49 protein-coding genes, 1 pseudogene and 1 riboswitch (1 of these 51 cut by a window edge) are annotated in these 47,865 nt (G+C 73.8%); of the genes and pseudogenes, 22 read left to right on the top strand and 28 right to left on the bottom strand.

Annotated features, from left to right (window positions below; all coding sequences use genetic code 11):
• Positions 1-263: 263 nt before the first annotated feature.
• Both ADL08_RS06695 and ADL08_RS06690 read right to left on the bottom strand, forming a co-directional pair.
• The gene (locus ADL08_RS06695; RefSeq protein WP_053641124.1) at positions 264-1,256 is read right to left on the bottom strand and encodes a glutathione S-transferase family protein; all 993 of its coding nucleotides are present in this window, start codon (positions 1,254-1,256) and stop codon (positions 264-266) included.
• Positions 1,257-1,296: 40 nt separating this feature from the next.
• Positions 1,297-2,106: an alpha/beta fold hydrolase gene (locus ADL08_RS06690; RefSeq protein ID WP_053641123.1), complete on the bottom strand. Its 810-nt coding sequence runs from the start codon at positions 2,104-2,106 to the stop codon at positions 1,297-1,299.
• Between the two features lie 187 nt (positions 2,107-2,293).
• Between ADL08_RS06690 and ADL08_RS06685 the strand changes: the two genes are divergently transcribed.
• Positions 2,294-3,124 carry a DUF1206 domain-containing protein gene (locus ADL08_RS06685; protein ID WP_053641132.1) on the top strand — a complete coding sequence of 277 codons (831 nt, stop codon included), beginning with the start codon at positions 2,294-2,296 and terminating at the stop codon, positions 3,122-3,124.
• Between the two features lie 49 nt (positions 3,125-3,173).
• Here ADL08_RS06685 and ADL08_RS06680 read toward each other — a convergent pair whose 3' ends face one another.
• A complete protein-coding gene (locus ADL08_RS06680; RefSeq protein WP_159043152.1) occupies positions 3,174-4,127 on the bottom strand; it encodes a terpene synthase family protein in 954 nt (317 codons plus the stop codon).
• Positions 4,128-4,383: 256 nt separating this feature from the next.
• Positions 4,384-4,491: riboswitch (ZMP/ZTP riboswitch) on the top strand.
• A 28-nt stretch (positions 4,492-4,519) separates the two neighbouring features.
• Here ADL08_RS06680 and ADL08_RS06675 point away from each other — a divergent pair.
• Together ADL08_RS06675 and ADL08_RS06670 are read left to right on the top strand one after the other, a co-directional pair.
• Positions 4,520-5,374, top strand: coding sequence for a bifunctional 5,10-methylenetetrahydrofolate dehydrogenase/5,10-methenyltetrahydrofolate cyclohydrolase (locus ADL08_RS06675; protein WP_053641121.1), 855 nt, complete (start codon positions 4,520-4,522; stop codon positions 5,372-5,374).
• A 7-nt stretch (positions 5,375-5,381) separates the two neighbouring features.
• The gene (locus ADL08_RS06670; RefSeq protein ID WP_053641120.1) at positions 5,382-6,389 is read left to right on the top strand and encodes a hypothetical protein; all 1,008 of its coding nucleotides are present in this window, start codon (positions 5,382-5,384) and stop codon (positions 6,387-6,389) included.
• A 90-nt stretch (positions 6,390-6,479) separates the two neighbouring features.
• On the opposite strand, the gene ADL08_RS06665 is transcribed toward ADL08_RS06670, so the two are convergent.
• Both ADL08_RS06665 and ADL08_RS06660 read right to left on the bottom strand, forming a co-directional pair.
• Positions 6,480-7,802 carry an SWF or SNF family helicase gene (locus ADL08_RS06665; protein WP_053641119.1) on the bottom strand — a complete coding sequence of 441 codons (1,323 nt, stop codon included), beginning with the start codon at positions 7,800-7,802 and terminating at the stop codon, positions 6,480-6,482.
• Positions 7,799-10,831 carry a DEAD/DEAH box helicase gene (locus ADL08_RS06660; RefSeq protein WP_078968578.1) on the bottom strand — a complete coding sequence of 1,011 codons (3,033 nt, stop codon included), beginning with the start codon at positions 10,829-10,831 and terminating at the stop codon, positions 7,799-7,801. Before ADL08_RS06660 ends, ADL08_RS06665 begins: the two co-directional genes overlap by 4 nt.
• Before the next feature lie 247 nt (positions 10,832-11,078).
• On the opposite strand from ADL08_RS06660, the gene ADL08_RS06655 reads away from it, so the two are divergent.
• Entirely contained in the window at positions 11,079-12,155 is a 1,077-nt protein-coding gene (locus ADL08_RS06655; protein WP_053641118.1) for an acyl-CoA desaturase, read from the top strand.
• A 41-nt stretch (positions 12,156-12,196) separates the two neighbouring features.
• On the opposite strand, the gene ADL08_RS06650 is transcribed toward ADL08_RS06655, so the two are convergent.
• Complete coding sequence (locus ADL08_RS06650; RefSeq protein ID WP_053641117.1) at positions 12,197-13,573, bottom strand: tannase/feruloyl esterase family alpha/beta hydrolase; 1,377 nt, start codon at positions 13,571-13,573, stop codon at positions 12,197-12,199.
• Between the two features lie 159 nt (positions 13,574-13,732).
• On the opposite strand from ADL08_RS06650, the gene ADL08_RS06645 reads away from it, so the two are divergent.
• Entirely contained in the window at positions 13,733-14,329 is a 597-nt protein-coding gene (locus tag ADL08_RS06645; protein WP_053641116.1) for an HD domain-containing protein, read from the top strand.
• A gap of 57 nt (positions 14,330-14,386) precedes the next feature.
• Here ADL08_RS06645 and ADL08_RS06640 read toward each other — a convergent pair whose 3' ends face one another.
• The 3 genes from ADL08_RS06640 to ADL08_RS06630 all read right to left on the bottom strand — a co-directional run bounded on the left by ADL08_RS06640 (position 14,387) and on the right by ADL08_RS06630 (position 16,408).
• Entirely contained in the window at positions 14,387-15,241 is an 855-nt protein-coding gene (locus tag ADL08_RS06640) for a hypothetical protein (RefSeq protein WP_053641115.1), read from the bottom strand.
• Positions 15,242-15,352: 111 nt separating this feature from the next.
• Positions 15,353-15,655 (bottom strand): hypothetical protein, encoded by a 303-nt coding sequence (locus tag ADL08_RS06635; protein ID WP_053641130.1) that lies wholly within the window; start codon positions 15,653-15,655, stop codon positions 15,353-15,355.
• A 147-nt stretch (positions 15,656-15,802) separates the two neighbouring features.
• Entirely contained in the window at positions 15,803-16,408 is a 606-nt protein-coding gene (locus tag ADL08_RS06630) for a class I SAM-dependent methyltransferase (protein WP_053641114.1), read from the bottom strand.
• A 196-nt stretch (positions 16,409-16,604) separates the two neighbouring features.
• Between ADL08_RS06630 and ADL08_RS06625 the strand changes: the two genes are divergently transcribed.
• From ADL08_RS06625 to ADL08_RS06605, 5 genes are all read left to right on the top strand, one after another.
• Positions 16,605-17,456, top strand: a complete 852-nt coding sequence (locus tag ADL08_RS06625; RefSeq protein WP_053641113.1) for an MHYT domain-containing protein — start codon at positions 16,605-16,607, stop codon at positions 17,454-17,456.
• Between the two features lie 92 nt (positions 17,457-17,548).
• Positions 17,549-20,623: a sensor histidine kinase gene (locus ADL08_RS06620; RefSeq protein WP_053641112.1), complete on the top strand. Its 3,075-nt coding sequence runs from the start codon at positions 17,549-17,551 to the stop codon at positions 20,621-20,623.
• Positions 20,620-21,054, top strand: coding sequence for a roadblock/LC7 domain-containing protein (locus ADL08_RS06615; RefSeq protein ID WP_053641111.1), 435 nt, complete (start codon positions 20,620-20,622; stop codon positions 21,052-21,054). The genes ADL08_RS06620 and ADL08_RS06615 overlap by 4 nt, the downstream gene beginning before the upstream one ends.
• Before the next feature lie 13 nt (positions 21,055-21,067).
• Positions 21,068-21,484 carry a DUF742 domain-containing protein gene (locus ADL08_RS06610; RefSeq protein ID WP_053641110.1) on the top strand — a complete coding sequence of 139 codons (417 nt, stop codon included), beginning with the start codon at positions 21,068-21,070 and terminating at the stop codon, positions 21,482-21,484.
• Positions 21,465-22,082 carry a GTP-binding protein gene (locus ADL08_RS06605; protein WP_053641109.1) on the top strand — a complete coding sequence of 206 codons (618 nt, stop codon included), beginning with the start codon at positions 21,465-21,467 and terminating at the stop codon, positions 22,080-22,082. The genes ADL08_RS06610 and ADL08_RS06605 overlap by 20 nt, the downstream gene beginning before the upstream one ends.
• A gap of 30 nt (positions 22,083-22,112) precedes the next feature.
• Here the strand turns inward: ADL08_RS06605 and ADL08_RS06600 are convergent, their stop codons facing one another.
• Complete coding sequence (locus ADL08_RS06600; protein WP_053641108.1) at positions 22,113-22,538, bottom strand: PPOX class F420-dependent oxidoreductase; 426 nt, start codon at positions 22,536-22,538, stop codon at positions 22,113-22,115.
• A gap of 152 nt (positions 22,539-22,690) precedes the next feature.
• Between ADL08_RS06600 and ADL08_RS06595 the strand changes: the two genes are divergently transcribed.
• The 6 genes from ADL08_RS06595 (at position 22,691) to ADL08_RS06570 (ending at position 27,770) form a co-directional block, all read left to right on the top strand.
• Positions 22,691-23,104 (top strand): roadblock/LC7 domain-containing protein, encoded by a 414-nt coding sequence (locus tag ADL08_RS06595; RefSeq protein ID WP_053641107.1) that lies wholly within the window; start codon positions 22,691-22,693, stop codon positions 23,102-23,104.
• Between the two features lie 168 nt (positions 23,105-23,272).
• Positions 23,273-24,586, top strand: a complete 1,314-nt coding sequence (locus tag ADL08_RS06590) for a DUF6397 family protein (RefSeq protein WP_053641106.1) — start codon at positions 23,273-23,275, stop codon at positions 24,584-24,586.
• Positions 24,587-24,798: 212 nt separating this feature from the next.
• Complete coding sequence (locus tag ADL08_RS06585; protein ID WP_053641105.1) at positions 24,799-25,176, top strand: hypothetical protein; 378 nt, start codon at positions 24,799-24,801, stop codon at positions 25,174-25,176.
• A gap of 241 nt (positions 25,177-25,417) precedes the next feature.
• Positions 25,418-26,203 carry a polysaccharide deacetylase family protein gene (locus ADL08_RS06580; RefSeq protein WP_053641104.1) on the top strand — a complete coding sequence of 262 codons (786 nt, stop codon included), beginning with the start codon at positions 25,418-25,420 and terminating at the stop codon, positions 26,201-26,203.
• 467 nt (positions 26,204-26,670) lie between these two features.
• Complete coding sequence (locus tag ADL08_RS06575; protein ID WP_053641103.1) at positions 26,671-27,402, top strand: hypothetical protein; 732 nt, start codon at positions 26,671-26,673, stop codon at positions 27,400-27,402.
• Entirely contained in the window at positions 27,399-27,770 is a 372-nt protein-coding gene (locus tag ADL08_RS06570; protein WP_053641102.1) for a peptidase inhibitor family I36 protein, read from the top strand. The genes ADL08_RS06575 and ADL08_RS06570 overlap by 4 nt, the downstream gene beginning before the upstream one ends.
• A 214-nt stretch (positions 27,771-27,984) precedes the next feature.
• Here ADL08_RS06570 and ADL08_RS06565 read toward each other — a convergent pair whose 3' ends face one another.
• The 6 genes from ADL08_RS06565 to ADL08_RS06540 all read right to left on the bottom strand — a co-directional run bounded on the left by ADL08_RS06565 (position 27,985) and on the right by ADL08_RS06540 (position 32,488).
• Positions 27,985-28,752 (bottom strand): rod shape-determining protein, encoded by a 768-nt coding sequence (locus tag ADL08_RS06565; RefSeq protein WP_053641101.1) that lies wholly within the window; start codon positions 28,750-28,752, stop codon positions 27,985-27,987.
• 135 nt (positions 28,753-28,887) lie between these two features.
• Positions 28,888-30,075 (bottom strand): globin domain-containing protein, encoded by a 1,188-nt coding sequence (locus ADL08_RS06560; protein WP_053641100.1) that lies wholly within the window; start codon positions 30,073-30,075, stop codon positions 28,888-28,890.
• 85 nt (positions 30,076-30,160) lie between these two features.
• Positions 30,161-30,604: an RrF2 family transcriptional regulator gene (locus tag ADL08_RS06555; protein WP_053641099.1), complete on the bottom strand. Its 444-nt coding sequence runs from the start codon at positions 30,602-30,604 to the stop codon at positions 30,161-30,163.
• Positions 30,605-30,749: 145 nt separating this feature from the next.
• On the bottom strand, positions 30,750-31,148 hold the full coding sequence (locus ADL08_RS06550) for an SHOCT domain-containing protein (protein WP_053641098.1): 399 nt from the start codon (positions 31,146-31,148) through the stop codon (positions 30,750-30,752).
• A gap of 149 nt (positions 31,149-31,297) precedes the next feature.
• The gene (locus ADL08_RS06545; protein WP_053641097.1) at positions 31,298-31,747 is read right to left on the bottom strand and encodes a peroxiredoxin; all 450 of its coding nucleotides are present in this window, start codon (positions 31,745-31,747) and stop codon (positions 31,298-31,300) included.
• A gap of 102 nt (positions 31,748-31,849) precedes the next feature.
• Positions 31,850-32,488, bottom strand: a complete 639-nt coding sequence (locus ADL08_RS06540) for a PadR family transcriptional regulator (protein WP_053641096.1) — start codon at positions 32,486-32,488, stop codon at positions 31,850-31,852.
• A 225-nt stretch (positions 32,489-32,713) separates the two neighbouring features.
• Between ADL08_RS06540 and ADL08_RS06535 the strand changes: the two genes are divergently transcribed.
• Positions 32,714-33,199 (top strand): SRPBCC family protein, encoded by a 486-nt coding sequence (locus ADL08_RS06535; RefSeq protein WP_053641095.1) that lies wholly within the window; start codon positions 32,714-32,716, stop codon positions 33,197-33,199.
• A gap of 71 nt (positions 33,200-33,270) precedes the next feature.
• Here ADL08_RS06535 and ADL08_RS06530 read toward each other — a convergent pair whose 3' ends face one another.
• Positions 33,271-34,881, bottom strand: a complete 1,611-nt coding sequence (locus tag ADL08_RS06530; protein ID WP_053641094.1) for a PHB depolymerase family esterase — start codon at positions 34,879-34,881, stop codon at positions 33,271-33,273.
• A 294-nt stretch (positions 34,882-35,175) separates the two neighbouring features.
• On the opposite strand from ADL08_RS06530, the gene ADL08_RS36460 reads away from it, so the two are divergent.
• Positions 35,176-35,679: a transposase gene (locus ADL08_RS36460; protein WP_063885245.1), complete on the top strand. Its 504-nt coding sequence runs from the start codon at positions 35,176-35,178 to the stop codon at positions 35,677-35,679.
• A 15-nt stretch (positions 35,680-35,694) separates the two neighbouring features.
• Here ADL08_RS36460 and ADL08_RS37945 read toward each other — a convergent pair whose 3' ends face one another.
• Positions 35,695-37,014 (bottom strand): TerD family protein, encoded by a 1,320-nt coding sequence (locus tag ADL08_RS37945; protein ID WP_053641093.1) that lies wholly within the window; start codon positions 37,012-37,014, stop codon positions 35,695-35,697.
• Positions 37,015-37,272: 258 nt separating this feature from the next.
• On the opposite strand from ADL08_RS37945, the gene ADL08_RS37055 reads away from it, so the two are divergent.
• Positions 37,273-37,428, top strand: coding sequence for a hypothetical protein (locus ADL08_RS37055; RefSeq protein WP_159043119.1), 156 nt, complete (start codon positions 37,273-37,275; stop codon positions 37,426-37,428).
• A 33-nt stretch (positions 37,429-37,461) separates the two neighbouring features.
• Here ADL08_RS37055 and ADL08_RS06510 read toward each other — a convergent pair.
• A pseudogene (locus ADL08_RS06510) lies at positions 37,462-38,148 on the bottom strand (IS5 family transposase); the annotation flags it as partial.
• Positions 38,149-38,523: 375 nt separating this feature from the next.
• Here ADL08_RS06510 and ADL08_RS06505 point away from each other — a divergent pair.
• Positions 38,524-38,931, top strand: a complete 408-nt coding sequence (locus ADL08_RS06505; RefSeq protein ID WP_159043120.1) for a hypothetical protein — start codon at positions 38,524-38,526, stop codon at positions 38,929-38,931.
• Here ADL08_RS06505 and ADL08_RS35155 read toward each other — a convergent pair.
• Complete coding sequence (locus tag ADL08_RS35155) at positions 38,904-39,209, bottom strand: hypothetical protein (protein WP_234352027.1); 306 nt, start codon at positions 39,207-39,209, stop codon at positions 38,904-38,906. The two genes, ADL08_RS06505 and ADL08_RS35155, sit on opposite strands and share 28 nt — an antisense overlap.
• Before the next feature lie 311 nt (positions 39,210-39,520).
• On the opposite strand from ADL08_RS35155, the gene ADL08_RS06500 reads away from it, so the two are divergent.
• A complete protein-coding gene (locus ADL08_RS06500; RefSeq protein WP_053641089.1) occupies positions 39,521-40,030 on the top strand; it encodes a tetratricopeptide repeat protein in 510 nt (169 codons plus the stop codon).
• Positions 40,031-40,052: 22 nt separating this feature from the next.
• On the opposite strand, the gene ADL08_RS06495 is transcribed toward ADL08_RS06500, so the two are convergent.
• Together ADL08_RS06495 and ADL08_RS06490 are read right to left on the bottom strand one after the other, a co-directional pair.
• Positions 40,053-40,370 (bottom strand): cupin, encoded by a 318-nt coding sequence (locus tag ADL08_RS06495; protein WP_053641129.1) that lies wholly within the window; start codon positions 40,368-40,370, stop codon positions 40,053-40,055.
• 31 nt (positions 40,371-40,401) lie between these two features.
• On the bottom strand, positions 40,402-41,379 hold the full coding sequence (locus tag ADL08_RS06490; RefSeq protein WP_234352026.1) for an MFS transporter: 978 nt from the start codon (positions 41,377-41,379) through the stop codon (positions 40,402-40,404).
• Positions 41,380-41,504: 125 nt separating this feature from the next.
• Here ADL08_RS06490 and ADL08_RS35150 point away from each other — a divergent pair, with 125 nt between their 5' ends.
• Positions 41,505-41,918 carry a LysR substrate-binding domain-containing protein gene (locus ADL08_RS35150; protein ID WP_324615455.1) on the top strand — a complete coding sequence of 138 codons (414 nt, stop codon included), beginning with the start codon at positions 41,505-41,507 and terminating at the stop codon, positions 41,916-41,918.
• Here the strand turns inward: ADL08_RS35150 and ADL08_RS06485 are convergent.
• The 6 genes from ADL08_RS06485 to ADL08_RS06460 form a co-directional block, all read right to left on the bottom strand.
• Positions 41,848-43,194: a M20 metallopeptidase family protein gene (locus tag ADL08_RS06485; protein WP_107092097.1), complete on the bottom strand. Its 1,347-nt coding sequence runs from the start codon at positions 43,192-43,194 to the stop codon at positions 41,848-41,850. The two genes, ADL08_RS35150 and ADL08_RS06485, sit on opposite strands and share 71 nt — an antisense overlap.
• Positions 43,195-43,357: 163 nt before the next feature.
• Positions 43,358-43,891, bottom strand: coding sequence for a VOC family protein (locus ADL08_RS06480; RefSeq protein ID WP_053641088.1), 534 nt, complete (start codon positions 43,889-43,891; stop codon positions 43,358-43,360).
• Between the two features lie 182 nt (positions 43,892-44,073).
• Positions 44,074-45,723, bottom strand: a complete 1,650-nt coding sequence (locus ADL08_RS06475) for an acyl-CoA dehydrogenase family protein (protein WP_053641087.1) — start codon at positions 45,721-45,723, stop codon at positions 44,074-44,076.
• Positions 45,707-46,324 carry a TetR/AcrR family transcriptional regulator gene (locus ADL08_RS06470; RefSeq protein WP_053641086.1) on the bottom strand — a complete coding sequence of 206 codons (618 nt, stop codon included), beginning with the start codon at positions 46,322-46,324 and terminating at the stop codon, positions 45,707-45,709. The genes ADL08_RS06475 and ADL08_RS06470 overlap by 17 nt, the downstream gene beginning before the upstream one ends.
• A gap of 31 nt (positions 46,325-46,355) precedes the next feature.
• Positions 46,356-47,633, bottom strand: coding sequence for a S1 RNA-binding domain-containing protein (locus tag ADL08_RS06465; RefSeq protein ID WP_053641085.1), 1,278 nt, complete (start codon positions 47,631-47,633; stop codon positions 46,356-46,358).
• A 131-nt stretch (positions 47,634-47,764) separates the two neighbouring features.
• A protein-coding gene (locus ADL08_RS06460; protein ID WP_053641084.1) for a TMEM165/GDT1 family protein crosses the window boundary here: on the bottom strand, positions 47,765-47,865 show its end. Its footprint extends 484 nt past the window's final position; 101 of the gene's 585 nt are visible here — the last part of the coding sequence; its start codon lies off the right edge, out of view — the gene reads right to left on this strand; its stop codon occupies positions 47,765-47,767.

Raw genomic sequence — 47,865 nt, 5'->3', positions numbered from 1 at the left:
CCCTGGGGGTGCGCCGCGGGCAGCGGCTCGTCGTCCTGAACTCCACCTGGAACCCGGAGGGCTTCTTCGGCAGCGGCGGGCAGGAAGTCATTCCCCGCCCGCTGCCCCCGCCGGGACCCGGTCCCGAACCGTTGACCTGAGCGTCCCGCGCGTCGGCCCCCGCCCGTGACAGGGCGGGGGCCGACGCGCGTACGGGGCGAGGCCGACGCGCGTACGAGGCGGGACGGGCGCGCGAACGAGGCGGGGGCAGGCGCGCGTACGGCTCAGCCCGCGCCGAGCGGCGGCACCCGCTCGGGCGGCGGGGGCGGCCCGGGCGGCGTGCCGTCGCCGAACGGCCGCCCGCCCAGCTCCTCCCGCCCGTGCGCCGAGAGCCAGTTCCGGGTGTCCGGACCCAGGGGGACGATCCCGGTCGGGTTGATGTCGCGGTGGACGACGTAGTAGTGCGTCTTGATCTGCTCGAAGTCGATGGTGTCGCCGAAACCGGGCGTCTGGAACAGGTCCCGCGCGTAACCCCACAGCGCGGGGAGTTCGGTCAGTTTGCGCCGGTTGCACTTGAAGTGGCCGTGGTAGACGGCGTCGAAGCGCACGAGGGTCGTGAAGAGACGGACGTCGGCCTCCGTGAGGGTGTCCCCGACCAGATAGCGCCGGTTCCCAAGCCGCTCCTCCAGCCATTCCAACCGGTCCCACAGCCTCCTGTACGCCTTGTCGTACGCCTCCTGGCCACTCGCGAAACCGCATTTGTAGACACCGTTGTTGACGTCCCGGTACACCTTCTCGGCCACGTCGTCGATCTCGGCGCGCCATTTCTCCGGATAGAGGTCCGGCGCCCCGTCCCGCTGATGGGCCGTCCACTGACCGCCCAGGTCGAGCGTCATCCGCGCGAAGTCGTTGGTCACCACCGCGCCGGTGGGAACGTCGACGATCGCGGGCACGGTGATCCCGCGCGCGTAGTCCGGATCACGCCGGAAGAACGCCTCCTGGAGCCGCTCGATGCCGAGGACCGGGTCCCGGCCGTCCGGATCCAGGTCGAAGGACCAGCTGCGCTCGTCGTGCACCGGCCCGGCGATGCCCATCGACAGGACCTCCTCCAGGCCCATGAGGCGCCGGACGATCACGGCCCGGTTCGCCCACGGGCACGCGCGGGCGACGACCAGCCGGTAGCGCCCGGGCTCCACCGGGTAGCCGTCCCGGCCGTCGGCCGTGATCCTTGTCGTGATGTAGTTCCGGTCGCGCTCGTACCCACCGTCACCAGCCATGGCCACGAGCGTAGCCCGCCCCGTACGGCTCCGCCCGCGATCAGCCGGAAGCGGAGCCCGGAGTGCCGGGCGCCGCGCGCAGGACCGGCATCATCGTCTCGACGGCGGCGTCCTGCGCCAGGTGGTCGAGGATCATCCGGTTGACCCGGTCCGGCTGCTCCAACGGCACCAGGTGGGACGCCCCGGGGACCACGGCCAGCCGGGCGTCCGGGAGCGCGCGGTAGAGGGCGGCGGTGTGTTCGAGCGTCATCATGTCGTCGTCGCCGACCATGACCAGGGTGGGCGCCCGTACGCGTCCCAGGTCCCCGGAGGTGAGCGTCGGCTGGGTCCGCCACATGTCGATCACCTTGGCCGCCACCACCGGCCAGTGGTCCGCGCCGTCCGGCGTGGCGGCCGCGTACATCTCGCGGAAGAACTCCATGTCCGGGCTGTCGGGCGTCATCGCGTCGAGCATCGCCGGATCGGCGAAGCACTCGGGGCCGGGGCGGAAGTTCGCTCCGATCGCCACGACCCTGCGGACCAGATCGGGCCGGGCGGCGGCGACGAGCAGTGCGACGACACCCCCGTCGCTCCATCCGACCAGATGGGCGGGACCGCCGACCACCCGCTCCAGGAAGGCCACCGTGTCGTCCGCCATGTCCTGGTACGACAGTGGCCCGGCCACGTCGGGGGTGTGCCCGTGGGCACGCCGCTCGGGCAGGAGGAGGCGGTACTCGCCGGCGAGGTCGGCCCGCTGGGCGCCCCATGTCTCGTTGGTGCAGAAGCCGCCGTGCAGCAGCACCAGCGGGTCGCCGTCGCCCTCGGTCTCGTACCAGGTCCTGACCCCAGGAAGGTCAGCGTATGCGCCCATCGTGCCAGGCCCTCTCCGGATCGGCCCCCCGATGCCGCCCAGTCTCCGCCGGGCCCCGGAGGGCCGCAAACGGTGGTGCGCACCGGCTCGCGCACCACCCGCCGGTAGGCGTTCGAACACGCCGCAGGGGTTCGAACGGAGAAGACGGGGCACCCGGTCCTTCCGATCCGAGAAGGGGTGAATGGGCATGAGCGCAGGGGGGTCGACCACGGCCGTCGCGAGAAGAGCGGCCCGTGGGGACGTGGTACGAGCGGGTGCGCGGGCGGGCTTCGTCGCCCGTGGAGTCCTGTACCTGCTCATCGGGATCCTGGCCGTCCGCATCGGACTGACGGGCACGGGCGAGCAGGCCGACAAGGGCGGTGCCCTCGCGCAGGTCGCCGGGACGCCGTTCGGAGCCGTGATCCTCTGGGCCCTCGGCATCGGACTCGTCGGAATGGCGCTGTGGCGGCTTTCGGAGGCCCTGTTCGGCAGCGCCGGCCCGAAGGGCGACAAGCCGACCAAGCGGGCCGTGTCCGCCGCCCGGTTCGTCTTCTACGGCGTTTCGGCCTTCTTCGTCCTGTCCTTCGCGACGGGGAACCGGAACAGCGGCGCCGGTTCGACCGACCGGCAGAGCCATGACATCACCGGCCGTCTCCTCGATCTGCCGGCGGGACAGTGGCTGGTCGGCGCGGCGGCCGTGGGCTTCCTGGGCGCGGGCCTGTGGATGGGCGGCCGGGCCGTGATGCGGAAGTACCGCAAGCACCTGAAGTGGGCCACGATGTCCAAGAAGCAGCAGCGCTTCATGGACGTGACCGGCATCGCCGGCGGCGTCGGGCGCGGGCTCGTCTTCGCCGCGATCGGCTTCTTCGGCCTGAAGGCCGCCATCGAGTTCGACCCGAACGAGGCCAAGGGCATGGACGACGCGATCCGTTCGTTCGCGCAGACCCCCGCCGGACCGTGGCTGCTGGTCCTCGTGGCCCTCGGACTCGTCCTCTTCGGGGTGTTCTCCTTCGGCCAGGCGAAGTGGCGCGACGTCTGACCCGCCTGCCCCAGACCGAGCGGCCCGTACGCGTGCGCGTACGGGCCCCTCAGTCGACGTAGCGGCCGGTGTCGACCTCCCAGCGGTGGTAGCCGGCGATCCAGGACGCGAGGCCGTCGACGTACCGGCGAGCGGCCTCGCGCCCGGACGGCGAGAGCCCGAGGAGGTCGCAGATCCCGGCGGCCTGGCCGGACAGCTCCACGAACCGGTCGACCATCGCCTGGGCCTCGCGCATCACCTCGGCGGCCGCCTCCTCGGGGGTGCCGCCGCGCTCCGCACGGACGATCATCACCATGTTGGCGACGTCGCCCCGGGCGAGCTCCTGCGCGTACGAGTGCACGTCGTTGGTGAAAGACGGTATGTCGGCGGCCAGTTGACGCATCAGACGGAAGGTCGGATGGTGCAGCACCTCCTGCGGCACCTCGAACCGGTTGAGCCGCTCGACCATGTCGAAGAGCGTCTCCATGGCGGCCGTGCCCCGGCGGAGCGCCAGATAGCCCTCCCGGTCCGGGAGCCGCTTGGAGAGCCGGCCGGCGGCCTCGGCGGGGTGGCAGGCGAAGTACCACTCCCAGTTGTAGGCGCTCCTGGCCCGCCACCGGGCGGACATGCCGCGCGCACTGCGCTCCCAGAGGTCGGCGAAGGCCCGCTCGGCGGGGGTGCGGTTGCCGGGCTCGGGGCCGTCCCCGTGCAGGAGGGCCGTCAGCCGGGTGCAGACCTCCGCCACCCGCGCGGGGGCCCGGCCGAGACCGGTGTCGAACCCGTCGTCGAAGAGGAAGTAGAAGCCGAGCAGGTCCGCGGCGAGGGCGAGATCGCCGGTGGCGCAGTTGGGACTGGTGAACGCGGCGAGCCGCGGCACGTCCCACCGGTCGTACACCGACTGGTCGACGGTCCCGACGAGCCCTTCGTGACGTTTCAGCCACTCCCGGTGCAGGAGTGCGGCCGGTTCCCGGTCCGGATGGCTGTGCGGCGGAAACGGAAGGTCGAGCACTGCGGCACGGAACACGTACACCCCCAGGGCATCGGGCCCGGGTGCCCCCAACGCCCCCCGGCGCGATCGAAGAGTACTTGAATTGATCACTAACTGCCAGGAATAACAAGGGGATCGATTCCGGATCCACACAACCGGGATCCGGTCGACGACCGGCGCGGCGACGTCCGGAAGTGGTCAGCGGCGATGCGTTCCGCGCGGCCGCCCGCCACCCGCCGGAGCCCGGCCCGGACCTGTCCGAGACTCGCCCCCGGCCCCTCACGTAGAGTGGGGCCCGGGCCGTGACTGGCGCTTGAGGTGGATCACCACCGGGGAGCGGCCCGGCGGAGCGCGCCCACCGGCGCGACCCTGCCGAATGCCGTGCGCCTGGGCGAACCACCGGTCAGAGACGACGCCCAGGAGATGCCATGTCCACCAGCACCGCCGCCCTCATGGACGGTACGGCCCTCGCCCGCCGCACGGTCGAGGAGACCGCCGCCCGCGCCGCCGAGGTCACCCGCCGCACCGGCGTCACCCCCTGTCTCGCGACCGTCCTGGTCGGCGCGGACCCGGCCTCCGTGACGTACGTGAAGATGAAGCAGAACCGCTGCGCGAAGGCCGGCATCCGCTCGAAGCACGTCGAGCTGCCCGCCACCACGACGACCGAGGAGCTCGTCGCCGCGATCACCGCCCTCTCCCGGGACCCCGAGGTCCACGGCATCCTCCTCCAGCACCCGGTCGGCCCCCACATCGACGAGCGCGCCACCTTCGAGGCCATCGCCCCGGAGAAGGACGTCGACGGCGTGACCACGGCCTCCTTCGCCGCCATGGGCTTCGGCCTCCCCGGCTTCGTCTCCTGCACGCCCGGCGGCATCATGCGCCTCCTCGACGCGTACGACGTCGAACTGAGCGGCAAGCGGGCCGTCGTGGTGGGCCGCAGCGCCATCCTCGGCAAGCCGGCCGGTCTGCTCCTCCTCGGTCGCGACGCCACCGTCACCTACTGCCACTCCCGCACCCGGGACCTCTCCTCGGTCGTCCGTGAGGCCGACGTCCTCGTCGCCGCCGTCGGCAAGCCGAACTTCATCAAGGGCGAGGACATCAAGCCCGGCGCCGTCGTCGTCGACGCCGGCTACAACCCCGGCAACATCGGTGACGTCGACTTCGCGTCCGCCGCCGAGCGCGCCTCCCTCATCACCCCGGTCCCCGGCGGCGTCGGCCCCATGACCATCGCCGTGCTCCTCGCCCAGACCGTCGAGGGCGCCGAGCGCCAGCTGGGTCTGTAGGACGGCCATGACGGAGAGGCGGCGGGGCGCGCGTTCGGCGGTCGTCACGATGCTGTACGGACGGCGCCCGGCCGACCGGGAACGCCGGCACCCCGGCCACCCGCCGGCGAACCCGGTCCCCGTGCCGCACCCGCCGACCGCCGCCCCGCCGCCGGGGGACCGCCCCGCCGAACCCCTCGCGTCCAGCGCCGGGTCTCCCCGGGCGTCCTCCCGTCCCGGACGGCTCGCCGCATCCCGGCCACTACCGGCGGCGCGCCGCGCCCGCTGGGTCGGCACGCCGCTCGTCCCGCTGCTCACCGCCGCCCTGGTGGCGACCGCCTTCCTGGCCGTCCGGGGCGGCGGGGAGAACGACGGGAACCCGATGGGCGCGCCGCCCCCCGTCGTCACCGAGGACACCACCCCTCCCGCGACCGGTGCCGGCCGCTCACCCGACGCGGCCGGTGCGTCCGGCGGCGGAACCACCGACACGCCGACGCCCGGCACGACACGGAGCGGCGCCCCGGCGACCGCGGCCGCGAGGGGCGGCACTCCGGTACGTACGGAGCCCGCAGACCGGTCCCCCCGCTCGAGCACGTCACCGACGCCGTCCAGGACCGGGAGCACCGCCCCCACGAGGACCACCCCGGCCCCCTCCGGCGGATCGAGGGACGAACGGCGCTCCGGGCGGCCCGTCTCCTTCGAGGCGCTGCGCGTGGGCGACTGCTTCGACATCGACCGCGCCACGCCGGGCACCGCCGTCCGGCGCCCCTGCGACACGCCGCACTCCGCCGAACTCGTCGCCCGGCCCCGGCTGGTCGGCCGCTACGCCACGGACCGGGCGGTACGCGAGGCGGCCGCGGAACTCTGCCGCGAGCCGCTGCGCCGCAAGGCCGCCCGACAGCCGCTCGGCACGCACTGGACGACCTTCGTCCAGTACCCGTACCGGACGAGCCACCTCCTCGGCTCGGACACCGTCGCCTGCAGCCTGGCCGCTCCTTCCTCCACCGGCGGCACGATCAGCCACCGGCTCGGATAGCACCGGTCGGCTCAGCCGGCGCCTCCGGCCCGGGGCGTCACCTTCCCGGCCCAAGCGGCACCCTCGCAGCCCAGGTGGCGCCCCCGCGGCTCAGCCGGCACCCGCCGCGAAGGCCGCCGCCAGGGCCGCCGCCGGATCCCGGTCCGCCGGACCCGCCGGAGCCCACCGGCCACCGGTCTTGAGGTACGGCCACCAGCGGCCGTCCTCGCCGAGCCGCAGCTGCGCCTCCGTGCTCACGGCCGTCCACCGCGCGCCGCCCGCCCGCCGCAGGACCGGCCGCTCGTCGTCCTCCCAGGCCTCCGCGAGCCGCGTCCCGGCACGGGCCAGCGCCTCGGCGTCCGGCGTCCACTCCTCCTCCAGTACGGCGAGGGCGGCGGCGCCCCCGAACCGCCACGCGCGCGTGGCGAGGTCCATGTCCGCCCGAGACCGTCCCGAACCGGCGGCGAGCCGGGCCGCGATCCACGGAGCGGGGGAGCCCGCGGCGAGCCGCACCGCGTCCTGAGCGCCCGTCAGCCCCGTCTCCACGGGATCCGGCACCTTTCCGCCGGCGCCCAGCGCCTCGACGAGCAGCCGGTGCGCGCGGTCCGCCGCGTCCGCCGCGAGGAATTCGAGGGCCGCCGGATCCACCCCCGGCTCCGGCTCGGTGTCCGTGTCCAGGGACGGTGCACGGCCCGGCGCGGCAGCGGCGACCGGAGGGGCGGGCAGCGGCGGCAGCAGGAACGCCGACGCGTACGCCTCCTCGGCCGACACGCCCGGCATCCCGCCAACGGCCCCGGGAGCGCCGACGCCGTCCGCGCCACCGTCCCCGTCGCGCGCCGGGGGAGCGACGGCACGTGCGGCACTGCGCTCCTGGAGCTGGTGCAGGAGGGCGCGCTCGCCGCGCCCGCGCATCAGGAGCAGGACGAAGGGGTCCTCGTCCAGGAGCCGTGCCACCTGGTAGCAGAGCGCCGCCGTGTGCGGGCAGTGGTCCCAGGCCTCGCAGCCGCACTCCGGATCGAGGTCGCCGATGCCCGGCAGCAGATCGAGCCCGGCCGCCGCCGCGTCCTCCACCAGGTGCGGCGGCATCTCCCGGTCGAGGAGCGCCGCGATGTGGCCCGCGCTGTCCACCGCGAGGCCGAGCAGCCGCTCCCACTCCTCCTCGGAGAACTCCCGCACCAGCACGTCGCTCCGGTGCGCCGTGCCGTCCCGGTCCTTGACCACCGCGGTGATCCGACCGGGCCGCACCGACACGGCGCCCACCGCCCCCGCGCGCGCGTGGCGGCGCCCCGCCTTGAGCTGCTGGCCGTCGAGCGCGGTGTCCTCCAGGGCCTTGAGCCACTCCCGCCCCCACCAGGTCCGGGTGAACCCCGCCCCCCGCGCCGGCGGCAGCGCCGCGAACGTCCGCTCGTCGTCCCCGTGTCCGTATCCGCTCATCGTCCGTCCCCTCGCAGTCGCACCAGCTCCGCCAGTTCGGCATCGGTCAGTTCGGTCAGCTCCGGCGGCATGTCCCCGCCGGTGCCGAGGACGGAGTCCGCGAGCTCCCGCTTGCGGTCGAGCATCGCGGCGATCCGGTCCTCGATCGTGCCCTCGGCGATCAGCCGGTGGACCTGCACCGGCCGGTCCTGCCCGATCCGGTACGCGCGGTCGGTGGCCTGCGCCTCGACCGCCGGGTTCCACCAGCGGTCGTAGTGCACGACGTGCTCGGCGCGGGTGAGGTTGAGGCCCGTGCCCGCGGCCTTCAGGGAGAGCAGGAAGACCGGGACCTCCCCGTTCTGGAAGCGGGCGACCATCGCCTCCCGCTCCGCGACCGGCGTGCCGCCGTGCAGGAACTGCGTCCGCACGCCCCGCGCCGCGAGATGGGCCTCCAGGAGCCGGGCCATCCCCACGTACTGGGTGAAGACCAGGGTGCACGCGCCCTCGGCGAGGATCGTGTCGAGGAGTTCGTCCAGCAGCTCCAGCTTGCCCGACCGTCCCGCGGTCCCCGGCCGCTCCTCCTTGAGGTACTGGGCGGGGTGGTTGCAGATCTGCTTGAGTCCCGTCAGGAGCTTCACGACGAGACCGCGGCGCGCCATGCCGTCGGCCTCGGAGATCGCCGTGAGCGTCTCCCGCACCACCGCCTCGTACAGACCGGCCTGTTCGGGCGTCAGCGACACGGTCCGGTCGGTCTCCGTCTTCGGCGGGAGCTCGGGCGCGATGCCCGGATCCGACTTGCGGCGGCGCAGCAGGAACGGCCGGACGAGCGCGGCCAGTCGCGCGGCGGCGGCCGGGTCGCGGCCGCCCTCGACGGCGGCGGCGAACCGGGTGCGGAAGGCGCCCAGACCGCCGAGCAGCCCCGGCGTGGTCCAGTCGAGGATCGCCCACAGCTCGGAGAGGTTGTTCTCCACCGGCGTGCCGGACAGCGCCACGCGTGCGCGTGCGCCGATGGTCCGCAGCCGGCGGGCCGTCGCCGAGTACGGGTTCTTGACGTGCTGCGCCTCGTCCGCGACGACGAGTCCCCAGTTCCGCGCGGCGAGCCGCTCGGCGTCGAGCCGCATGGTGCCGTACGTGGTCAGGACGAAGCCGTCGTCGGGGAGCCCCTCCAGGTCGCGGGCGGCGCCGTGGAAGCGGTGCACCGGCGTGCCGGGCGCGAACTTCTCGACCTCCCGCTGCCAGTTGCCCATGAGCGAGGTAGGGCAGACGACGAGGGTGGGACCCGCCGACGCCGGATCGGTCTGCCGGTGCAGATGCAGGGCGATGACCGTGATCGTCTTGCCCAGCCCCATGTCGTCGGCGAGGCAGCCGCCGAGACCGAGCGAGGTCATCCGGTGCAGCCAGTCGAGTCCGCGCAACTGGTAGTCGCGCAGGGTCGCGGCGAGCGCGGCGGGCTGGGCCACCTCGGGCCGGTCGCCCTCGGGGTCCGCGAGCCGTTCCCGCAAACGCTCCAGCGGTCCGGTCGCCGCCACCTCGACGGAGCGCCCGTCGATCTCGGTCGTACCGGTGAGGACGGCCGAGAGCGCGTCCACCGGGGTGACCTTGCGGTCCTGGTGGGTCCTGGCGCGGCGCACCTCGGCCGGATCGACGAGGACCCACCGGTCGCGCAGCCGCACGAGGGGGCGCCCGGTCTCGGCGAGCCGGTCGAGCTCGGCACGGGTCAGCTCGTGGTCTCCCACGGCGAAACGCCAGTTGAAGGCGAGGAGGGAGCCAGCGGCGAGGAGGGAGGGCAGGGAGGAGGCCAGGGAGGAGGCCGGGGAGGAAGCCCCCGCGTTGTGCTCGGTGTCGGTGCCGCTTTCGGTGTCCGGGGTGTCCGGGGTGTCCGGGCCGTGCGCTGAGCCCCCGCTCCCGCCCCCCTCCAGCGGGCCGATCACGGCCCGGGCCGTCAGACGGTCGGTGAGTTCGCGCGGCCAGTGGACCTGGACGCCCAGCGCCGCGAGGGCGTCGGCCGCCGGGCCCAGGAGTTCCGCGACCTCCTCGTCGGCCAGTTCGACCGCGTCGGGCACGGCCGCCGACAGGAGAGGGGAGAGCGGCGGCCAGGCGCGGGCGGCACGCCGGAGGGCGAGAAGGGCGTCCATACGGGCGCGGGGGCCGAACGCCGCCCCGACCGGTCCGGAGCCCGACCACACCTCGGCCGCGTCCGCGACCAGGGTCGGATCGGCGACGCCGTGCAGTTGGAGCACCGCCCGGAAGCCGGGCGCCTCCCGCGATTCGGCGGTGAAGCCGGGCAGTTCGAGGCGGAGCGAAAGCCGGACGCCCGCGTCGTGCACGGCGGCCACGTCGGCCGCCCACGCCCGCTGCTCGGGAACCGTCCGCGCCTCCTGGGCCGCGAAGGCGGGCCCGCCGGCCGCCTGCGGAGCCGCCGGAGTACGCGGCAGGGTGTCCGCGACGGCGTCCATGAAGGCCCGGAGCAGCGCCTCTGGTTCGGGCAGCAGCACCGATGCGCCGGAGGAGGCGAAGCCACCGGAGGAGTCGGAAGAGTCGGAGGAGACAGAAGAGGCGGGCGAAGCCGCGGCAAGGGGCACGGCATGGGCCGTGGGCGGCATCGACGCGGCGAGCGTACGGAGCTGCCCCAGCTCCTCCGGGCCGAGCGGCCCGGCCCGCCACGCGTCGTGGTCGCCGGGTGTCAGACCGGGCAGGAGCAGACCGCGTGCCACGAGGTCGAGGGCGAGCAGCGCGGCGGCGCCCCAGAAGGCGGCCGCGGGGGACGAGGGGTCCGAGAACCGGGCGCGGACCAGCAGCGGCAGGGCGTCCCGCACGGAGAGGGTGCGAGCGGGGACGGTCACGGGCCGGAGGACGTCACCGTCCACGACCGTGAGTTCGGCGACGGCCGCGGAGGCGTCGGGGGAGTCCGGCAGCGGCTCGCCGTCCGGCGACCAGAAGGCGATCCGCCCTGCGCGGGGCGGATCGGCGGGGAGGAAGACGGCGGAGTGGCGGGAGAGTTTCCGGGCGGGTTCGCGGGCCGAATCATCGGGTTCGTGCGACAGCGACAACGCATTCCTCAAATTTGACTACTGGGGACCGAGTCGCTGATTATATCCACATTGGACTCCTCGCCGTGCACTTGATTCGAGTGATCCGTGTCACAAGCAAATGCTCCCGCGTGGGGTGGGGCTCTCCCCACCCCGACTCCCCGGGAGCGCCCCCGCCCGGGGCGGGTGGTGACGCCATGGTTCCGGACGGCCGCCCGTCCGTAGGTTCGGGCAGGCGCCCACCGACCGACAGAAACCGGAGCCCACCATGTCTCAGGTCACCGTCCTGCCCCCGGCCGCCGCACCTCCCGCGGCGCCCGCCCGCGTGAGGGGCGGCAGCGAGTTCACCCCGCTCCTGCGGACGGTCAGGGAACAGGGCCTCCTCGCACACCGCCCCGGCTGGTACGCCCGCGTCATCGCCCTCAATCTCCTCGGCGGCGTCGCGGTGGTGGCCGGACTCGCCCTCGTCGGACCCTCCTGGTGGGCACTTCTGCTCGCCGTCCCCCTCGCCCTGCTCTCCGCACGCGCCGCCTTCGTCGCCCACGACGCCGGGCACGCCCAGGTCACCGCCGACCGCAGGGCGAGCCGCGCCGTCCAGCTCGTCCACGCCAACCTCCTCCTCGGCATGAGCCGGGAGTGGTGGAACGACAAGCACAACCGCCACCACGCGAACCCCAACCACCTCGACAAGGACCCGGACGTCGCGGCCGACGTCCTCGTCTTCGCCGAGCACCAGACGGCGGGCCGCACGGGCCTGCGCGGCTTCCTCACCCGCCACCAGGCCAAGCTGTTCTTCCCGCTGACGACCCTGGAGGGCATCGCGCTCAAGGTCTACGGGATCCAGGCCCTGCTGGCGAAGGACGGCCCCTGCCGCACCCGCCGCGAACGGCTCGTCGAGGGCGGCCTGCTCCTCGCCCACTTCGCCGGCTACGCGACCCTGCTCCTCACCCTGCTCACCCCCGCACAGGCCCTGGTCTTCGCCCTGCTCCACCAGATGCTCCTCGGCGTCCACCTGGGCATGGCCTTCGCCCCCAACCACAAGGGCATGGAACGGCCGGACGAGCACGAGGACGGCGACGACTGGGGCCATCTGCGCCGCCAGGTGCTCACCTCGCGCAACATCCGCGGCGGCGCCCTGACCGACTGGTTCCTCGGCGGCCTCAACCACCAGGTCGAGCACCACCTCTTCCCCAGCATGCCGCGCCCGAACCTCCGGCTCGCCCGGCCCGCCGTACGGGCCCACTGCGCCGCGCTCGGCGTGCCGTACACGGAGACCGGCTTCGTGGACTCGTACCGCCAGGCCCTGGGCCACCTGCACGAGGTGGGCGCGTCCCTGCGCGGCTGAACGGGACCGGGGACGCACCACCCTCCGGCGGCTCGGGGCGCTCACTCCGCCAGCGCGCAGGAGTTGACCACGTCACCGCCCGCCGGCCGCTCGATCGTGCGGTCCGCGGGCGGCGCCGCGCCCTCCTCGACCCAGCGCGTCAGCGCGTCGAACGCCGAGCGGTAGCAGGGCAGGATCGGGCGCAGCCGGTCCGGGTACGTGTCGTACAGGCCGTCGGTGTGCGTTCCGTCCCGCACCGTGTAGTACCGGTGCAGCCGGTCCCGCCCCCGGTCGTCGATCATCCGCGCGTACACGTCGGAGTCGGTGGCGACGGGCAGCAGGGCGTCCAGGTCGCCGTGGAGCGTGATGAGGGGCTTGCCGATCCGCCCGGTGAGGGCGACCTTCCCGACCGCGCGGTGGACGGACGCCGGCCGGGAGGCGTAGTCGTACGAGGCGTCCGAGGCGCAGGGCGCGAAGATCTCCTCCACGGTCCGGCCGGCGGTGGAGCCGGGACAGGCCGGGTCGTACGAGGGGTCGAACTCGGCACGGAAGATCTTCTGGGTCAGTCCCCAGTACGCCTGCTCGTGGTACGGCCAGAGGAAGCGCGAGCCCGGCGCGAAACCGGCCCCGACCAGGTCCTCGTCGGTGGCCTCTCCCAGGGAGCGCGCCACGGTGACGGGCAGGCTCGTCAGGAGGTTGGGGCCGCGCGCGGTCCACAGCACGCCCTCCCAGTCGACCCCGCCGTCGTACAGTTCGGGCCGGTTCTCCAGCTGCCAGCGCGTCAGGTAGCCGGCGTTGGAGATGCCGGTCACGTACGTGTGCTCCGCGGCCCGCCCGTACCGCTGCCGTACGGCCTTCTTCGCGGCGAGCGTCAGCTCGGTCACCCGGCGGTTCCACTCGGCGACCGCGTCGCCGGGCCTCCGGCCGTCGGTGAAGAAGTCCGGGCCGGTGTTGCCCTTGTCGGTCGAGGCGTAGGCGAAGCCACGGGCGAGCACCTGGTCGGAGACGAGGGCGTCCGTGGAGTACTGGCGGCGGGTGCCGGGGGCGCCGGTGACGACGAGACCGCCGTTCCAGCGGTCGGGCAGCCGGATGACGAACTGCGCGTCGTGGGCCCAGCCGTGCGTGGCGTTGAGTCGCGAGTCGTCGGGGAAGTAGCCGTCGATCTGGACACCCGGCACCCCCGAGGGGTTGCGGGTCCCCTTCGCGGCGAGACCGGCCTGGTCCGCCATGTCGGTGTACGGCGTGCCCGCGAGCCCCGCGGTCGTCAGGTCGTCCAGACAGGCGGACCGCTGGTGCTCGGCGCCGGGCACGTGGAGCCGGTGCCGGCCCGCGCAGTGCGCGGCGGCCCCCGACTCGGCCCCGGCGGGGGACGCGGGGGCGAGGACGGTGACCCCGGCCAGGAACGCGGCGAACAGGGAGACGCCCGGGAACAGGCGCATGGTGAGCCTCCGGTGGAAAGGGAAGGGGCGCCACATCGTGCGGCGCGTCCCTTCCGCCGGACCATGGTCGGAGACCACACCTCAGGCCGTCGTCCTATGGGGCGTGCCCCGGACCGGGGGCCCGGACCCGTCGCGGCCCCGGCTCATTAGGCTGCGGGGATGGACATTCCCTCGGTCGACGAGATCCGCGCGCTGCACAGGAAACACGCTCCTCATGAGGAGGCGTTCGAGCTCGTCTTCACCCATTGCGAGATCGTGTGGCGGATCGCCGAGCGCCTGCTTCCGCGCTCGGACGAGAACCTCGACCCGGAGCTCGTGCGCGCGGGGTGCCTGCTGCACGACATCGGGGTGTACCGCCTGTACGACGCCGAGGGGCTGCTGGACGGCCGGAACTACATACGGCACGGGATCCTGGGCCACGAGCTCCTGGCGGCCGAAGGGCTCCCGGAGGCCGTGTGCCGGTTCTGCTCGTGCCACACGGGCGTCGGACTGACCAAGGAGGACGTGCTCGCGCAGGGACTGCCGCTGCCGCCGGCCGACTACGTCGCGATCACGCCGGAGGAACGGATGGTCATGTACGCGGACAAGTTCCACAGCAAGAGCACACCGCCGAGGTTCCTGTCCCCGGAGACCTACGCGGTGTCCGTGGGCCGGTTCGGCCGGGACAAGGTCGCGGCCTTCGGGGCGCTGCGCGCGGTCTACGGCGACCCGGAGCTCGACGGCCTGGCCGCCGCGTACGGACACGCCCTGACCTGAGGCCCCGGAGTTCCGGAGCCCCGGGTGCCGGTGCCGGATCGGGCCGGGCGCACGGCGTCAGGCCGGGCGCACGGCCATCGCGTCGAGGGCCTTGAGGAGCGCCGGGAGCCTCGCCCCCCGCGCCACCGGCATCACCTCGCGCGGCAGCTCGTCGAGCAGGACGAACGCCATGTCGTCGGCCTTCGCCACGAACGACCAGCCGGGGCCGTCCGCGCGCAGCAGCGGCGCGTCGGCCTCCGCGCCGGACGCCGACCGCACCCGCCCCACCGGCGGCGCCTCCTCCAGATAGGCGTGCAGCTCGTCCAGGACCCTCCGGACGCCGTCGTACGGGTCGTCCCCGGCGGTCGCGGCCGACCGGTCGCTGCCGTCGTCCACGGCCTCCGGCGCCGGCGTGTCCTTCACGTACGTGCCGTCGTCGCCGATCCGGGACCGCCAGGCGGTCCAGTGGAGCGCCAGCTGGTCGGCGCCCAGACGGCGCTGGGCCGGTCCCCACTCGTCGCCCGACGGCGGGACCAGCGGGGCGGGGTCGCCCTCCTCGGGCTCCGGGTCGTGCGGGGCCGGCACTCCCGGGGCCGCGGTGGCCACGGGGAGCGGCCAGCCCGGCAGCCCGGCGACCACGGACCCCTCGTCCGGGGACAGGTCGTAGGCCATCCCGCAGTCCCAGGAGGAGATGGCCACGGCGACCAGTGACACGTCGTCGACGACCACCGTCCACCGCGCCCCCAGGCCGTCCTGACCGAAGACGAGCCCGTACCCCTCCGGGTGCGGCCCCAGTCCCAGCGCCGCGCAGGCCGCCGGATAGTCGTCCCCGAGCACGCTCGGGAAGCGGGCGGGCGTCAGCAGCGCCGCGGTCAGCACGAACAGCGCGTCGGCGTCGCCCGCGCCCTCGGCGATCGGGTCCGTACCGGCCACGGCAGCCTCCCCATCCAGTCGTCGGCGCACCTTAACCAGTGAGTAACCCACGCGTCGAGGGTTCGCGCCACGGAAGGCCCTGCGCGGCCGGCTCTCCCGTCCCTCCGGGGGTCACGCCGATTCGTTCCGCAGACCGAGCAGGGAGCGGGCCACGGAGAGCGGTGACTCGTTCCGCTCCCGGGCGAGGGTGATGAGGGCCCGGCAGGCCAGTTCGTTCACGCCGAAGGAGAGCGCGCCGGGGGAGACGCGGTTCGCGGCCTCCTCCGCCCGGACCTGGTCGTCCTCGGCACACGCGGCCACGTACACCGCCGCCGCCTCGAACAGGTTGTGCCCCTGCCGGGCGGGGCGCGCCGGCACGGCGGCCTCGGGCGGCCTCCGCGCGAAGGGGAGAAGCCTGCGGAGTCTTTCCGGCATCTGCGTCACGGCCCGCCGCCTTTCCCGGGCACGGCTGCCCGGCAGCTCCACCGTAGACAGTGGAGTGCCGGTGCAGAAGGGCGCGTGGGCGCCCCGAGGGCCGGCCGGGGGGACGCGGGCCCGGCCGGAGGGGCAACCGGGGGCGGTTCAGCCCTCGCGGACGGCCAGGGCCAGGTACCGCGCGTCCTCGTCGACGTAGTCGACGAGCCGCCAGCCGGTCTCGGCGAGGAGGGGGCGCAGCCGGGGTTCGGCACGCAGGTCGTCCGGTGTGAGGGAGCGGCCGTGCCGTGCCGCCAGGGCGGCCCGCCCGATCGGGTGGAACAGCGCGAGCCGGCCGCCGGGCCGTACGACACGGGCGAGTTCCCGCAGACCGGCGGCGGGATCCGCGAGGTGCGAGACGAGTCCCGCGCCGAAGACGGCGTCGAGCGCGCCCCCGCGGACGGGCAGCCGGCCGACGTCGGCGAGGAGCAGCGCTCCGCCGTCCGCGCCGTCGCGCCCGGCCCGGACGGCCCGTTCGAGCATCTCGGGGGTGAGGTCCGCCCCGACGACGGTGCCGGAGGGGCCGACGGCGGCGCGGAGCGGCGGAAGCGCGCGGCCGGTCCCGCAGCCCGCGTCGAGGACCGAGTCGCCCGGACGCAGACCGAGCTCCGCCACGGCGGCCGCGTACGCGGGACCGTCGTCGGGGAACCGGCTGTCCCAGCCGGCGGCGCGGGCACCGAAGAACTCTCGGACGCGTGTGGGGTCATCGCTCATGCGCTCATGATCCCTTACCCGGAGGGGTGAGGGACGGGCACGCACGCCACCCGGAGGGGTGAACGTCCGGCACGCGCTTTCTGGGAAGGCGTTCGAACTCGGCGCGATCGTTCGGGGTCAGCTCTCTGTCACATTCCGCCAGCTTTCGAAATGCGCCCCCGGTGCGCCCCTCGATGCGCACTAGCGTCCCTGAGCCATGGGACACCTGGACCACGCCGCCTTCGGCTGGCTTACCCCCGTGCTGTCGTACGCGATGGCCTGCGTCGGCGCCGCCCTCGGGCTGCGCTGCACCGTACGGGCGCTCGACGCGACCGGCCGGTCACGGCGCAACTGGCTGCTCACCGCCGCCTCCGCGATCGGCAGCGGCATCTGGACGATGCACTTCGTGGCGATGCTCGGATTCGGCGTGACCGGCACCGACATCCGCTACGACGTTCCGCTCACCGTCCTCGGCCTCGTCGTCGCGATGGCGGTCGTCGGCGTCGGCGTGTTCGTCGTCGGCCACGGACGCGACCGGGTCCGTTCCCTGCTGATCGGCGGACTGACCACGGGCATCGGCGTGGCGAGCATGCACTACCTGGGCATGGCCGCCCTCCGGCTCCACGGCCAGGTCCGGTACGACCCCCTGCTCGTCGGCCTCTCCGTCCTGATCGCCGTCGCCGCCGCCACCGCGGCGCTGTGGGCGGCCCTCCACATCCACGCGCCCGCGGCCGTGGCCGTCGCCTCGCTCGTCATGGGCGCGGCCGTCAGCAGCATGCACTACACCGGCATGCTCGCGGTGAGCGTCGAGGTCGTCCCCTCCGGCGCCGACCTCCCCGGTGCCACGGTCATGCAGTTCGTCTTCCCGCTCGCCGTCGGCCTCGGCTCGTACCTCTTCCTCACCGCCGCCTTCGTCGCCCTCTCCCCGACGGCCGGGGAACGCGCCGCGTACGCCTCCGCGGGCCGTCCCGCCGAGCCGGACGGGCGTCCGGCGGACGCCGGACGCCCCGGCTCCCGCACCGCCGGAACCGCCCGTACGCGTACGCGTACGCGTACGCCCGCGCACTGAGCCGGCGTCCCCACCGGTCGAGCCGCCCCACCCGTCCCACGCCCGTCACGCCCCACCGCACCAGAGACAGCCGCAGTCGGAACGAGGAGGCCATGCGAACTCCCCGCAGGACCAAGGACGCCGGGGTACCGGCACCGCCGACAGCCGTGCGCGGGCGGCGCGCTCACGCGGGGCAGCCCGCCGACGAGGCGGAGGAACGGGCCCCCGGGGCCTCCCCGGTGGTCGATGGGGCGTGGGCCGCCTCTCCGGACGCCGACCGACCCGCCGCCCCCGCAGGACCCCCTGCCTCCGAGGGGCCCACCGGCCCGGCAGAGCCCATCGGCTCGGCGGGCTCCACCGCCCCGGCAGAGCCCTCCGTCCCCGGCGGCGACAGGGTTCGGTCCGCTCCGCGCCCCGGTCCGCGCCCCCGTACGGTCCGCGCCAAGATCGTCTCGCTGCTGATGGTCCCGGTCGTCTCGCTCCTCGCCCTGTGGGGCTTCGCCACCGTCACCACCGCCCAGGAGATCGCCCGGCTCCGCCAGCTCCAGCGCCTCGACACCGAGGTCCGGGAGCCCGTGTCGGCCGCCCTCACGGCGCTCCAGGCCGAACGGCGCGCCGCCGTACGACAGGTCGCGGCCCCCGGCGCCCACCGGGCCGCCGAGCTCAAGGACCGGATGCGCGGCACGGACGAGGCCGTCGACCGGCTGCGCCTGGGCGCGACCCACACCGTCGGCGACACCGGGGACCTGCCCGACGAGGTCGCCGACCGGGTGAGCGCGTTCGTCGGCAAGGTCGAGGGCCTCGCCCTCCTCCGCACCGCCGCGGCCGACGGACGGGCCGACTGGGACCAGGTGTACGCGGAGTACACCGGGACGATCTCCGCCGCCTTCGCCGTCTGCGGCGCCCTCGCCGGCGTCCAGGACGGCGAACGGGGAGCCGACGCGCGCGTACTCCTGGAATTCGGCCGGGCGGGCGAGATGCTGTCCCGCGAGGACGCCCTCCTCGGCTCCGCCCGTCTCGGCGGCCTGCTCACCGCCGACCGGCTGCGCGCCTTCTCCGGAGCCGCCGAGACCCGCCGCACCCTCATCGCCTCGGCCACGGCCGACCTGCCCGCCGCCGGACGCGCCGCGTGGACCCGGCTCGCCACCGGCGCCGACCACACCCGGCTCATCCGCGCGGAGGACCGGATCCGGGCCGCGACCCCCGGCCGCCCCGCCGCCCGGGCGGTCACCTCCACCGACTGGGACGCCCCCCTCGCCGCCGTACGCGACGGACTAGCCGCGATCGAGGCCGACGCGCGCACCGGGGCGGCGGACCGCACCGACCCCTTCGCCGGTGGCGCCCTCACCTCGGGCGGCGCCGCGGTGGCCTTCGGCCTCGTGGCCGTCGGGGCCTCCCTCCTCGTCTCCGTACGGATCGGACGCGGCCTCGTCGTCGAACTCGTCGGTCTCCGCAACACCGCCCTCGGCATCGCGCGCCGTGAACTCCCCGCCGCCATGCGCCGGCTGCGCGCGGGCGAGGAGATCGACATCCGGGCCGAAGCCCCGGCCGGGCCCGACTCCGAGGACGAGATCGGCCAGGTCGGCGAGGCCCTCGCCACCGTCCACCGCGCGGCCCTCTCCGCCGCCGTCGAACGCGCCGAACTCGCCGACGGCATCTCCGGTGTCTTCGTCAACCTCGCCCGCCGCAGCCAGGTCCTCGTCCACCGCCAGCTCAACCTCCTGGACGCCATGGAACGGCGTGCGGACGATCCCGGCGAACTCGACGACCTCTTCCGGCTCGACCACCTCACCACCCGCATGCGACGCCACGCGGAGAGCCTGATCATCCTCTCCGGCGCCGCCCCCGGCCGTGCCTGGCGCAGGCCCGTCCCCCTCACCGACGTCGTCCGCGCCGCCGTCTCCGAAATCGAGGACTACGCGCGCGTGGAGATGCCGAGGCTCCCCGAGACGGCCGTCGTCGGCGGTGCCGTCGCCGACCTCACCCACCTCCTGGCCGAACTCATCGAGAACGCCACCCAGTTCTCCCCGCCCCACACCAAGGTGCGGGTCAGCGGCGAGCCCGTCGGCAACGGCTACGTCCTGGAGATCGAGGACCGGGGGCTCGGCATGGGCAGGGAGAGCCTCGCCGAGGCCAACGCCCGGATCGCCCGGACCGAGGACCTCGACCTCTTCGACAGCGACCGGCTCGGCCTCTTCGTGGTCAGCCGGCTCTCCTCCCGCCACGACGTCAAGGTCCACCTGCGGACCTCCCCCTACGGCGGGACGACGGCCGTCGTACTGCTCCCCACCGACGTGCTCCAGGGCGCGCTGCCGCCGGGGCGCGGCGAACCGGCGGACGGCCCCGGGACGCCCCGTACCGGGCCCCCGTACGGGGAGGGCACGCGGGCGCGGGTCTCCGTCACGGGGGACGTCGGCGGACCGCGTACGGACGAGCCGCGCACGACGCGGGAGCACGGGAACGCCCGGGGGCGTGAGGAGGTCGGGAGGTACGGGGAGGTCCGGCAGCGCGAGGACGCGCCCCGCGCCGAGGTCCGCCGTCTCGACCGGATCCAGCCGCCCCGCTCCTCCGCGGAACGGCCCGGCCCCACCCCCACCGAGGACGTGCACCGAGCCGCCCCGCGTCCACAGGGGAGCGGGGGACGGCACGGGAACCCGGCGCGACAGCCCGACGGGCCCCGGCCGCCGTCCCCCCGGATCCCGGCACCCTCCCGCCCACAGCCCCTGCCGCGCCCCACCGCCGTCCCCGCGCTCGCGGCACGTCCGGAATCCGGGCCGGCACCCGCCGGGGTCACCGCCCTGCGTCCCCGGGGCTCCTCCGTACCGCCGCCGACGCGAGAGCGGAGGGAGCAGCGGGAACAGCCGCCGGGAACACCGGCGGGCGGGCCCGACGCCCCCGGCGACCCCGACGGCCGACTGCCCCGCCGCGTACGACAGGCGAGCCTCGTCCCGCAGCTGCGCGAGGCACCGGCCCGGGAGCAGGCCCCCGCACCGGTCGCGCCGGGCGCGGACGCCCGCACCCCGGAGCGGGTCCGGGAACGGATGGCGGCCTACCAGGACGGCCGGCGGCGGGGCGGTGGCCCGGCCCCGGGCGGCAGACGCCCGCTCGGCACCGGCGCGGGCCACGACGGCGGCCGCCCCGGCCCCACCTCCCCGCACGCCCCTCACCCCGAAGGAGACGACGCATGATCGACCACGAGAGGGCCTCCCACCAACGCTCCGGCGAACTCGACTGGCTCCTCGACGACCTCGTGGCGAGGGTGCGGGAGGTCCGCCACACCGTGGTCCTCTCCAGCGACGGACTCGCCGTCGGGGCCTCCAGCGGGCTCGGCCGCGAGGACGCCGAACACCTCGCCGCCATCGCCTCCGGCTTCCACAGCCTGGCCAAGGGCGCGGGCCGCCAGTTCCGCACCGGCGGGGTGCGCCAGACGATGGTCGAGATGGACGACGGCTTCCTCTTCGTGGCGGCCGCCGGAGACGGCTCCTGCCTCGCCGTCCTCAGCTCCGCGAGCGCCGACATCGGTCTCGTCGCCTACGAGATGGCCCGTCTCGTCAAGCGCGTCGGCGAGCACCTGCACACCCCGCCGCGCCTCACGGTGACCCCGCCGGCCGCCGGCTGACCCGGAGGACCCCATGAACCAGGACAGCACCGGCGGCGGCCCGTCCGTGCCGGGCGGCCGGTGGTACGACTCCGACGCCGGCCCGCTCGTCCGCCCGTACGCGATGACCGGCGGCCGGACGAAATCGGGACCCGGCCACGTACGGTTCGACCTCATCGCCCTCGTCGTCGTGGACGACGATCCGCCCGGATCGGCCGAGGAGTCCCTCCTCGGCCCCGAGCACCGGTCCCTGCTCGCCCTGTGCCGGGCCGAGACCCAGTCGGTGGCCGAACTCGCCGCCGACGCCGACCTGCCCGTCGGAGTCGTCCGGGTGCTCCTCGGCGACCTCCTCGAATCGGGCTTCGTCCGTGTCAGCCGACCCGTGCCGCCCGCGCGGCTCCCCGACGAAAGAATCCTGAGGGAAGTAATCGATGGCCTACGAGCGCTCTGAGAGCACCGGCGCGGACGACGACGCGGACACCACCGCCCTCGCGCTGAAGATCCTCGTCGCCGGCGGGTTCGGCGTCGGCAAGACCACCCTCGTCGGCGCGGTCAGCGAGATCCGGCCCCTGCGCACCGAGGAACGGCTCAGCCGGGCCGGAGAACTCGTCGACGACACCGGCGGCGTGGACCGGAAGACCACCACGACCGTCGCCATGGACTTCGGCCGCATCACGATCCGCTCCGGACTCTCCCTCTATCTCTTCGGCACCCCCGGCCAGGACCGGTTCTGGTTCCTGTGGGACGAGCTGGCCCAGGGCGCGCTGGGGGCCGTCGTCCTCGCCGACACCCGGCGCCTGGAGGACTGCTTCCCGGCGGTCGACTACTTCGAGCACCGGCGGATCCCCTTCGTGGTCGCCGTCAACTGCTTCACGGGCGCGCGTGCCTACGGCGCGCACGACGTCTCCCGCGCGCTCGACCTGGACCGCGGCACACCCGTCGTCCTGTGCGACGCGCGCGACCGGGACTCGGGGAAGGAGGTGCTGATCCGCCTGGTCGAGTACGCCGGACGGATGCACACCGCCCGGCTCCTCGACACCGTCGGCTGAACCACGGGCGGATCCGCCCGGCCGGGGGCCTCAGTCCGCGAGGCCGGCTTCGGCGATCACCTTGTCGATCCTCACCCGGACGAGGAGTTCGCCGGGGACGGCGTTGCGCTCGCCGAACTCCTCCGCCCGGTCCTCACCCATGTAGCGGGCGCCGATGCGGGCGGCCCAGTGGCGCAACGCGTCCGGTTCCCCGCTGAGTTCGGCGCGCCCGAAGAGCGAGACGAAGGAGAACGGCGGGGTGTCGTCGTCGACGCACAGGGAGACCCGCCCGTCGCGGGCGAGGTTGCGGCCCTTCACCGTGGCCTTGCCGGTGTTGAACACGAAGTCGTCGCCGTCGAGCACGAACCAGACCGGCACGACGTGGGGGCTGCCGTCGTCGCGGACGGTCGCCAGCTTGCCGGTGCGGGTGCCCGCGGACACGAAGGCCCGCCACTGATCCTCGGTCATCCTCGCCATGCCCTCCATCCTGCGGCACACGCGGGCGTGGTGCAGTGCTTGCCCTGTCCACGACAGTGCGTAAGGCTTGCGCCGACACGCGGACCACGGTGACACGGGGAGCACGGGAATCCGGGTCGACGGGGACGCACCACGCAGGGGGAGGACCACTGATGGCGTTGGACAAGGCACTGGACTGGCTCCTGGACGACCTGACGCAGCGGGTCGGACACATACGGCACGCGCTCGTGCTGTCGAACGACGGCCTGGTGACGGGTGCGAGCAGCGGGCTGGTGCGCGAGGACGCCGAGCACCTGGCCGCCGTCTCCTCCGGTCTGCACAGCCTCGCCCGGGGCTCGGGCCGGCACTTCAAGGCGGGGCGGGCACGGCAGACGATGGTGGAGTTCGACGAGGCGCTGCTCTTCGTGACCGCCGCGGGCGAGGGCAGCTGCCTGTGCGTCCTGAGCGCGGCGGAGGCCGACGTAGGTCAGGTGGCGTACGAGATGACACTGCTGGTCAACCGCGTCGGCGAGCACCTCGCCGTGGAGGCGCGCCAGCCCGGCTATCCGGACGACGGCCCGTTCTGACGTTCCGCCGCGACGCTCCGCCACGCGTTGTCCGTTCGTCCGTGGACGGTTTTCCACAGGTGGTTTTCCACAGGTGGTGCGGGGCTCGTCACTCTGCGTTACGTTCTCTTCGGCGGGTCGGACGGATCCGCGCCAGGAGGGCACGAACGCACGGGGGAGGGCCGCGTGATGACGGTGGATGGCCACGACAGGACGGCGGACGAAGGGGCGCGCACGGTGACACCGGCGCGGGCCGCGCAGGAACTGGAACTGAAACGCGACGAGTTCCGGCTCGCGGTCCAGCTCGGCCTGGTGCGGACGGTGCCGGCCGGAGGGGGCGGGCGGCGGCGCGTCGAGCGGTGCGAGCTCGACCGCCTCAGGACCGCGCCGGACTTCCCCGGCGGCCTGCGCGACCGGGTGCGCGCGGTCGGCACCGGGGAGGCCGCCGCACTCCTCGGGATCACCCCGGACCGGTTCACCAGGCTGGTCCGGACGGGGCATCTCAGCCCGGTGCGGTTCTCCCTGAACCGCTACCGGGCGGTGGTGTGGACGTATCTGGCCGAGGAGGTCGCCGACTTCGGCCGCACCTGCCCTGCGCTGCTCACGGGACGGCTCCCGCTGGAACTCCGCGAACGCCTCGCCGCGCGTGAGGACCTGAGGCCGAGGAACTGGCGGGCGCGACGGCTCGCCCTACTGTTCCGCGCCACCGACGACCCGTGGGCGCGGGCCTCGGCCATCGCCTCCCTGCTCGACCCGCTCCAGGTGGCCGAGGTCGTGGACGACCCGTACGAGCGCGCCCACCTCGACCGGCTGCGTCCGTCGCCCCCGCAGGGAATGCCGGTGCCCGTCGCCGCGCGCGAGCTCGCCGAGCGGCTCACGCGCGCCGACGACCCGGACGAGATCCTCTGGCACCGGCTGAGCCTGGCGCTCGCCCTGGACGAGGCGCGGGCCGCGTGCCCGGCTCCGTACCCGGGAGAGACCACCGTGGCCGCGCCGACTGTTCCGGCCGTGCGGGGTGTCCCGGTTGCGCGGAGGGCCGACACCGTGGGCTCTTCGCGACTTGTCCCCGTGGGTTTCGCGCGACCCGCCTCCGCGTCTTCCTCGCGACCTGTCCCCGTCCCTTCCCTGCGCCCCGCCCCCGTGTCCCCGTCTTCCGTACGGTCCGGGGCGGCGGATCCGTGGGCCGTGCCGGTGGCGGTGCGCGGCGGTCCACGGGCCCTGTCGGCGCGGTCCCTGCCGGCGGCGCCTTTTCCGACGGAACCGCCCCTGCCCGCGGTGCCGCCGGTGGTCCCGGCATCGCGGGAGGCCGCCCCGGTCCCGTCTCCGGCGGTGGCGGCCCCTGTCGAACGGCCGGCAGCGCTGCCCGACCGCCCGGTCTCCCGTCCGCTCTCCCGCTCGGGTTCCCGTCCGGCACGCACCCGGTTCCTCGACCGGTTCCGCCCGGGGCGGGCGAGCGGTGAGGCGCGTGCCCGGCGTCGGAAGAGCCCGGTGGAGTGGCCCTGATGCCGGTCCCGACCGGGGGAGGGGCCCTGATGCCAGTCCCGACCGGGGAGGGGCGGGACGGCGGGCCGTCGCGGAGATCGCCGGGCGTTGTCGAGCGCCCGGCGGCGCCCCTCGCGGTGCGGCGGCCCCGGAGGGATGCTGGAGAGGTGGCGCGACGAGTGCCCGGCACGAGGAGCGCGAGGTGTCACCGGCGACTGGGGGGCCGTGAGGAGATGAGCGACGTGTACGACCTGCACATCGACACCGACGTCACCGTCCAGTTGAGCGACTGCGGCAGGGAGGACGCCCAGGCCGTCTTCGACGTCCTCGACGCGGTCTACCGGCTGGAGGACGTGACGACGTCCGGCCCGCAGGCGGCGACGGGACCGTCCCCCACCGTCTGGACCGCCACCTTCGACACGGCCGGAGGGGAACACCGGGAGGTGTCTCCCACCCATCTGTCCGCCCTGGTCGGCGTCACGCTCACCGGCGGCTACCACGCCGTCGACGAGGTCGAGAAGGTCCTGGCCATCGGCTTCGACGTCCAGACCCGGCACACGGTCTCCGGCGACCAGGAGACGGAGGCACGCCTGCTGCTCGCCTCCCGCTGAGCGACGGGCGCCGCAGGACGCCGCCGTAGGAGGCGCCGTCGCGGGAGACGCCGTCATCAGGACACCCCGGGAGACGCGGACGGGCGCTCCCGGGCTCTCGCGCGCCCGTGAACGGGCCTTCGACCCCACCGCCGTCCCCGGTATACACCCTGTGTAGTGTGCATGTTCGGTCGTACGGCCCGCCCTGACCAGGCGATGGCCGCGGCCTTGCCGAACGTCACCGGGGAAAGCGGGTTCCGTCATGTTCCGATCCAGGCTGCGCCGACGCGGGGGGACCGCCGTCGCCCTGCTGGCCGCCGCGTCGCTGATGATGACGCTGAGCGGCTGCGGCGTCGACCCGCTCACCCCCCAGGAGGCGCGGAAGGAGGCCGGATCGGACGACAAGCCGGGCGGCGCGGGCCGCCGCGTGGACTGCGCCGAAGCCAAGTGCATCGCGCTGACCTTCGACGCGGGGCCGGGCAAGGACACCCCCAGGCTCCTCGACATCCTCAAGGAGAAGCAGGTCCCCGCCACCTTCTTCCTGCTCGGCAGCAAGCACGTCGACCGCTACCCCCAGGTGGTCAAGCGCATAGCCGACGAGGGCCACGAGGTCGCCAACCACACCTGGACGCACCGGATCCTGACGGACCTCGACGCCTCCGAGGTCCGCGAGGAGCTGTCGCGCACCCAGGACGCCGTCGAGAAGATCACCGGCCGGAAGCCCACCCTGATGCGTCCCCCGCAGGGCCGCACCGACGACACCGTGTCCGAGGTCAGCCGGGAGCTCGGCCTCGCCCAGATCCTCTGGAGCGTCACGGCCAAGGACTACTCGACCGACGACTCGGCCCTCATCGAGCAGCGCGTCCTCGAACAGGCCCACGGCGACGGGATCATCCTGCTCCACGACATCTACGACGGCACGGTCCCTGCCGTTGCCCCGATCATCGACGAGCTCAAGCGGCGGGGCTTCACCTTCGTGACCGTGCCGGAACTCCTCGCCCCCGGCAAGGCGGAGCCCGGAACCGTCTACCGCCCCGAGAAGGACTGACGGCTTTCGCCGAGATGGGCGATGCTTCACCGAAATGGGGTGAGGTGGCTCACATCGCCCACTCGGGAACTCTCGGAACATTCGGGAAAGGTTTACCGTTCATACGTATGTGACGGCGAAGGGGCCCGGTCCCCAGGTTCCCCCCCCAGAGGTGACCGCCCTTCGCCCGTCACGGCGATCGGCCCCGGTTGGAATCCCCCGTCCAACCGGGGCTCTGTCGTTCCCGCTCCGTCGCCCCTGCCTCTCTTTCACTCCTTCCGATCGTGGCGCGTCCACGGCGTCCGAGAGGCGTCCGAGAGGTGTCCGAGAGGTGTCTGACGGGCGCCCGAGGGGCGCGCACACCGGCGCGTTCGACTCGTTCGAGTGAGCCTCGGAATGGCGGCCCAACCCCCGGGAAATGATCACCCCGAGCCGGTGGCACGACCCTCCACCGGCCCTCCGAACAGGGACGATCAAAGGGGGACCCCATGCTCCGCGCCGCCTCGCGCACCCGGCACGCCCTCGTGACGGCCACCGCCTCCCTCCTGCTCGCCGGCTGCGCCACCGTCGAGGCCGGAGCGCCCGCGGCGCCCGGCTCCCCGACCACCGAGGCGGCCCGGGACGCGCTCCTCGGGGCCGCCGAGCGCCGTCTCGTGGCCGACTGCCTGAGCGCCCGGGGCCTCACCCCCACGGCCAGGCCCCGCGCCCCGGACGAGGACCGCGCCTTCCGGACGGCGCTCTTCGGCGCCGGACCCCGTGAACTCTCCGTCACCCTCGCGACGGGCGCCACCGTCACCGCCCACACGGACGGCTGCCTCGCCACCGCCCGCCACCGGCTCTACGGCGACCAGCACCGCTGGTTCCGCGTCCAGGTCACCGTCGACAACCTCCGTGCCGAGGCCCAGGACCGGATGCGCGCCGACCCCGCCCACCGTGCGGCCCTCGCCCGCTGGACCGAGTGCGCGGCCCCACCGGGCCGACCCCGCCCCTACCGTCCCGATCCGGCCGTCGCCACCCGTTGTGCCCGCGAGACCGGACTCGACGCCGTACGCGCGCGGCTGGAGGCCGCCGAGCTGGCCACCGTGCGCACCCTGCACCGCGACGAACTCACCGCATACCGACAGCTGCGCGACCGCGCGCTGCTGCGGGCAGCCGAACTGCCCGCACCCACGCACCCGCCCCACCCGCCCCACCCGCAGAAAGGCCACACCCTCCCGTGAAGCGAATCCTCACCGCCGCCGCCGCGGCTCTGCTCGCCGCCACCACCGGCCTCGCCCTCGCCTCATCCGCCGGAGCAGCCGAATGCCCCAGCGGCAACTTCTGCGTCTGGCAGGAAGCCGACTTCGGCGGCCAGCGCGCCAACTGGAGCGGGGACGACGGCTGGTGGGAGAGCTGGATCTCCGACACCGACTCCTCCTGGGCCAACCACGGCATCTCCGGCCCCGGCATCAAGGACCACGTCCGCGTCTACGAGAACGCCTGGCAGGGCGGCGGCATGACGATCTGCCTCGCCCCAGGCCAGGAGGTCGGCTACAACGGCGCGGCCAACGACCGCGGCGACTCCCACATCTGGGCGACCGGCTGCTGACCCCGCCGGTCTCGCCCCCGGACGATCTCCGTCCCGACGACCTCCGCCCCCAGACGACCTCCGCCCCGGACGACCTGAGCCCTGGACCGTCCAAGCCCCGGCTCGCCGACCGGCTCTTCGTCGCCCGGACGTCTCCGCCCCCTGCCGGTGTCAGAGCCGCCCGGTGTCAGAGCCGCCCGGCGTCAGAGCCGCCCGGCGTCAGAGCCGCCCGGCGTCAGAGCCGGGCGGGGGAGGCGGTCGGGTGGCGGAGGGCGGAGGCGAGCATCAGGCCCGCGCCCCGGACGGCACTGGTCGACGGGTCGTTGGCCAGGCGGAGGCGGGCGCGGAGAAGATGGGCCAGCCGACCGGTCACGTCGAGACGGAGGGCGCCGCCACCCGCCACCAGGACGCCCCGGCGCAGAGCGCCGCGCACGGCGCCCGTGCGGTCGCGCCGCCACAGGTCGCTCACCAGGTCGGCGGCCGTCCCGGCGACCGCGTCCGAGGCGCTCCCCGAATCCGGCAGGTCGTCGAGACCGACCTCGGCGAGCCGGGCGTCCACGACGAGGCCGTCCACGACGAGCGTGACCTCGGTCAACTGCGCGCCGAGGTCGACCACGAGCAGCGGGCCGTCGCCGGGCGGGGCGGCGTGGGCCGCCGCGGCGCGGGCGCTGTCCACGGCGAAGACCCGCACCGCGCCGAGACCGTCCACCACCCGCTTCACCGCCTCCCGCTCCTCCCGGCCGGCGAGCACCGGGTGGGTCAGCATCACGACGGTGTCGTGACCGTCTCCGCCCGGTGCCGCGGCCGTCAGGCGCCGCAACAGCCGGAGCTGGGATTCCGCGTCGGTCACGCGGCCGCGCCGCACCGGGCCGCTCGGCACGTCCGCGAAGACGCCCGCCCCCGGCGTCCAGGCGCGGGTCCGGGAGCTGCCGATGTCGAGGGCGATCCCGCGCACCGGCCGCCCGGCACCGCGACCGCCGTCTGCCGACCCGAACGACCCCATTGTCTCCGCCGCTTCCGTCCGATCCTCCCGGACCCGCTGAATGCGAGGCCGATATGGCACCTCACTATGCAGTATCCGTAGCAGTAACGCCATGCTGCTTGGAGATCGAAGGAAGTTCGGGTGGAAGAGGGTGGGTCAGCCTTCGGTGCCCAGCCACAGGTCGGGGCCGAACACCTCGTAGTGGATGTCGGCCGCGGCGGTGCCCCGGCCGAGGAGGTCGCCGCGCACGGCGCGCAGGAAGGGCAGCGGTCCGCAGAGGTACGCGGTCATGCCCGTCGGCAGGTCGAGCGCGGTGACGTCCGCGCGGCCCGGCCGGGCGCCGGAGTCGCCGGGCTCCTCGTACCAGAGGTGCAGGGTTCCCTGTGGCAGCGCGTCCACGAGGCGCCGCAGTTCGGCGGCGTGCGCGTGGGTCGAGGGAGCACGGTCGGCGTGCGCGACCACGACGGGGCGGGTCGATCCGGTGTTCACGAGGTGGTCGAGCATCGCCAGCATCGGGGTGCTGCCGATTCCGGCGGAGGCGAGCAGCAGGGGGCCGTCGCCCGCGGGCAGGACCAGATCGCCGAACGGAGCCGACACCTCCACCGTGTCCCCCTCGCGGGCATGGGCGTGCAGCCAGGACGAGACCTCGCCCGCCGGGTCGCCGTCGACCCGCTTCACCGTGATCCGCCACTGCGGGCGCCCCGGGGCGGAGGAGAGGCTGTACTGGCGGATCTGCCGGGCTCCGTCGGGCAGGGCGACCCGGACGCTCACGTACTGGCCCGGCCGGAACGCGGCTGTGGGGCTCCCGTCCGAGGGGCGCAGGAGGAACGAGACCGTGTCGGCCGTCTCCTCCCGTCGCTCGGCGATCTCCATCGGCCGCCAGACCTGGCCCTCGGTGACGCCTGACTCCTGGTGGAGGCGGGCCTCCACGGCGACGAGGGCGTTGGCCATCAGCCAGTACACCTCGTCCCAGGCGCGCGCGACCTCGGGCGTCACCGCGTCGCCGAGGACCTCCACGATCGCGGCGAAGAGGTGCTCGTGCACGACCTTGTACTGGTTCGAGGCGACCCCGAGCGAGGCGTGCTTGTGCGCGATCCGCGACAGCATCGCGTCGGGGCGCCGGCCCGGGTGCTCCAGCAGGGCCACGGCGAAGGCGGCTATGGAGCCGGCGAGCGCCTTCCGCTGATCGCCGTTGGCCTGGTTGCCCCGGTTGAACAGGTCGCGCAGGAGCTCGGGGTGGGCGGCGAAGAGACGCCCGTAGAAGCGCTCGGTGATTCGGTCCAGGGCGCCGCCGACGGCGGGCAGGGTGGCGCGGACGACAGGGACGGCCTGCTCGGACAGCATGGGAACTCCAAACTGGTAGATCATTTACCTATTTAAGGGCGAAGGGAGGCGCACGCCCTGCGATGCGTGCGGTCGGGGAGTGCGGTCAGGGGGTGGGGCGGGGGGAGAGGGAGAGGAGGAGCGGACCGGTCGGTGAGGACACGAGTTCCGCCACGGTCAGCGGGTCGAGCGCGCGGTAGAACGCCTCCTGCGCCTCGCGGAGCGCCCCTCGGAGCCGACAGGCGGACCTGAGCGGGCAGGGCGGGTCGCCCTCGCAGGCGACGACCTCCTCCTCGCCTTCCAGGGTGCGGGTCAGCCAGCCCACCGATGAGCGCCGGCCCAGCTCCGTCAGGACGAGCCCGCCGCCGCGCCCGCGTCGCGCCTCGACCACGCCGAGGTGCTGGAGCCGGGTGATCACCTTCGCCATGTGGGTGTACGGCACGTCCATCGACTCCGCCACCTCGCGCGTGGTGACGGACTCCTCCTGTGGGGTGACCGCCAGGCGCATTACGGCGCGGAGTGCCAGGTCGGTGAACTTGGTCAACTTCACGGTCCGACCGTATCAAAGCGGTATTTCAGATACGCATTTAGGGGGTGTGATGTGGTCAGCATCCCGACAGCCCGCCGGGCCCGTAGATCTCCGGGGAGAGACCTACGGGCCCGGCAGGTCGCGCCGCCCGCACCTTCTCGGCACCTCAGGACAGCACCTTGGTCTTCGCCTTCTCGAACTCCTCCGCCGTGATGGCGCCCTTGTCCTTCAGTTCCGCGAGCCGGGCCAGCTCGTCCGTGGCGCTCACGCCGCCCTCCCCGGACCCGGCGGCCTTGCGGATGTAGTCCTGGAAAGCGGCCTCGCTGTCCTTCGCCTGTTTGGCGTCACGCCGACTCATGCCCTTGCCGCGGGCGATGACGTAGACCAGCACCCCGAGGTACGGGAGCAGGATGCAGAAGATCAACCAGCCCGCCTTGGCCCAGCCGTTCAGATCGTGGTCCCGGAAGATGTCGGTGACCACCTTGAACAGCAGGAACAACCACATGATCCAGAGGAAGAACCAGAGCATGGTCCAGAAGAGGTTGAGCAGAGGGTAGTCGTCCATGCCTGCACGCTCCGTTCCGGCGCCGACCGGCGAGAGGCCGGGCTTTTGCAGCGAGTCTCACCCAGGTGCCGCACCTCCGCACGTCGTGGCGGCCCGCCGTGCGGGCCGCCCGCCCCCGTGGTCGGATGGAGACGTGGACCGGGCGTGGCTCAGGCGCCGCGCAGGGCGGCCAGCGCGCGGTCCGCGTGCGCGCTCATCCGCAGCTCGCTGCGCACGACCTCCCGCACCCGCCGGTCCTGACCGATCACGAACGTGACCCGCTTCGTCGGTGCGATCGAGAACCCGCGCTTGACGCCGAACCGCTCCCGCACGGTGCCGTCCACATCGGACAGCAGGGGATACCCGAGGGAGTGCCGCTCGGCGAACTCCTGCTGACGTTCCACCCCGTCGGAGCTGATCCCGACGGGCAGCGCGCCGACGGCACGGAACTCGGCCGCCAGGTCACGGAAATGACAGGCCTCGGCGGTGCAGCCCGGGGTGAGCGCCGCCGGGTAGAAGAAGAGGACGACCGGCCCTTCGGCCAGCAGCCCGGTCAAGGAGCGCGGGGCGCCCGTCTCGTCCGGCAGGCTGAAGTCCTCGACGAGGTCACCGACGTTCATGGAGGTTCGTCCCCGATCCGTCCCGATGCGCCGCCGGAGCCTCCGGCGGCCGGGCGGTGACGTTACCGCAGAGTAGAACCCCCGGTCATCCCTCCGGGCCCGTCACGCCCCCCGCGCCGCCTCGGCCGTAGTCCTCCCCGTCTCCCTCGCCACGGCTTCCGCGGCCTTTGCGGCGCCGGATTCCGCGGCGCCGGCACGCCGGTCGAGCACGGCGAGGGCGCGGGCGCCCCAGCGCAGGTTCTCCTCCTCGAAGAACCGGCCGCGCATCAGCGTGAGATACGGCCCGACGCGCTCCGCCTCGTCCAGATACGTCTCCTCGTCCCGGCCGGCGAGCATCCGCTCCCGCAGACGGTCGTAGCGGGCGAGCTTCGCCCGGGCCGTCTCCATCCGCCGGGCCACGAACGCGCGGACGGCCGCGGTGTCCCCCTCGTCGCAGGCCTGCACCTGGACCATCAGCTCGTCACGGACGGCGCTCGGACGCGGAGGCGTCGACGTGTAGGCGGCCAGATCCCGCCTGCCCGACTCCGTGAGGCTGAACATCCGCTTGTTGGGACGCCGTTCCTGCTCCACCACCCGGGCCGTGACCAGACCGGCCTCCGCCAGCCGGTCGAGCTCGCGGTAGAGCTGCTGCGGGGTGGCGGCCCAGAAGTTGGCGACGGACACGTCGAAGATCTTGGCCAGGTCGTATCCGGAGGCCTCGCCCTCCAGGAGAGCTGCGAGGACGGCGTGCTTGAGGGACATCCGGACACGCTAGCAGCCCGTTGAATAGTTTCTTCCGCACCTATTCAACCGAAGAAGGATCATCAGACCGGCAGGGACTGGTGAACATCGGCGAGGACCGGCGAACACTGGCGAGGACCGGCCGGGAGGGGGCCCGTCGGATTCCTTCGCTGGCACGTACGTCCGGCGCCTGCCTAGGCTGGAGGGGAGGGGAAGCCACGGGGGAGCAGATCCGAGGGCAGCGCGATGGACAGTGACACGTTCGTCTACACCACCTACATCCGGACCACCCCCGACGCGCTCTGGACGGCGCTCACCGATCCGGAGCTCACCCGCCGCTACTGGGGCGTGTCCTTCGAGACGGACTGGTCCCCCGGCGCCCCCATGGTCTGGGAGGAGGGCGGCCGCAGGACCGCCGATCCCGAGCAGGTGGTCCTCGCGTCCGAGCCCGGCCGCCTCCTCTCGTACACCTGGCACACCTTCACCCCGGCCTGGGCGGACGCCGTCGGCCTCGGCCACGACGTGTACGAACGGCTCGCCGCGGAGCCCCGGTCCCGGGTGACCTTCACGATCGAGCCGTCGGGCGACACGGTCAGACTGACGGTCACCCATGGCGACCTGGCCTCCGACGGCACCATCAAGGAGCTGATCGGCGAGGGCTGGCCCGCGCTGATCTCCAGCCTCAAGTCCCTCCTGGAGACCGGGGAGGAGCTTCCGGAGCCGCCCCGCTGACCCGTTGCGCCGGCCACGGCTCCGGACCCCTACCGGCATCCAGGTACCGGTGTTCGAACACCGGTGTCGGACTACCGGTATTCGACCGTCAGCGTCACCGGCGCGTCCCGGTTCACGAAGAGGTACGCCGTGCCGGTCGGCGCCGACGCGAAGCCCAGGCGGAACTGGGTGGTCCCGCCCCGGTTCAGAGCCGCCAGCGCCTCCGCCGACAGGTCCGTCGACACCGCGCTCCCGGACGAGAACGCGTCGATCCGCGCGCCGCCCGCCACCGAGGCCGGCGCCGCCCAGTCCGCCGGCTCGACCGCGCACCCGCCGAAGCAGCCCGTCCGCACGTCCACCAGGAGCCGGTTCCCGGCGGGCGAGGCCCAGGGGTCGCCCGAGCCGCTCGACCGGGTGACGGTCAGCCAGGCCCGCGAGATCTCCTTGCCGGCGGGGATCCGCGAGGTGTCGAAGGAGACCACCGTGCGGTTCACCTTGCTGTCCGTGCCCCGGCCGAGCGCGAGCCCGGACAGGTCCTCCAGGGTGCCGACCGCCGCCCCCGAACCGTCCGCGGCCGCCTTCAGGTACCCGTCCTCGGCGTCCGTGCTGGACAGGACGGTCCGGTCGGACGAGGGCGGCGGCGTCCCGGTGCCGCGCAGCGCCCGCACCATGCCCATGATCGCCTCGATCTGCTTTCCGCCGTGCCGGGCGTAGGCCGTGTCGCCGAGGTACCCCCACCAGTTCCAGCAGCCGTTCGGGTTCTCCAGGGTCCCCGTGGCCGCCGCCTGCGGGTACAGGACGATCATGTCGTTGGTGTCGGCGTACTCGTTGAGGTAGGCGCCCTCGACGAACCGGGTCCCGAAGCCCTGGTACGTGTACCCCTGCTTGCATCCGTGCAGCGCCACGAGCAGGCGGCAGCGCGCCCCGTCGGCACAGGACTTCGGCACGTACGCGAAGCCCTCCGTGCCCATCGAGACGGCCGACGCCGAACCACCGGGCACGTACGCGTTCTGGTCGAAGCGGATCAGCGAGCCGCCCGTCCCGGAACCGGGCGCCGCGACCGACCCGAAGAGGTGCCCGAGCAGCGCCCCCTCCGCGTCGACGCCGCACTTGTTCAGGAACGGGGTCTGCGTCACCCCGCAGGAGTTGGGGCCGAGGGGAGTGATCCAGGCGTGCCCCGCCGCAGTGGAGCGGTCGTAGCGGACCCGGGCGCCGAACCGTCCGTAGTAGTCGGAGAGCGCGTCCACCACCGGCCGCTTCACCGTCGTGTCCGCCGACCCGCTGAAGGCGTACACCGGGTCGCCCGCCAGGTTCGCCACCGGATCGATCTGCCCCTGTGCGGACCGGTCGCGGGTGGCCTGCTCCAGGGCGGCGAGCTGGAGGTTCTGCGTGGTGTCCATGCAGGCGTTGAGCGCCGTGGCGAGCTGCCCCCGGGCGCAGTCGTACGGCCCCGAGGCGAAGACGGCCGAGCCCTCGAACGTCCCCGAGTACGCCACGTGCAGCTGCGTGGCCATGTACCCGCCGGACGAGACGCCCGCGCTGAACACGGAGCCGATGTCGTACGCATGGAGCGTGCCGGGCACGGGCGGGGGAGCGGCGGCCCCGGCGGGGCTCGCGGTCGGGAAGAGGGCCGCGGCGGCGCACAGCAGCAGCGCGGCGAGACGGCGTGGCCCGCGCAAGCGGGCGGGACGGAGTGGACGCATGGGGACTCCCGGGCGGCTCGTTCCTGACGGGGGATCGGCCGGGAGGCTACGGGCTCTCCGGAGCCGCCCTCCATGGGTGAGGACGCCACAATCCGGCCCGCCCGCTATGGCGGCCCGTCACCTGGCACCACATTTTTCTCGGAGCACGTCCACCCGCGGGTCCTGACCCCGGGCTCGTCCGATCTCCGGCGGGGCACGGGTGCCTTCGATTCCGACGGGGACGAAGAGGCCCGACCGTTCCGCACAGGAAAAGGGGGCCGGCAGTTTGTTCGGGAAGCCGGGGCCCTTGCTCTCGTGCGGAATTCCGGGCGCAAGCGGCATCCGGACCGGCTGCTGTTCCAGGGCATCGTGTTCACGTTCCGCACCGGACCGTCCGGGAGGAACCTGCCCGAACGGTCCGGTCCCTGGCGGACCGTCCCTGGACGGTTCGCCCGCTGGGCCGCCGACGGCACTTTCGACCGGCTCCTGGCCGTCGCCCGGAGCCGGGTGCAGGCGGGCCGGCTGGTCGGGATCTACTCCACGATCGTCCGCTCCTCTCGGCACACGGCTGCCACAGAGGGTTCGAAGGACGCGGTCTCGGCCGCTCCCGCAGTGGGCCGACCGGCAAGCTCCACCTCGCCCGCGACGGTCCGGGCCTGCCTCCGACGACGCGTGATCAAGACGGCGGTCCCCGAACGCGTCGACCAGCTCCAGGGGCGCGGACGGCGCCGGAAACGGTACTGCGAATCGGACAAAGCCGTCTACCGTCGCCCCGCCGCCGTCACACCCGACGGCACCCTCATCCGACTCGACACATGACCGACAAGAGATCCTCTAGCGCGCGGCCCGGCGCCAGAACCTGCCGGAGCCCCTCTCCTTCGGCGGGCGGACCTCCACGGTCCAGTCGCCATCGGCGCTCCTGACCTGCACGAGCAGGGGACCCTCGGGCAGCTCCTTCGTGTCCTTGGGGCGCCTGCTCGCCACGTTGGCCAGCAAGTGGGTGTGACCGCCCGGCTCATGGCCCTGTATGTGGAAGTACGCGTGGTTGTAGGTGTGGAGCCGGGAGGTGAGCCGCCCGGCGGGCCCCATGTGGAGCAGCACGTCCTCACCCCGGCCCTTCGCACCCCGGCCGAGTTCCTCCACGACGCTCACCGGACGGACGGCGATCGTCCATTCGCGCTCCGCCCCGTTCACGTGCAGGCGCAGCGGGCTCCTGCCGTGGTGGCGCAGCACGGACCGGCCCTCGAAGTCCTCCAGGGTCGTGTTCGCGAGGAGGGCGTCGTCCCTGCCGTGCTCGTCCAGGCTGTGCACGCCGAAGTAGCCGTCGCCCCTCCGGGTGAAGTCGACCACCACGTAGCCGGCCGGGATCGGCACGTCGACCGTGAAGCTCTTCCTGCCCTTGCCGCTCCTGAAGAACTCGGGGAAGTCCTCGCCGAAGACGCCGACGTCCGACAGCGGGCCGGTCCGCACGGCACCCTGAACGGGAACCCGTGCCGGGACGACGGCCTCGGCCTCCCGGACCTTCGCCAGGAGCTCCGCGGGGATTTCCTCCGGCGGGGCGCCGGTCGGGGCCGGCTCGCCGTCGAGGGCGTGCTCATCGTCGGGAGCGGACTCGTCGGGGTCCCTGCCCTCGATGCCGAAGTCCTCCGCCAGACCGACGAGGCCGGAGTCCCACCCCTGGCCCACGGCCCGGAACTTCCACGTCCCGTCGCGCCGGTAGAACTCGCCGAGGACGAACGCCGTCTCGGTGCTCGCGTCGTCGACCTCGTACAGCGCCAGCTGCTCCCCCGTACCGGCGCTGATCGTCCGTACGAGGAGGCCCGGCACCTGGCCGAACGTCCCCACGTCGGTCGACGCGCTGATGACGATGCGATGGACGGCGGGCTCCACCAGCGCGGTGTCGACCTCCAGCCAGTCGGCGACACGCCGCTGCTCGTCGCGCACTTGTCCGATGTGGCGCACGGCGCCGGACGGATGGGTCAGCTGGTTGTAGAAGACGAGGTCGCCGTCACCCCTGACCCGGCCCGTGGCGTCGAGCAGGAGCGCCGAGGCGTCGACCTCCGGCACTCCGTCCCCGGCCGCCCGCCGGACGACCGCGATCCGCCACACCTGCCCGGGGATCGGCAGGTTTCCCCCCTTGACGATCTTTGTCACGCCGTCATGCTGGCACGCGACCGCCCCGTCTGCCTAGAAGACCAAGTCCTATGTCCGTCCGACCTGTCCAACGAGGTCCCAGTCCTTCGGGTCCTTCTGGAGCGTGTTGCGAAAGTGGCTGAAGACGCACGGTGTCGTTCAAAGACTGCGGATGGCCTCGACCAGGTCAGATCCATAGGAGGCCCAGCAGATCACCGAGCCGTCATCGTCAAGCTGCCCCATGAACCACTCGCCGTCGTCCCTCACGAGGCACAACTCGTGGAACGCGAGAATCGCATCGGGCCGGAGCGGCTCGTAGTCGCCCTGACCGGCCGCTTCGACGACTACGAGCCGATCGAGGGAGAGCGGGACGGCGCTTGGGTCTCCGGAAAGAACGCGTACGCGCTCAATCGTCCATCCGGCGGGGAGTCCTGAGTTCACCGACGCATGGTCCCAGCAGGGCGCCTCTCACAGCCACTCGTTAAGGGCCGCGACCAGCACGGTCGCCTCGTACCGGACGGCGAGCCTGTCATGGCGCGTGGCGACAGCGCGATGTCTCTTTAGGCGGTTGATGCCGCACTCGACCGCGTGGCGCTGGCGGTAGTCGACCGGGTCGAAATGTGGCGGCCGTCCGCCGCGGGAGCCGGGCTTCTGCCAGTTGCGCGCCTGGCCGGCCTTGTCCGGGATGGTGCAGCGGATCCCGCGCTGGCGCAGGTAGGCGCGGTTCTCGCGGGAGACGTACGCCTTGTCGGCCCGCACGCGGTCGGGGCGGATGCGTGGTCGACCCGGCCCGGTGCGGGGCACTCGGACCTTCTTCAGCACGGGTTCGAACTGCGGCGAGTCGCCGCGCTGTCCTGCCGTGACCACGATCGACATGGGCTCCTGCCCCTGCTCGACGGCCAGGTGAAGCTTGGTTGTGAACCCGCCGCGCGACCTCCCCAGTCCGTGATCACGGGGCTCGGTGAACCCGCCGCCCGGTGGTTCCTTCTGCAGGTCGCCCTGCTTGAGGGCCCCGGCCGCATGCTGGTGCGCGCGGCACACCGTGGAGTCGACATTCAGGTCCCACGTGATCGCACCCTTCGCGTCAGCCAGGGACTGCAGCCAGTTGAGGAGCCGGTGCCAGGTGCCGTCCCGCTGCCACCGGCGGAACAGGTCCTGAAAGAGCTCGGCGATGGCGCTCCTTGAAAGCGACCACCCCTACTCGGGGGTGACCCCACCAGGGCTCGGTGGATCTCCCCAACTGAAGCACGCCTGACCTGCGAACGGATGCCCCGAGGGAGACCCCGCCCAAGAGCCGGACAGGTCCAGGGACGGCCAGTTGTCCGGGGTGGCCGAGGAATACGCGCGGCATCGCCGCAGACGTGCCGTTGACCGGTCGGCGCGGCCCGCGCGCTCCATGAGGCGTGACGGCTTCCCCGGGGTGCGGGCAGACTGGGGTCGACACAAGGAGGACCCATAGATTCCGAAGAGCCGATGTACCGATTCCGGCGCGATGTCACGCGGCCGGGAGGGCCCTCGAGCCTTCTGGACGTGACAGGGGTGAACCTTCTGGGCCAAGCCGCCGGCATCGCGAGCTGGTGGATCCGCAAGGGCATCGCCGAACACGTCGAGGTACTCCACGGGCAACGCCTGGTCCTCGCCATCTCACGGTTCGACGTCCGAGTGCTCGATGATCCAGGCGGGTCGAACACGTACCAGGTCCGAACGGTGGACGATCAGCACGCCTTGATGGGCCTCGGCCACGCGGCCCAGCTGCGCGACGCGTTGATCCTCGCCGACGAGCAGTTGCTGTCCCGGAGCACGTCGGCCGCGGTGGAGATCCGCAGAGGCCGGACCGTCGTCGCACTCGTAACCCGGGCGGACCTGGGCCGGGTGTTCGTCACGCCTTCCCCGAGCGGCGCCGGCCGATTTCAAGAATCGTCATCATCGGAACCCTGAGCAGGGCAATGCCAGTCGGCCGCGTCGACCGGGTTCCCGTCCCTGTCGCTGGGGTGGAAGCAGTTGCCGTTGACCCACACCGTGACCGATTCGGGCCGATGATCGACCTGGAACGGTTCGTCCTCGCGCAGAGTCCCGGACCACGGTCCATCTGCTGCGGGCGAGTGAGTGACAACCACCCACGTCTGCTTCGGCGGAATCCGTCGCGTTTCCGCCCAGGGCTCCAGGGTCAGTTCGAGCGCAGCCTCACCGCCGTTGCCGAGCAGCAGCCGCGCCATCCCCCTGGTGACCATTCCCGGTATTCTTCCTCGCCTTCACGGACGATCCCGCCTTCAACCGCAGGCCCCATGGGCCCGCGCGACGTGATCGTCCCACGTGCGATCACCCGATCCGAACAGGGGTGCGCCGGAATCTCTGGGGGGCGCGGGCCGTGTCGTAGGCATGGGCCGCGTTCTCGGAGGGGCTCGGTGGTCCTGCCCGGTCCCAGCGCCCGTACATGGGGTTCTCGGAGCCGGCCAAGGGCCGTGGACGTCCTCCTCGGCTGCCGGCCGGTGCCGGGACGCCCGTCGCGGGCTGCGAGGATGGCGCCATGGAGCACCACGAGGAGAGGGACGGCCTGCTGGCCGAGGCGGTCGCGCTGCGTGAAGAGGGACGGCGGGAAGAGGCCCGTGAGCGGCTCGTCGTGCTCGCCGCCCGGTGGCCGGACGACGCCGAGGTCGCCTACCAGACGGCCTGGGCGCACGACGTCCTGGGACTGGAGGCGGAGGCCGTGCCGTACTACGAACGGGCCCTCGACGGCGGCTCCGGGCGGCTCGCGGCCGACGACCGTCGCGGCGCGCTCCTCGGTCTCGGCAGCACGTACCGGGTGCTCGGCCGGTACGAGGAGGCGGTCGCCCTCCTGACCCGCGCCGTCGAGGAGTTCCCCGGGGACGGCTCCCTGCGTGCCTTCCTCTCGATGGCCCTCTACAACACGGGCCGGCACCACGAGTCGGTCGCCCTGCTGCTGCGCCTGCTCGCCGGGACCAGCGAGGACCCGTCCATCCGCACGTACCGGCCGGCCATCGAGCACTACGCGGAGGACCTCGACGCGACCGAGTGACCGGGTGCCGCGGGGGATCGGGTCAGTCGTTCACGGCGGTCAGGAGGACCACCGCGTCCTCCAGGGCGGTGAGGCCGTGCCGCTCCTTGGGGATCATGCGGAGCGTGCCCGCCCGCAGCTCCTCCGCCCGGTCGGCCGCCGTGAGGTTCACCCGGCCCCGCAGCACCTGGAGGCTCGCGGCGGGCGGCGCGTTGTGCTCGTCCAGGGACGTGCCCGCCGCAAGGGCGATGACGGTCTGCCGGAGCACCCCGTCGTGCATCACCAGATGGGCGCTCCGCCCGTGCGGCGCGGTGCGGGCCGCGGCCAGGTGCTCGTCGGCGAGGGCGGTGAGGTCCAGCATCATGTCTCTCCCTGCGGGGTGCGCGGGTGGCTCACCCCAGCCTCCCGCGTGACGACGGGGACGCAAGTCGGGACCGCCGGCCGCACCCAGGCCACCACCGGGACGAGGCCGCCGACGGCGACCCGCGCCCCTGCCGCGAGCAGCGCGGCCGGCCAGCCGTACGCCGCGTACAGCCACGTCCCGGCGAGGGACCCGGCCGCCCCGCCGAGAGCAGCGCCGCCGGCAGGGTGAGGATCCCGAAGAGCCCGGCGGCCCCCGGCCCGTACCCGAGCGGCGGGGACGCCAGGTGGAAGGCGAGTACCGCCCAGAAGACGCTGAACGCGGCGAAGACGCAGGCCCCGAGCAGCGCCGAGACCCGCAGCTCCCGATGGGCCGCGAGGAGCCGGGGGAGCCCGGCCAGGAGCCTCGCGTACGACCCGCCGCCACGTTCGCCGGGCGCGCCCAGCCGCTCGGGCAGTCGGCGCGGCAGTACGCACAGCAGCGCGGCCGTCGCCGCGGCGGCGACCACGTACGCCGTCCGCCACGTGCCGGTCGCGTCGGTGACGGCCCCCGAGACCGTACGGGACAGGGTGGAGCCCAGGGTGAGACCGAGGCCCACCAGGCCCACGACCCGCCCCCGCCGCCCGGGGTCCGCGAGCACCGCCGCCACCGGGGTGAGGATCTGCGGCAGCACCGTCGTCGTGGAGAGCGCGAGCGTCGCGAGCGAGAGGGTGACGACGCCCGGCGCCGCCGCGGCGACGAGCAGCGCCGCACAGGTCAGGGCCGGCAGCACCGAGGTGAGGCGCCGCAGCCGTGCGGTGTCGGCGAGCGGCACGAGCAGCAGGATGCCGAGCGCGTACCCGAACTGCGCGGCCGGGGCGATCAGGCCCGCCGTCCGCTCCGGCACCTCCAGACCGCGCGCCACGGCGGCGAGCAGCGGCTGCGGGAAGTACAGGTCGGCGACGGCGACCGCCCCCGCCACGGCGAGGAGCGGGACCTTCGGGGGCGGTGCGAGGGGGCGTGGACCCACGGAACCTCTTCCGTACGGGGCGGGGCGGGGCGAGGCCTCCAGGCTCCCCGGTGCCGGCCCGGCGGAACAAGCCGTCATCATGAAAACGGCGTTGAGTCCCGCTCAACGATCGCGACGCCCGGGTCCTGCTCCTTCCCGCCGCCCACCCCCTGGCCGGCCGTCCCTCCCTCGGCCCGGAGGACCTCGCCGGACTGCCCCTGATCGTTCCGACGGGCACCCACCCCCGGTACTGGCTCGACCACCACTACCCGCGCCGCACCCCCTCCGGGGCCCCCGTCGGCCTGGGCCCGGCCGCCGCCACCTGGCAGGAGGTCCTCTCCCACGTGACCGCGGGGCGGGGCGTCGCCCCCGGCGCGGCCCGCGGCGCCCGCCACCACCCCCGGCCGGGCATCGCCTACGTACCCCTGCGCGACGTCCCGCCCCTCGCGTACGCCCTGGTCTGGCCCACCGCCGCCGACTCCGCCCCGCTCAGGGCCTTCGTGACGGCGGTTGCCGCGCCGGGAGCGTCCCGCCCGCGTCGGGAGTCTCCTCCCGGGTGACGAGCGCTCCCCTCAGGTGGTCGTACGCCACGTGCGCGTGGAGCCGGACACCGGTGACGAGCGCGGAGTCGTCGGCGTAGAAGCCGGGGTGGTGGTTGGTCACCAGACCGCGCCCGCCCTCCACGGGGACCGGCCGGCCCGACGCGTCCAGGGCCGCGTCCTGGACGCCGAGCGTCACGTACAGGCCGCCGAACCGTCGCACGAACTCGGAGACGTCGTCGTACCCGAGCGTCCCGCCCGTCTCCACCACCCGCCCCTCGCCGGCCACCCGGCGGAAGGTCGGTAGCCCCGCCGCCACCCACGGTCCGCTGTTGCGCACGGGCGGCACGGGCTGGAGGTACTCCGCCGCGGCCGTCGCCCCGTACGCCGCCGCCGAGTGCTCCACGAGCGTCGTCAGGCGCCGTCGCACCTCCGCCATGTCCGACTCGACGGCGGTGCGGATCGTGCCCCACAGCGTCACCGTCTCCCCGACGATGTTGAACCGGCCGACGTCCTCCACGTGCCCGATGGACACCGTGACCGGGTCGAAGGCCGAGACCTGCCGGTACAGCTGGCCGATGCCCGTCAGGATCGCTCCGGCCGCCGGCATCGGATCGACGCCCTGCCAGGGCGTGGAGCCGTGCGTCTGCCGGCCGGTGACGACGATGCGGACGAGGGTGGACGCGCCGTACTGGTTGCCGATCCTGTACCCCACGTACCCCTTCGGGTACGGCGTCACGTGCATCCCGAAGACCATCGTCGGCACCGGGTCGGCGAAGGCGCCGGCCTCGACCATCGCCCGCGCGCCGCCCTCCTCGGTCACCGGCGGGCCCTCCTCGGCGGGCTGGAAGACGAAGAGGACGGTCCCCGGCAGCCGGTCGCGGACCTCCGAGAGGACCGTCGCCGCGCCGAGCAGCATCGCCGTGTGGCAGTCGTGGCCGCAGGCGTGCGACACCGGGAACGGGCCGCCCGGGTAGTCGGCGTCCACCACCTCGGAGGCGAAGTCCGCCCCGCACAGGTCCCGCACCGGCAGCGCGTCCGTGTCCGCCCGCAGCGCCACGACCCGTTCGCCCGACGTCCCGCCGCGCAGGACCCCCACGACCCCGTGGCCCGCGATGCCCGTGCGGACCTCGTCGAGGCCGAGGGCGCGCAGGTGGTCCGCCACCAGGCGCGCCGTGTTCACCTCCCGGTTGGACAGCTCCGGATGCCGGTGCAGATGGTGCCGCCAGGCCACCACCCGCTCCGCCGTCCCGGCCGCCCGCGCGTCCAGCTCCTCGTGCATCGCCTCGCCGTCCAACGGGACTCCTCCCTCTCGCTCCGGCGAACACCGTGACCCGGGAGCCGCGTCCCGGGGAACGTTCTCCCGGGGAGACGTGCTCCGGGGCACGCGCCCCCTCAGCCTCCCACCGGGAGGCCGGGGAGGCACGGCGGGCCCCCGGCCCGCCGTGCGCGTGCGGGAGTCAGGCGGCGGGTCCGGCCGGGGCACTGCTGCGCCCCCGCTCCCGGCCGCTCAGCTCGGCGTCGAGCGTCGCCTGCGCCACCCGCATGCCCTCCGCGTACGCCGGCTCCTGGAGCCGCTTCCACATCTCCTCCTCGGGGACGTCCTCGACGTGGCTCGTCACCCACCAGATGGTGCCGAAGGGATCCCGGACGCGTCCGCCCCGCTGCCCGAAGGCGTTGTCGGACAGGGGAGTGACGACGCGGCCGCCCGCCGCGACGGCCCGGGCGAACGCGGCGTCCGCGTCGGCGACGAACACGCGCAGCAGACTGGGCACGACGGGCCAGTCCGGGCGCCGGTCGAAGGCCAGGACGACGGTGTCACCGATCCGGATCTCCCCGTGGCCGATCGAGCCGTCCTCGGTGAACACGCGCGCCAGCTCCTCGCCCCCGAACACCTCGGCGACGAAGTCGAGGAAGGCTCCGGTGTCGTCGGTGACGACCCAGGGCGCCACGCTGGTGTAACCCTTCGGCGCCGCGCCGGTCTGCTCGTCCATCTCATGGTCCTTCCGTCGGCGCGCCCCGGGGCGGGACGCTCCGGCGACGGTAGGCGTGAAGTAGGACGGATCCTGTCCGCCTCGAAGACGTGCGGAGAGAATTCCCGCCGGGGGAGACCCGTCAGGGAGAGGCCTGTCCGGGGAAAACCCCGCCGTGTGGAGCACTCCGCCCGACGAGGTCCTCAGACCGCCGCGTCCGGCCCGCTCCGCTCGATGATCGAGGCCGTGTCCAGGCCCGCCGGAAGCGTGCCGAAGGCCAGGCCCCGGTCGCCGTCGAGCCGCGAGGCGCAGAACGCGTCCGCCACCGCCGGGTTCCCGTGCCGTACGAGCAGCGAGCCCTGGAGCACGAGCGCGAGCCGCTCCACGAGCCGCCGCGCCCCGTACGCCACCGCGTCCGGATCGCCGAGCCCCGCCAGCTCCTTGCGGAGCCCGGCGACCGCCGCGTCCAGGCGCCGGTCGGCGCCCGCGCCCCGGTCGACCTCCGCGAAGAACGCCTCCACCGCCTGCGGCTGACGGGCCATCGCCCGCAGCACGTCGAGCGCGGCCACGTTCCCCGACCCCTCCCAGATCGAGGGCAGCGGCGCCTCCCGGTAGAGCCTCGGCAGGCCCGAGTCCTCCACGTAGCCGTTGCCGCCCAGGCACTCCAGGGCCTCGGCCGCGTGCGCGGGCGCCCGCTTGCACACCCAGTACTTGGTGACCGCGAGACCGAGCCGCCGCAGCTGCTCCTCCTCCGCGTCGCCGCGTACCGCCCGGTCCACCGCCCCGGCGAGCCGCAGCGCCGCCAGCGTGGCCGCCTCCGCCTCCACCGCCAGGTCGGCCAGGACGTTCCGCATCAGCGGCTGGTCGACGAGCCGCGCCCCGAACGCGCCGCGGTGCGTGGCGTGGTGGACCGCGTGCACGAGCCCGAGGCGCATCCCGGACGCCGAGCTGATCGCGCAGTCGAGCCGCGTCATGTTGACCATCCGGATGATGGTCGCCACCCCGCGCCCCTCCTCGCCGACCAGCCGGCCGAGGGCGCCCTCGTACTCGATCTCGGAGGAGGCGTTCGACCGGTTGCCCAGCTTGTCCTTCAGGCGCTGGAGGCGGATCGCGTTGCGGCTGCCGTCCGGCAGGACGCGCGGCACCAGGAAGCAGGACAGGCCGCCCGGCGCCTGTGCGAGCGTGAGGAAGACGTCGGACATGGGGGCCGAGGTGAACCACTTGTGCCCGGTCAGCGCGTACAGACCGGGCTCGCCCGCCGGGACCGCCCGGGTCGTGTTCGCCCGGACGTCCGAGCCGCCCTGCTTCTCGGTCATCGACATCCCGGCGATGATCCCGCGCTTCTCCGCCGGCACCCGCAGACCGAAGTCGTACGACGGGGAGGAGAGCAGCGGCTCGTACACCTCGGCCAGCTCCGGCTGGGCGCGCAGCGCGGGCACGGCCGCGTACGTCATCGAGACCGGGCACAGATGACCGGCGTCGGCCTGCCCCCACACGAACACCTTCGCCGCGCGCGCCACGTGGGCACCGGGCCGCTCGTCCCGCCAGGGCGCGCCGTGCAGCCCGTGCCGCACGGCCACGTCCATCAGGGAGTGCCAGTACGGGTGGAACTCGACCTCGTCGATCCGGTGGCCGTACCGGTCGTGGGTGTGCAGCACGGGGGAGTGGCGCTCGGCGAGCCGCCCCCACTCCTGCGCCTCGGCGCCGCCGGCCCGCATCCCCAGCTCGCGGACCTCCGCCTCGGCCCAGCCGGCGCCCTCCCGGCGCAGCGCCTCCAGCAGGGCGGGGTCGGCGGAGGTGTCGTGACCGGTCAGCGGGGGGACCTGGTTGGTGACCTCATGCGTGGTCGGCATCGGGGACTCCCAGTGCTCGCAGGGTGAAGGTGACGAGTGCGGGTACGGTGCCCGGCCCGACGGACCCCTCCGCCAGCGGGCCGACGAGCGCCTCGGCGCCCGCCCCGACCAGCGCCGAGGCCGTCAGGACGGGCTCCTGGGGCGGTAGTTCGCCCGAGCGGACGCCCTCCTCGACGCGGGCGGCGAACACGTCCCGGAACGCGCGCCGGAAGACGAGCCGTTCCGCGTCCACGGCCGGGTCGACGGGCTCGGCGAGCAGGGCGTAGGCGAGGCGCGGCGACTTCAGGGCGCGCTGGGCGAAGGTCTCGACGACGGCGACCACCCGCTCGGCGGCCGAACGGTGCCCGGGGTGCCCGGCCGCCTCGGAGACGGCCGCGACCTCCCGCCCCACCACGGTCCGGAAGAGCTCGACGGCGAGTTCGGACTTGCCGTCGAAGTGGCGGTACACACTGCCCGTGGCGATCCCGGCCCGGGCGGCGACGGCCGCCACGGTGCATCCCGCGTAGCCCTGCTCGGCGAGCAGTCCGAGGGCCGCCTCGACGACGGAGGCGCGCTGTGCGTCGAGCCGGGCCTGGACGGCGGGGGTGCGGCGGTAGGGCATGGAAGGAGTGAAGCAGTGATTCACTCCTTCATCAAGGCCCCGGACGCCGCCGGGTCCTCGCCGGGTCCTCCAGGGCCCTCAGGGACAGCGACACGCGCTCGCGCCCCGTGTCGACGTCGAGGATCTCGGCCGTGACCTCCTGGCCGACCGTGACGACGTCGGACGGATGGTCGACGTGGTCACGGGAGAGTTCCGGAAGGTTGATCATCGCGGTGAAGCCGCCGATGTCCACGAACGTGACGCCGAAGGAGGCGATGTGCGTGACGGTGCCGGTGACGACCTGGCCGCGCCGGAGCCGCTTCATGAAGGCCCAGTTCCGGTCGCCGGGGGCCTGTTCGGTCCTCCATCGGGCCCGCAGGACGCCGTCGGCGTCGGGCAGGACGGCGGTGAGGAGGGGCTGGTCGCCGTCCTCGTACGGGCGCAGTGCGGCGGCGGCCCGGGCGCCCGCGAGCCACGCGGCCGCGGCCCCGTACTCCGACGCGTCGGCGATCGCGCTGGTGATCCTTCCGCCCCCGTCCCTCCCGTCCTCCCCGTCCTCCCGGACGAACTCCACCAGGCCTTCCTCCGGCAGCGCGGCGAGGACCGCGTCGACGTCGGTCGACAGGTCCGGCCACACCGCCACACAGGCACGGGGAGCGAGCCGGGCGCGCACCCCGTCGAGGTCGCGCCCCGTGAGCCGGTGCCACCGTGAGGCGTTGGAGACGTGGCGCTCCTCCAGGAGGGCCGCCCGGCCTTCGGTGACGCGCCGGCGCACGAGGTCCCAGAAGTCCTCGTCGGCGGGGCGCTGCTCTCCCGGCTCCTCGTCGAACTCCGCCGCGTAGGGCGACACCGGCAGGCGCTCGGGGAAGAGGCCGAGCGCACGCGTGCGCGTGAGGGCCTCCTCGCAGGGCCGGTCGCTGCCGACGTAGAGGTACTGGTCCTGTCCGACGTGCACGGTGAACACGTCCTCGACCTCCAGCCGGCACCAGGCGCCGTTGTCCCGCAGCATGGCCCGGACCAGCTCCAGTGCCACGGACAGCGGGACCGTGGCTCCGTCGTGGAAGCCTTCGAGGTCGGGCGGGAACAGTCCGGCCAGGCCGTCTCCTTCGACCGCCGGCTCCCGGCCGAAGGAGACGGGGCCGGTCACCTGCGGTTCGCGAACGTCCAGGCGGTCGATCCCCGTCGCCTCGGCGAAGGCGGCCACGGCCTTCAGATAGGCGGTCTCCACCGGGCCGTGGTCGCTGACGGTGTCCTCGTCGCCGACGTACGAGCCGTGCTCGTCGCGGTCGGCGGGGTCGTACTTGGTGATCCGGTAGGTGAAGGACGGCACTCTGCTCCCCGGGGTCGGCGACGGGGCTCCGCCGCCCGGCGAGCCTCTCCTCCGTGATCGTCCGGGAGCAAACGAATTGCCCCGCCGCCCTCCGGGGGCGACGGGGCGGGGGAGACGGCGGCGGGGCCGCGTCAGCCGGTGAAGACCTCGGTCAGGGACCAGATCGCGAGCCCCGCCATGCACACGCCGCCGATGCGCTGAACGGTCTTGAGGGGGACGCGCTTCGCGATGA

The organism is Streptomyces sp. NRRL F-6492 (assembly GCF_001280125.1).
Classification (GTDB): Bacteria; Actinomycetota; Actinomycetes; order Streptomycetales; family Streptomycetaceae; genus Streptomyces.
This window is presented reverse-complemented; position numbering and strand designations above follow the sequence as displayed.

Bases quoted from the DNA above. Each gene is read 5' to 3' on its own strand.
- ADL08_RS06675 (WP_053641121.1), top strand. From the start codon at position 4,520: ATGTCCACCAGCACCGCCGCCCTCATGGACGGTACGGCCCTCGCCCGC.
- ADL08_RS06605 (WP_053641109.1), top strand. From the start codon at position 21,465: ATGGCCTACGAGCGCTCTGAGAGCACCGGCGCGGACGACGACGCGGAC.
- ADL08_RS06645 (WP_053641116.1), top strand. From the start codon at position 13,733: ATGGACATTCCCTCGGTCGACGAGATCCGCGCGCTGCACAGGAAACAC.
- ADL08_RS06595 (WP_053641107.1), top strand. From the start codon at position 22,691: ATGGCGTTGGACAAGGCACTGGACTGGCTCCTGGACGACCTGACGCAG.
- ADL08_RS06635 (WP_053641130.1), bottom strand. From the start codon at position 15,655: ATGCCGGAAAGACTCCGCAGGCTTCTCCCCTTCGCGCGGAGGCCGCCC.
- ADL08_RS06630 (WP_053641114.1), bottom strand. From the start codon at position 16,408: ATGAGCGATGACCCCACACGCGTCCGAGAGTTCTTCGGTGCCCGCGCC.
- ADL08_RS06620 (WP_053641112.1), top strand. From the start codon at position 17,549: ATGCGAACTCCCCGCAGGACCAAGGACGCCGGGGTACCGGCACCGCCG.
- ADL08_RS06530 (WP_053641094.1), bottom strand. From the start codon at position 34,881: ATGCGTCCACTCCGTCCCGCCCGCTTGCGCGGGCCACGCCGTCTCGCC.
- ADL08_RS06585 (WP_053641105.1), top strand. From the start codon at position 24,799: ATGAGCGACGTGTACGACCTGCACATCGACACCGACGTCACCGTCCAG.
- ADL08_RS06615 (WP_053641111.1), top strand. From the start codon at position 20,620: ATGATCGACCACGAGAGGGCCTCCCACCAACGCTCCGGCGAACTCGAC.
- ADL08_RS06545 (WP_053641097.1), bottom strand. From the start codon at position 31,747: ATGAACGTCGGTGACCTCGTCGAGGACTTCAGCCTGCCGGACGAGACG.
- ADL08_RS06590 (WP_053641106.1), top strand. From the start codon at position 23,273: ATGACGGTGGATGGCCACGACAGGACGGCGGACGAAGGGGCGCGCACG.
- ADL08_RS06550 (WP_053641098.1), bottom strand. From the start codon at position 31,148: ATGGACGACTACCCTCTGCTCAACCTCTTCTGGACCATGCTCTGGTTC.
- ADL08_RS06495 (WP_053641129.1), bottom strand. From the start codon at position 40,370: ATGCTGGACCTCACCGCCCTCGCCGACGAGCACCTGGCCGCGGCCCGC.
- ADL08_RS06535 (WP_053641095.1), top strand. From the start codon at position 32,714: ATGGACAGTGACACGTTCGTCTACACCACCTACATCCGGACCACCCCC.
- ADL08_RS06650 (WP_053641117.1), bottom strand. From the start codon at position 13,573: ATGCGCCTGTTCCCGGGCGTCTCCCTGTTCGCCGCGTTCCTGGCCGGG.
- ADL08_RS06575 (WP_053641103.1), top strand. From the start codon at position 26,671: ATGCTCCGCGCCGCCTCGCGCACCCGGCACGCCCTCGTGACGGCCACC.
- ADL08_RS06685 (WP_053641132.1), top strand. From the start codon at position 2,294: ATGAGCGCAGGGGGGTCGACCACGGCCGTCGCGAGAAGAGCGGCCCGT.
- ADL08_RS06560 (WP_053641100.1), bottom strand. From the start codon at position 30,075: ATGCTGTCCGAGCAGGCCGTCCCTGTCGTCCGCGCCACCCTGCCCGCC.
- ADL08_RS06540 (WP_053641096.1), bottom strand. From the start codon at position 32,488: ATGTCCCTCAAGCACGCCGTCCTCGCAGCTCTCCTGGAGGGCGAGGCC.
- ADL08_RS06470 (WP_053641086.1), bottom strand. From the start codon at position 46,324: ATGCCCTACCGCCGCACCCCCGCCGTCCAGGCCCGGCTCGACGCACAG.
- ADL08_RS06500 (WP_053641089.1), top strand. From the start codon at position 39,521: ATGGAGCACCACGAGGAGAGGGACGGCCTGCTGGCCGAGGCGGTCGCG.
- ADL08_RS06665 (WP_053641119.1), bottom strand. From the start codon at position 7,802: ATGAGCGGATACGGACACGGGGACGACGAGCGGACGTTCGCGGCGCTG.
- ADL08_RS06695 (WP_053641124.1), bottom strand. From the start codon at position 1,256: ATGGCTGGTGACGGTGGGTACGAGCGCGACCGGAACTACATCACGACA.
- ADL08_RS06565 (WP_053641101.1), bottom strand. From the start codon at position 28,752: ATGGGGTCGTTCGGGTCGGCAGACGGCGGTCGCGGTGCCGGGCGGCCG.
- ADL08_RS06655 (WP_053641118.1), top strand. From the start codon at position 11,079: ATGTCTCAGGTCACCGTCCTGCCCCCGGCCGCCGCACCTCCCGCGGCG.
- ADL08_RS06580 (WP_053641104.1), top strand. From the start codon at position 25,418: ATGTTCCGATCCAGGCTGCGCCGACGCGGGGGGACCGCCGTCGCCCTG.
- ADL08_RS06600 (WP_053641108.1), bottom strand. From the start codon at position 22,538: ATGGCGAGGATGACCGAGGATCAGTGGCGGGCCTTCGTGTCCGCGGGC.
- ADL08_RS06670 (WP_053641120.1), top strand. From the start codon at position 5,382: ATGACGGAGAGGCGGCGGGGCGCGCGTTCGGCGGTCGTCACGATGCTG.
- ADL08_RS06690 (WP_053641123.1), bottom strand. From the start codon at position 2,106: ATGGGCGCATACGCTGACCTTCCTGGGGTCAGGACCTGGTACGAGACC.
- ADL08_RS06625 (WP_053641113.1), top strand. From the start codon at position 16,605: ATGGGACACCTGGACCACGCCGCCTTCGGCTGGCTTACCCCCGTGCTG.
- ADL08_RS06610 (WP_053641110.1), top strand. From the start codon at position 21,068: ATGAACCAGGACAGCACCGGCGGCGGCCCGTCCGTGCCGGGCGGCCGG.
- ADL08_RS35155 (WP_234352027.1), bottom strand. From the start codon at position 39,209: ATGGCGCGGCTGCTGCTCGGCAACGGCGGTGAGGCTGCGCTCGAACTG.
- ADL08_RS06480 (WP_053641088.1), bottom strand. From the start codon at position 43,891: ATGGACGAGCAGACCGGCGCGGCGCCGAAGGGTTACACCAGCGTGGCG.
- ADL08_RS06475 (WP_053641087.1), bottom strand. From the start codon at position 45,723: ATGCCGACCACGCATGAGGTCACCAACCAGGTCCCCCCGCTGACCGGT.